Source organism: Kitasatospora sp. NPDC029312, assembly GCF_055569215.1.
This window is the reverse complement of sequence record NZ_JBVHXY010000047.1, coordinates 1-54,560: the sequence shown is the minus strand read 5'-3', so window position 1 is coordinate 54,560 and position 54,560 is coordinate 1. Positions and strand designations below refer to the sequence as shown.

The following is a 54,560-nucleotide window of genomic DNA, read 5'->3' as shown; positions in this document are numbered from 1 at the left end:
CTTCCGGTTAACGTGAAGAACGTGAGTCAAGGTGCGCATGGGAAGCACGTTGTTTAACTGACAATTTCCGCAGGATTACGCTGGTGGACGCCGGGCTGCTAGAGACACCCCCGCCTACGGCAGAGACCGCATGACGCAAGAGCCGCCGCTCTCCACATCGGCCAGGAACCACGACCGGCCGCCATCACGGCACCCTTGAGGGTCATCGGCGGGCGATTCGGCCTCGCCACCGGCCCCGGCTTGGCATGATCGGACCACGCACCACTGGGGAGGGGGAACGCAGCGATGGCCGCCGGCTACAAGATGCTCCAAGCCCGCACGGACCAGGACGTACCGGTGAGAGCATCTCAAATCGCCTCCCTGCCCGAAGACGCCAAGCCCCTGCGCTGCCGGTACTGCCCGTGCAAGGTGGAAGGGGTGACCGCCCACTTCCGAGGCAAGGACGGACCCAACCCCACCAAGGTCGGCGCCCACTTCCGCCTCGCCGGCGGACAACGACACGAGGCCGGCTGCGCGTACAACCCGGTCGAAGTGGTGACGGCCATCGCCCGCGGCTCCCACGGCCTGGCCCACGCGGAGGACGACGGCCGGCTGCGCCTGGTGATGCCCGGCGACCTCGGCGCCTCCAAAGTCAAGCCGCCCGAGCTGGCCGACGGCGAGGCCGCCGCGGGCACCCGCTCCCTCACCTTCGCCACCACCCGGCCCACGATCCCACCCGCGCTGAACTCCGCCGCGAAGATCGTGCACTTCCTCCAGCTGCACGACTTCGACCCGGAAGCGGTCAAGCTGTTCCGCGTCGTCTACGGAGACAGCACCAAGCCGATCCCCTGGCACCGCTTCTGCTACCACCCCGACACAGCCGCCGACCTCCACCAGGTGCTCACCCACCGCCCCGGCCCGAAGCACCCGGTGGCGTTTTACGGGACCGTCAAGCGCACCTCCGAGGCGGGCGGGCACCACGCCTACGCCACCCTGGCCACCGGACAGCGCCCCCACGACGCCAGCAACACCTTCAGCGTGCGCCTGCGCACCGCGCACCCTGAGCTGCTCGAACAGCTGCGGCCCGGCCGCCACGTCCTGGCCATCGGAGCCTGGAACCTGTGGCCCGAGGCCAACGAAGCCCGACTGTGGGTCGAGGCCCACTGGCAACTGGCCTTCTGGGACACCGACCCGGCCACCGGGGCACCCCACGGCATCTCCTGCCCCAAGCCACTGCCGCCCACCACCACCCACCCAGCACCAGCCAGACGGCGCCCCGGCCCCGCACGGCCACGAACCGCTCCGCCCTCACACCGAGCAGCACCAGCACCCGCAGCGACCAAGCCGGCCGTGCCTACGGACGCCGCCGCGGAAACCCCCGCGCCCCAGCCCGCAGCCCAGGGCAAGGGCGCCGAGGTCGAAGCGCCCATCGTGCCGAAGCCACCCATCCCGCCGCGCCCCAGCTACGCCCCGACCGTCCACCTCACCGCCACCCAGCACCCGGTCCACCGGCCCGAAACACCCAGAGCGTGATCAGCCGCCGCTGTGCGGGCCGGCTCAGGGCAGGTCACAGCGGCCGGGCCCAGTGCAACCACCGCAGGCACGGCCCGGCAACCGGCCAGCACCGGATACGGTGGTGGCGAGAAGCAGGAGGAGCCCGATGAGCGTCCAGCCCGTACACCACCCGCAGCCGCAGCCTCGCGTGCCGCGCACCCCGGACGGCATTGCCGCTGCGCTGCAGGGCGGCCGCCGAATGGAGTTCTACCGCGAACTCGGCCAGGCCCCTATCGACCAGGCCGAGCAGGTCCTCACCCGCTGGTGGTGCGAGGCCGAGTTGGACGCCGACCCCAACCAGGACCGCATCATCGCCGCCGCCCGCAACGGCACCCTGCCCACCGCCACCATGGCCGACGTCCTGCGGCTGCGCCGCGAGCGGGGCGGAGACCTGCGACCTGTGGCCGGTCCTGCCGTCCGAGGCCGTCCAGGACGCCCTGTCCGATCCAGGCCTGCCCGTCGACTTGTTCTCCGCGATCGTCGCACTCACCGTCGCGATCGCCGAGGATCCCTGGCTTGAGGGCAGTACCGCGCGAGACAGCGCCGGCGACTGGCGAAGGCTCCCCATCCCTCACGGACGCGGCCTTGTCGAGTACGTCATCGACACCCAGCACCACCTCGTGCGGCTCACCCGGGTCATCCCGCTGTAACCCGACGCTGGGCCGCCGCCCCTCGGGAACGCAACGAAAAGATCGCCGCAGGCTCGCCGCATGCGACCCGGCAGCCCTGCGGGGCGGAATCACCGGCTCCCGGTGACCGGCCTGCCGTACCCGGGCGGGATCGGCGGAGGCCCGCGGTCGGGCGCACGCTCGGACGGCCGGGTCCCTCCTTCGAGGTGTCCGGCCGTCTCTGCGCCGCGCGAACTACCGACGCAGCCTCGCCGGGTCGATGTCGAGGGGGAACGGGTCGGTGAGCGCGGTGGTCTCGCCGACCTGGACGAGGCGGTCGACGTACGTGCCGCGCTCGAGGCGCCCGAGGTAGAGGCGCGGGGCGGGGTCGAGTTCGAGGCGCCAGTAGTGCGGGATGCCGGCCGCGGCGTACAGGGACGGCTTCATCTTCTTGTCGGCGACGCGGGTGGACGGCGAGGCGATCTCGATGGCCACGACGATGTCGTGCGCGCTGAGGGTGCTGCCGGCCTCGGCGGCGGCCGCCGCGTCGGCGATCACCAGGTCCGGGATCAGCAGCCCGTCGGGCACGACGACGTTGACGGCTTCCAGCACCTCCAGCGGCACGCCGGCAGAGTCGATGGCGGTGCTCAGGAGCATGGCGAAGCGGAGGCTGGCCCGCTGGTGCGGGACGCCGGGGCTCGGGCTCATCAGCAGCGCTCCCCCGACGAGCTCGATCCGGTTGCGGGGGTCTTCGGGCAGGGCCAGGACGTCCTCGACGGTCCACGGCCCGCTGTGCTCGGTGACTGCAACGCTCACAGGTCCTTCCTTTCACCCGGCGCCTGCCTTCATTGTCCCCGGCGGGGACCTCGGGCGGTACCGGCTCACGGATTCGTACGGCGGACCGGCCCGGCGGGCCGGTCACGATCGGGGTGTCACGCAGCGCCGCTGAGGGTCATCGGCTGGCGGGGGGTGCGCAGCGGGACGGCGTGGCCGCGGGCGACGGCGAGGGCGGCGTGGTGGCGGGCGAGAAGCTCGCGGGCGCGGGTGCGGGCGGCCCGGGCCAGGGCCTGCTCGTCCTCGACGCAGGGACGGTGCGCGCTCTCGGGTTCGCGCAGGCGGTTGTAGTGGCGGCGCAGGATCTCCTTCTGGGCGGCGGCTTCTTCGTCGAGGGCGGCCTGGCGGGCCTTGGCCTGCTCGCGCATCTGCTGGCGGAGCTGCTGGTAGGCGGGGTTGTCGGCGAGCGGTGGCCGGGTCGGCTGTGCGGCAGGCCGGTCGTTGCGGCGGGTGGGACGGTCGTCGGGGTCCTGGTCGTGCTGCACCACGGGGGCGGGGCCCACGCGGACGTCGATGGCCTGGACGGTGCCGGGGCGCAGCTGGTCGAGGGCGGTGAGGATGTGGCGCAGGTTGAGGCGCAGCTGGGCGGCCCAGGCCGGAGAGTCGGCGACCACACGCAGCCTGCGGGTGGTCGGGTCGTACCCGGCGAGATGCCAGTGGGCGGCCGCCTCAGCGCCGACGATCGTGGGCCAGCGGTCGCGCAGGCCCCCGCCGGCGGTGCCAAGAGTCCAGCCGTGGGCGGCGACCAGGGCGAGGAACACATCCGCAATCGGCTCGGGTTCGCGCGCGCCGCGCCGCACGACCGTGGCCTGCCGGGCAGTGCGCTGGATGAGGGCGTTGCCGCTGGTGCGGGCGGCCTGGCGGGCGGCGCGCAGGGCGGTGCGGGCGAGGTCGGCCCCGGTGGTCGCGGTCATCAGCGGCTCCCGACGCGTTCGCGCTTACGGCGGCGGGCGGCCAACTGCTCGCGGAAGGCGACACCCTCGGAGCGGTCCTCGGTCATCCAGGCCGGGACCGTGACCGGGGGCAGCTCGGCGCCGTCGATCGCCCGGGGCACCTCGGGCAGGGCGGGCTGGTCCAGCAGCGGCGCGCACAGGCCGCACGGCAGCACGGTCCGCACGTGCCGGTCGCAGTACACCAGGCGCTGCTCCTCGACCTGGTCGGCGTGGCCGCGGGTGTCCGCGGACGCCTGGGCCGGGGCGGTGCGGGCCTCGGCCGGGACCTGGTCCCGCTCGGCCTGGCGGCGGATCGCGTGCCGGTGCTGGGCACCCTCGACGTGGTACGCGCAGGTCTGGCACTCGCCACCGAGCTCCACGTCCGTGCCGGACTCGCAGCTGGGCAGATGGCAACCGCGCCGGACCAGACCGCGGTTACGTCCCGGGACGGCCAGCCAGGCGTACGGGTCACGGATCTCGTCGCGCTCCAGGACGTACCGGCGCTCCAGGCGCTGGGCAACGCGCTCGACGTCGCCGCCGACCTCGCGGATCGCCCGACCGATCGCCCGGGCCGCCTCCCGCTGCTGCCAGCGGTTCATCCGGTTCACCAAATCCGGCACCAGGCGCAGCACCTGGTGGACCTCGGCGCTGACCGTCATCGACGGCACGGCGGAGGCCTCGGTCTTCGGGTTCGTGGTCGAGCTGGGGGTCTTCTGCGGTTCCGGCGAAGCCGCCACCACGCCCGCCACGATAGCGGCCTGCTCGGCGACGGCGGGTACCGGATGGGCCGGCGCGGAGTCGCCCTCGCACACGCGGGTGTCGCGCGGTACGGACGTTTCGGCTACGCCGGAACCGCAACCACCAACGGCGCGCAGGGGCTTGTTCAGAAGAGCTTGATCAAGAGAGCTTGATTGTGGAGCCGAAACGAGGGGGGAGGGTGGAGCCAGATCGAGGGGGGAGGGTGGAGCCGAAACGAGGGGGGTCTCTACCTCCTCCACCAGGGAGAACAGGTCGAGCTGACCGGTGCAGACAGCCGAGTCCGCGACCTCCTCGACGTCGCCCGGCTCCGCCTGCGGGCGAGCCTGCTGGGGCTGCGCGAACAGTGCTTCCTGCGTCGCCACGCCGACCAGCGGGACCGGGTGCACGGTGTACCGGAACGCCCCGCCAACCTCCCCGTCCCGGCTGACCCAGCCCTCCGCCACCAGCTGCGCCGCGACCACGCGGGCGGTCTCGGTCCGCAGGCCGCACAGCGCGGCCAACTGCTTAGCCGAGGTCGTCGTCTCCAGGTGCTCCCGGTAGGACAAGGCCGCGTAGACCTTGAACCTGGTCCTGGACAGCAGGTTCCGGGCGACCGCCGAGATCCACACCGCGCGCACGTCCGGGCCGGCCTGCTCGACCCGGCGGGCGATCGTGCCGCCCTCGCGGTGCTCGCACTCCACCAGGACGCCCTCGACCCCGCGCAGCAGCGAGGCCACCGTCTTCTCGTGCAGGCCGAGCCCGCCGGCGATCGTCGCGTTCGACGCCCAGCAGTACCCGGCCTTGCTCCGGCAGTAGTCGCCCACCACGGTCACAGCCCGGATCTGGTCCCCGGTGAACTGCGCGAGCCAGGCGACCGGGAAACGGGTGCCGAACGCGTCCTCCACCATGTCGGCTTCGGTACGCGCGGGAGCCGAGGGCTCCGTCGACCCGCCGATCCGCTGGCCGGGAACGACCGGCACGGCCGGAACCGCGCGGTTCGAGCCCGATCGTGTGACACCGGAACCTTCGCCCAGATGAGTGATGTGCGTCACATTGTCGACAGTGCGCGCGGCGGATCCGACAACCGGTCCCTCTACCGGTCCCTGGACAGAACCCAAGGCTGGAGCGGGGGAGGAGAGATCTCCCCCCTCCCCCCCGGCATCGTCCGAGCTCAAGCCGGGGACACCACGCCCTTCGGCGACGGCATCGGGTGACTGGAAAGGGGTACTGACCTGCTGCAAAATGGCGTTGCTCCCTACAGCTACATGGGGACGCAGCGGCGCCCCCTCGGGGGTGTTCGTGAGAAGCACCCCTCGTGGGTGTGGACAAAGCCCCCTCCGGGGGGTGCCGAACTGCCTCCTCTCGCGTGCGGGTCGTGGTGGTGCGGGTGCAGCCGAGGCCCCTGGAAAGGCCCCGACTGCGGAACTGCGGTTGGCCCTTGGAAAGGGGCCGGTCGTGCAAGACGGCCTCTGCCAGGAGGCCGGTGGTGCGTCCCCTCTCGGGGGGCCGTGCTTGGTTCGCGCAGAACCGGTAGTGCCGCTGGTGGTCGGTTGGCGCCGATCCCCCAGCAAGCCCGCTCAACGGTGTGGAAGCCCGAGAGCAGGCAGAGCAGGACGGCCGCGTTGATCCGGGGTGGAAAACCCGGGGGAGCGGCCAGCGGGGCTAGACCCTTGGAAAGGTCCGGCCCCGCAGACGAGGGCTAGGTCACGGAACACCCCCCTTGGGGGCCGCCGCGGCCGCCCACACACACGACGACGGCACCCCGCCGGAGCGAGACCCGGGAACTCCCGGTCGACTCCACGGCGGGGTGCCGCGCGTATGAGGGGGCGCCACTGCGGGTACCCTGCATCACGTCACCACCCCTTATGTGGCTGACCGGGACGGGCCCCTGGCCGGGCGCCGATCCACTTGAACGCCGTCCGGACCCTCGGGTCCGGGCGGCGAAGTCGTTTTGATCACTACGGGGCAAAGCCTACCCCTGTGGATAACACTCGGAGTAGCCGTCGATTCACCGTGTCGATCTGGCGCGTCAGACCTCTGACGTCCAGCCAGACGAGTCACGCGGCATTGCTCTCGCCGGTCACGGTGCACTGGTCGGCGTGTTCCTTCGCCTGCTGGGAGATCAGCTGGTAGTTGAGGCGGTCCTGAGTGGTGGCGTCCGACCATCGGTCGCAGCCCCGGCACCGCCAGGTGTAGGCCTCCATCCAGCAGTCGGTCAGAACGAGGACCTCTTGCCCGGCCTGGGTGGTGAACTGACTGTCGACCTGCATCCGCATGGTGTCCTCCGGGCTCTACGGCTTGGTTGTCAGGGGCGGATGGCGCAGAGCACGGCCGTGGCGTCGTCGTGGGTCTTACCTCGGAACGTGCCGGCTTCCGTCGTCGACTCAGCGGCGCGGGTCGCGTCGATGATGTGTGTCGGTCCGTTAGACGCCAGATCGGCCATGAATCGCTCCCAGGCCCAGCCATATCGTTCGGGTAGCCGGCTGGCACCGTCGGACAGCACGGCAACGGCGCTGACCTCCGAGACGGGGACGGACTCGATCACCGCCCGGTCTGCGGCTTCCGGCTTCGTGCTGGCGACCCAGAAGCCTCCATTGTCGTTGTTCCGGAACCCGCGGACTGCATCCCGGGTGTACGACGAGAGGTGGGAGGTCCGGTCGTCGACCACGACCTGGACGCTGCCGTCGCTTCGTTGGATAGCCACAGGAGAGTCGGCCAGGGAGAGCACCTCCAGGACGTCGCCCCGCGCCCGGACCATGGCGACAGTCGACGACGGGCTGTCGGGGTTGGACATGTCGCACGTCTGGCCGTGGTCGGCTACCAGATCGCGGATCGCGGCCCGCAGGATCTCGCGCAGTTCCCCGTCGTCCGTCAGGAGAGCGGAGGAGAGGCGCGCCGCCAGCTGACGCGCGTACCAGGCCACGGAATGGATGCAGCCGGTGGGCGCCCCGGTCGCGGTCGCTCCGTCGAGCACGACCGCGAAGTGCGGGCCCGTGACGACCGCGTCCTCGTTGATTCCGCCCGGCGTCGGGGCCGTGGCGTGGGTGATCTCCAAGCTTGCCATGATGCGTGCTCCTACTCGGGCGCGTCGAACTCATAGGCGAATGTGTGGCGGTCGCCGGCCATGACGGACTGGAAGACCTCGATGGGCTGGTCCCCGGCGAAAGCGATCCGATGCAGGTGCACCACCGGTACCCCAGGGCGCAGCTGCAGACCGGAGACCTCTGTAGGTGTGGGCATCTTGGTCTCCAGTTCCTCACGGAACCGGGTGAGATGGAATCCGCGCTCCTCGAGGCGGGCGTAGCCGCCGCCAGGTCCGGTGTCCTCCTCACGGATGCGCGTGCCAGCGACGGTCTCCAGCTCGTAGTAGCTGTCGGCGAGCTGAGTGGGGGTCTGCTCGATCCACGTGCGGCGACGTCGAACGAAGACCGGCGTGTCCGTAGGGATGCCGAACCACTCAGCAACCCATGCCGGTGCCGGCACGTCGGCCAGCTCGAGGACCTCCTGGCGCCACTTCAGGCCCATGAGCTCGACCTCGGCTTGGAACGGGGCCTTGCCGGCAGTCCGGAGGTGGCGGGCGTAGCGGTCCGACCCCACTCGGATCATCGGGGGGCGCTGGACGACGAAGACCCCGCGCCCGCGCTGCCCCTCGACCAGGCCTTCGCTCTTCAGTACGGCGATGGCCTTGCGTGCCGTCTGAGGTGCGGTCTTGTACTGGTCAACCAGCTCGCTTTCGGACGGAAGCTTCTCGCCTGAGGCGATCCGCCCGGCCTTGATAGCCGCCCGCAGGTCGTCGGCGATCTGACGTGATGGCGGTCTCGGGTCGGTGGGGTCGATACTCATAGACACATCCTAACCTCGGTAGAGAGGTATTGAACAACCCCCGCGCCGGGTGCTACTTTCATCACGTCGGAACCTCGGTAGAGAGGTTGCGGGGTGTGGATGCTGCCTATGGCACGTCTCTGACCTGCGGACTTTCTAATGAGGCTCCAACGCCCAAGCTGCAAAACAGCGGTGTCATCCGCCTTCGGGCGGTGGCGGTCACTTCGGTGACGAGGGGTCGAGCCCGAGCTCCCCCACGTCGGACGCCTACATAGCAACACCGAACGACCATGAGCAGCGTGCTGCGCTGCCTGTCCGCCAGGGCCCCCGGCAAAGGGCCGGTCCTGGCGGGCGGAGAGAGCAGCAACCTCGCTCCCCGCACCTCTTCTGCCCGCTAGGAGACCCTGATGCCCGCTCGTACCCGCACCAAGCGCCGCAGCTCTCTCCCTCCGCTCAAGCTCTCGACCCTGCTCCCCAGCAGCTACAACCTCCGCCCGGACGAGGTGAACACCGTGGTCTGCCCCGACTGCCAGACCTGGCAGAGGATCATGGGGGACAAGACGCGTACCATCCGCGACCACTACTCCACCGACCTGTCCGGCGCCGAGCTAGAAGCCGGCCAGCGGGACACCCGCTGCCCCTCCGCCCGCCGGATCGTCGAGATCGACGTCAAGGTCGCGCACTGGGCGAAGCAGGTCGAAGAGGGAAGCACCCAGGTCGCCGCCCGTCGGCCGACCAGGGTGTTGAAGAAGGTGAAGGCCCCGCAGCTTCCGGCTGTCCTCCACATCGCGCAGCCCCGTCCGGCTGTCCCGGCGCCGACCGCTGCTGAGCGTGCCGACCAGTGGGCCGAGGCACTTCTGCCGACGTTCATCTCGGACGCCCTGCGCCGCATCCCGCTGTACGGCGCGCGCGGCCCGATCGTCCCGCTGGCCCTGCCGGTCGGGGCCCGGCCGATCGCTAAGAGGCCCACCGCGGACGAGGTGCTCGCAGCGAGCCCGGTACGCAAGCGCGCCGCCGCCTGATCCACCATCAGCACGAACGACCACGGCCGCCGCCGACCCCGACCTGCGGGGTGGGCGGCGGCCGTGGCTGCTCGTGCAGCCAGCACAACGAGAGCGGCCCCGGGGATTGCGCCCCCGGGGCCGTAGTCGGTCGCACCACCCACCAGAGCAGACGAGAGGACACGACCGTGACCACCATGATGGCACTCTCCGTCGACACCACCCAGGTGAGCAGCGGCACCATCGAGGACCTGTACGCCCGCTACTCCTGCCGGCTCCTGGCGGCAGCCAGCGAGCGCCTCGCCGAGATCGGCCCTGCTGCCGTCGAGCTGGACGAGGACGTCACCCAGGACGTGTGGGTGCACGTCGCCGAGCGTGGCCTGCCGGAGGGTCTGTTCGGTTTCGACGCGCTGCTGTTCCTCCTTGACCACATGGTCGCGCGGGTGAGCCGCCAGCGTCTCGAAGTCGCGGCCGGCATTGCCCTTCCTGCCCGCCGTACCGCCGACCCGGTCGACCTGGACGCGCTCACCAGCACTATCCGCGTCACGCCGGCCCCAGCGCGTCCGCTTCGCCCGGTCACCGCGAGCCGCGCGGTCGATGGCCGCCTTCGCGACCTCCCGCTGGCCGGGTGAGCGCGATGGACCCGATCCAGGAAGCCGCCGAACTCCAACGCCAGATCGCGGCCCAGCAGGCCGCGCTCGAGGCGCAGCGCGCTGCCGAGCGGCAGCTGGCCGAGCAGCTGCGCCAGCAGCAGAGAGGCATGCAGTGATCATCACCTGCCTCTGCCGGGCGTTCGGCAATGGCGCCAGCGCCCGTGCCTTTGTGGTCGCCTGACCAGTGTGTTTTCTCCTGCGCCGCTGCCCGTCGCCTCCGCCCCCGACAGCCCGGGGCGGGGACGGCGGGGGGACGGCAGGAGCTGCTCCCACCAACAGCGACGGCCCCGGGAAGGCGATCCCGGGGCCGTCATTGTCGCGCCTATCAGAGAGGCAACGACTGTGCTGCACACCATGATTGCACGCCCCGCGTTGAACCTGGCCCCGGGGGACAGCGACCCGGACATGGACGAGGCCCTGCGCCGCGTCCGGAGCGGGGGTCGGTGATGGCCGGCCGCAGCTTTGCCGGCGGCGGGACCCCGGTGGCCAAGCCCGGTACGCCCGGTAAGCCGAAGGGCGGGAAGCGATGACCACGCCCACGGCGTTCGGCACCGGCACCGGCACCGGCACCGGCCTGACTGCGCAGGACCCGGCCCTACTCGCGCCGCGCCCCGGTCTGTACCTGCGGCAGTGCCCGGGCGGCATCGTCGCGTACCTGACCGGCTGCCAGGACACCGTGCACACCGTGCGGGCCCTGGCCCTGACCGTCCTGCTCGCCCACGGCGTCGACCTGGAGACCGCCGAGTCCGCGCAGCTGGTCCTCTCCGAGCTGCTCGGCAACGCCGTGCGCGCTGGCGGGGACCACGTCCCGCTGGTCGTGGAGGTCCACCGCTCCCGGGGAGCGGACGCGGTCGTCGCGGTCCATGACCCGTTCGCCGACGCCGGTCCGCGCCGCACCAGCACCCCCGCGGACAGCGACGAGGCCGAGTCCGGCCGCGGCCTGACCCTGCTCGACGTCCTCGCCCCCGGCTGGACTGTTCAGGCCTCGCCGATCGGCAAGGCGATCCGCTGCCGCGTCCGCGCAGCCGGCTGACCGACCGCCCTTCCCCTCTACGCCCGCTGCGCCCCGGACCTCGGCCCTGGGCGCAGCGGGCGCTCCGTGAACTTCCCTGGCCCGGAGGCCACCATGAAGCAGCGTTCCCGTATCTCCTCCCCCGCCCGGCGCGCGTACTACTGCGCGGAGAGCACCCGCCGCTGGATCGCCCGGCAGATCGGCCCGCGCCGCGTCGGCGGCATCTACCGGGGCGCCTACGCCAGCGACATCCCCTACGAGGTCCTGGCGATCGACCCGGGCCCGCGCGAGGGCTGGCCGACCTGGCAGATCACTGTGCGCACCGTCGGCGAGGACCGGATCCGCCGGCACTGCACGGCCTGGGACCACGAGCGCGACGTGGTCATCAAGCAGCCCGAGGACGAGAACTTCGCCCAGGCGTGGGCGGCCTGGCAGCTGACCCACAACCCGGACCCGTGGACGCGGCGCGAGGCGGACAGCCCGGCGTGGCAGCACGTCCTGGACGAGATCGCCCACCCGGTGAGCACCGCCGCGTTCCAGCAGCTCGCCCACACCGCCCGGATCAACTGACCGAGAGGAGCCCGCACCATGAGCAAGATCATGCTCACGACCGCCGCCGAGACCGACTGGCGGATGCGCGCGGTGTGCCGCGAAGAGGACCCGGAGCTGTTCTTCCCGATCGGGAACAGCGGACCGGCCCTGCTGCAGATCGAGGAAGCCCGATCCGTCTGCCGTCGATGCCCGGTGATGGAGGACTGCCTCCAGTGGGCGCTCGAGACCGGTGAGAACGCCGGCGTGTGGGGCGGGATGAGCGAGGACGAGCGGCGGACGTTGAAGCGCCGCGCCGCCCGCAACCGCGCCCGGACCGCCTGACCGCCCGCAGCGGTTGCTGCCGTTCGCCCCCGCCCCGGACCGTCGGCGCGGGGGCGTTCGACGGTGCCCGACGCACCGGCGCCACCACTTCGACGGAGGAAACCATGTTCGTGATCAGCCTCGGGGACTTCGACAAGATCGCCCAGCAGCTCGAAGGCCGTCACCACCAGAACTACCTGGGCACCGCGAAGACCGAGTTCAACAACCTCGTCTTCATCTTCAAGCCGTTCACGGGTACCGAGAAGGAACCGGTGATGCCGGCGGAGGCATGGCAGGACGAGTCCCTCACCCGTGCCGCCCGCGAGGCCCTGGCCGCCGAGTACGAGGACGCCCGCAGGCTGTGGCTCGACGCCAGGTACGTCCGCGAGTTGAAGGCCGCGGGCATCGGCGCCGCCGAGCTGTGGACCGCCTACACCCATGCCCGCCAGGAGATGGACCGGCTCTTCGCCTCCCTGGACTCCACCGCCGATACCCACTGGCGCTCGACCGTCTCCCGGCTGGTCACCGCCCAGGAGAAGACGCTGGCGGAGGCTACGGCCTGGGACCGCAAGGCCCGGACCATCGTCGACGTCCACAACGCCCACAACTACAGCAACCTGTCCGAGCGCGAGGCCTGCGAGAAGGCCGGTCTCGACACGGCCTGGGAGTTCGGCGCCCGCAGCGACTACGACGGCTGGGGCCGCACCCCGCTGAACCGGGACGTCTTCAACGCTGTCGAGCGCCAGCGCGAGCACCTGCGCCAGGTCGCGGACCTGACCGGCGACCACCAGGCCTGACCAACACGTCGGTCGGTTGTCGTTCGTCCCCGCCCCGGACCGCCGGGTGCGGGGGCGTTCGACGGTGCCCGACGCACCGCCCGCCGGCCCCGGCGGGACCGGAGAGGAGAAGCCCCGATGTTCGAGCGCCTGCGCAACGTCATCACCGACACCGCCACCGATTTCCACGGTCAGCGGGAGTTCACCCGCGACATCAACGCCCAGGTCGCGGCCGGCGACCGCGAGGCCGCCGCCGCCTTCCGCACCGGCACCTTCGCCGCCACCTTCACCTGGCGCGGCCTGTGCGCCCGCGGCGAGGAGGTCTCCCACTACGTCCGGCTGGTGATGGACGCCGACGGCACCGCCGACCGCGTCGCCTGGCTGCGCCGCCCCTGATCCGCCGCGCTTGACCGCGCACCCCTATATAGAGGAGGAGCCCGCTGTGGCTGCCCGCACCCGCACTCCAGCCCGCCGCCCGGCGCAGACCAAGACCGCCACGACGAAGACCACCACGGCCACGGCCGTGCCGGTGCCCCGCGAGGAGACGGCCGACCGGGCCGGCGCCGACGCGCTGCTCGAGACCGCCCGCGCGGAGGCCGACCAGCTGCGCACCGCCGCACAGGCCGATGCCGACCAGCTGCTCGCCGAGGCCCGCCAGAAGCTGGCCGATGCCGAGCAGCACGCCGAGGACGTCCTGGCGCAGGCCGGCACCGTCCTGGCGCAGGCCGAGGCGCAGGCGAAGGCGACGGCCGCCGAGCTGGAGGAGCGGCTGGCCGTCGCCCGCGACGAGCTCGCCGACGCCGTGAAGCAGCGCACCGCCGCCGAGCAGCACGTCGCCCGCCTGGCGGCGCTGACCGAGCAGCAGATCGCGGCGGCCGAGGACACGGTGGCCCGGGCCCGGACGATCGCCGACGGCGACCTCGCCGCGGCCGAGCAGACCGTCGCCCGCCGCCGCCAGGCCGCCGAGAAGCTCCAGCGCGAGGCCGAGGCCGAAGGCGAGCGGATCGTCGGCGCGGCCCGGGAGCGGGCGCAGCACATCATCGCCGAGGCCGAGCAGGCGAAGGAGCAGGTGCGGGCGGAGGCCGAGCGGGCCGCCGCGCACGCCGAGCACCTGGTCGCCGAGGCCAAGAAGCAGGCGGTGGACCTGGTCGCCCTGGCCGAGCAGGACGCCGAGGCCCGCCGGGAGTCGGCGGCCCGGGCGCGTGAGGAGGCCGAGACCGACGCGGAGCAGCTGCGCGGTCAGGCCCGGGCGGCCGTGGAGGCCGCGGAGGAGGAGGCGGCGCAGATGCTGGACCAGGCGAGGGAGCAGGCGGGCGAGCTGCTCGCGGGTGCCGAGGCGCAGGCCGAGCAGCGCGAGCGGGAGGCCGCCGAGGTGCTGGCCGCCGCGCAGGGCCAGGCTGAGGAGGCGGTGGCCGAGGTGAAGGCGCGGGCGGAGGCGACGGCGTCGGGTCTCATCCGCAAGGCGGAGGAGGAGGCCACCGGGCACCTGTCCGGCGCCAGGGAGCAGGCCCAGCGGTTGGTCGGCGACGCCGAGGACCGGGTGCGCGAGGTGCTCGGCGCCGGCGCCCGCCAGCAGGCCGACGCGCAGGCGCGCCTCGCGGCGATCCGTCAGGAGGCCGAGCGGGCCGAGGTCCTGGTCGCCAAGACCCAGGTCCGCAAGAAGTTCGTCGACACCTGGGGGCCCAGGGTCGCGCTCTCCGCGACGATCGTCCTCACCGCCTCGGGTGAGTTCGCGCTCGCGCGGATGTCCGGCTGGCCCTGGCAGGTCGCCTGGGCGCTGCCGCTCAGCATCGACGTCTACGTGGTGCAGGCCTTCCGCCGCCACCGGGACGTGCCCGGCGCGATCCTGCTGATGGTCGCCGCGAACGCGGTCTACCACCTGGCGGCGGCCGGCCTGGTCGGCGTGCACACCGAGGGACCGCACAAGGGCGAGCCGCTGTGGTGGCTCATTGTGACGGTCGCGGCGATCGCGCCGTGGGTGATGTGGCGCCTGCACCACATCACCGCCGAGGACGAGAGCGGCCACGGCGACGGTGGGACCGGGCCCGCTGAGACTGAGACCGAGCCGGGCGACGGTGAGACCGACGACTCGGTCTACGGCAGTCTCAGCGACGACTTCGCGGCACTCTCACCCGAGACGGGCGCCGACCCGGACCGTGCGCGAGACCCGCGTGAGATCGAGCCCGGCCAGGTTGAGACCGGCGGCCGTGAGACCGGCCGCCCGATGCGACTGGTTGAGACCGGCGGCGGCGAGCGTGAGACCCGCAGGTCAGAGGGTGAGACCGACGGTGAGACCGGGCCGGGCAGGGCGCTCGCCAAGCGCGGTGGTGAGACCAAGAGGCGCCCTTCCCCTCAGGACGCCGAGATCGAGGGCGAGATCACCGCGCTGCTCAGTCTCATGCACCGCCGGGGCGGCGCCGACCAGGTCTCACTGGACGACGCCGAGGACGTCATCGGCAAGAGCCGGGCGACGGCCGCGCGGCGCCTTGAGACCGCGCGGAGCCGCTACCGCAAGACCGGCTGAGACCGAGCCGCCCGCTGACGCCCCGACAAGGCGCCCGGCAGCGGCCCGGCCTCACCGCAGCAGTCACGGAGAGCTACCAAAACAGCTGTCGGTCTCTCCGGTGGCCACCAGGGCGAGGAAAGCGCCCTGGTGACCGCCGAAGGCGCCGAGCGCCGAGCACCACCGTACCGAGCGCAGCCCCAGCGAAGGAGCTTCCCCGATGAACATCCCGGAGTACCTGGTCGGCCTCGTGCTGGTCTGCCTGGTCGTCATCTTGGCCCTGGCCACCCCGCTGTTCCTGGTCCACGCCCGCACCGAGCACGACCACGGCCCGGACTGCTGGTGGTGCCACCCCCGGCTGCGCCGCCGCTGACCTGCCCGGCCTCTCCGCTGGCCGCCAGCACGCCCTGCGTTCTGGTGGTCGGCGAAGGCGCCGTGGCGCCGAGCACCACGCAGTGACCCGGCCGTCCGGCCGGAGCCCGGGTCCGCGAGACCACCACATCACACGAGGTCAGGAGGCTGCCGCCGCCTGTCCGCACGCTCTCGAAAGGGGAGCCAGCATGGACCTGAACACCCTGTTCACGGACGAGGGGATGCGGAAGTTCACCTCATTCCAGCGGGACCAGCACCTGGAGGACGCCCGCCAGTACGGCCAGCTCGCCGACATTGTCGAGCAGCGCCTGCGGGCCACGCCGATCGACGGCGACCGGTGGCTGTCGGAGCGCAACCGGGCCCGCAAGGTGGCCGCCAAGCTGCGCCGGATGGAGAAGGCGTCGAAGCGGGCCGCCGGTGCGGCCGAGGCCCTGTACGCGACCTACGTCCACCAGGTGCTGGAGCTGCCGCAGCGCCGGGAGACGGCGGCGGCCCGCAAGGCCGCGCGCCGGGCCAGGCGCGGCGGCCGGCTGCACGGTGCGGTGGCCACCTCGCTGGGCAAGAGCGCGGCGCAGCTGTCCGGCGTGGGCGCCCCTGCGGTGCCGGCCGACGGGGCCGGGAACGACGGGGTGTACCTGCCTGCGCAGCCGGCCGGGGCGCCTGTCGAGGCTCCTGCCCCGGCGCCGATCAGCGGCATCTCGGACTTCTTCCCGGCGCCGAAGCGGGGGGTGTCCTGATGGCCCGGATGAGTGCCACCGAGGCCGCTGCGAAGCGCCGCCGCAACCGCCAGCAGCACTGGCGCGACGGCGGCGAGAAGGCCCGCGCGCGGGGTCCCGCCGCGTACGCCGCCTACTGGTGGGACGTCGCCCGGTCGATCGCGGTGGAGGCCGAACGCGAGGGCCGGCCGCAGGTCTGGAACGAGCTGTCCAGCGTGCTGCACGACTTCATGCAGCGTCACAACACGTAATCAACAACCGCAACCACAACCGGCAGGGGGCCGCTGCGGCGGCCCCCTAAGGTGCGCGCGCGTCGCGCGCGCGCGAGGTTGCCGTATCGGTGACTGTCTGTCAACTGAGAGAGGAGGAGGAATGAGCGACGACGAGGGCTCCGGAGAGGGCTCCGGCACGGTCATCCCGTTCCCCGGAGGCGCCGGCGGAGGGGTCGGATTCGCGCCCCCGCCGCTGCCGGAGGCACCGCCTCCGCTGCCTGCCGAACCGGCCGCACCGCCCGTCCTGGAGATGCCGCCGACCACCGGTCGGCGCTCTCCGCTGGAGACCCTGGCGAACCTGTCCGGCCCGGCCGAGATGGTGCCCGTCGAGGCCCCGCCGCTGCCGGACCTGCCGGCGGCGAGCGCCCCGACGCCCGGCGAGGTGCCCGCGGCGTTCCGCTCGGAGTCGGCCCCGCAGTCCGAGCCGGGGCCGGGCCTGGGCTCGCTGTCGCTGGCGGCGATGCTCGCGGTGTCGGTCGCGGCGATGCGCGGCATCCACTCCGCGGTGAGCGCGTTCCGCGCGAGCCGGGAGCAGCGCAAGGCCGTCGCCGAGGTCGCGGAGAAGGCCGGCAAGGAGGCGGGCAAGGAGGGAGGGAAGAAGGGCGGCGGCCGGGACATGCTCACGCCCTCCCACGAGTGGGGCCGCCGCTCCCTCGACCGCTACCAGGGCGGCCGGGGCGGCGGATCCGGCTGGGGGCCCGGCGGCGGCCGCGGCGGCGGTTGGCCGGGTGGACCTGGCGGCCGCCGGGGCGCGGGCTCCGCGCCGGCGCCCGGCCCGGCCACCTCCCCCAGCGGCGGCGGCCCCGGTGGCCGCAAGGGGTCCGGCAGCGGCAAGGACGGCGGCACCGGAGCGGGCGCGTCGTCCAAGGGCAAGGACACCGGCAAGACCGGGCCCTCCGGTGCGGACAAGGGCCGGTCCGGATCCGGCAAGGGCCCGGCCGGGGTGATCGGCGGACCGGTGCACCGCACCTCGCAGGGCGGCGGCCCCGCCGCCCAGGGCAAGGGCGGCGGCAACAACACAGGCGGGAGGAACGGCAAGTCCGAGAAGAACACCGCCGCCGGGCAGAACGGGGGCGGCAGCCGGAACGGCAAGAACGGCGCGAGCGCCCAGACCCCGGGCAAGGGAGGCGGGAAGAACGGCCCCCGCACGTCCGGGGCCGGTTCGACCGGCGGCACCGCGCCGGGCGGGAAGGGCGGCCGGGTGAAGGCGCCGACCGGCGCGTCCGGTACCGGCTCGTCCTCCGGCACCCTGCGCAAGGGCAAGGGCAACGGCAGCGGTAAGAAGGGCGGCCGGGCCGGCGGCACGGCGCCGGACGCACCGTCCGCGCCCAACGCCGCGTCGACGGGACGTAAGCAGAAGCTCGGACCCGGGATGCGGCACGGCACTCTGCAGGCCTGGGAGGACGCGGACTGCCGCTGCCGCCGGTGCATGAAGGCATACAACCGCCGGGGCGCCCGCCCGGGCACGTTCAAGCAGGCGGTGGGCGAGGAGTTCGAGCGGCGCTGGGCCAAGCGGATGCGCACTCACAAGCCGGTGATCTCCCCAATCTCCAAGAAGGCCAGGAAGAAGGCCGCCCAGCAGAAGGCGGCCGCGAGCACCGGACCGAACACCGCCGGCTCGTCCACCGGGCCGGGCGCGAAGAAGGCCCGTAGCGGGTGGGGAGCCGCCTTCCACCGGGCCAGGGCCCGCGCGAAGAAGGCGACCACCTCGCCGTCCGGTCCCGGCACCGCGCAGACCGGCCCCTTCACCGCCGGGCCCGGCGGCACGACGGGGCGCAGCACGCCGTTCGGGGCGGCCGGGATGGCGAGCGCGGGCGAGGAGGTCCACATCGTCGAGCGGACCGACCGGGTCGGTGACGCCGCGGCCTCCCGCAACCGGCCGCCCGGGCACGGCGCCGAGCAGGGTCTGCCCGCCACCGGGCCGGGCGCGCTCGGCCCGGCCCCGGTGAAGCACACCCAGCGGCCCGGCACCCGCCGCCCGCGCCCGATGCCGCCCGCCCCGGCTCCGGCCGAGGCTGCGACGGTGGCGGCCGGTGCGCCCGACCAGCAGGCCGCCGCAGTCGTGGCGGTCTCCGTTCCCGCCCAGAGCGGGCCGAACAGAAGGAGCAGCAGCGTGTCCCTGTCCGCCGCGGCCGGCGCCGTGCCCGGCATGTCCGCCGAGCACGCCACCGAGATCACCATCGACGACGTCCTGGACGAGCTGTCCCGGCTCACCCAGGAGGGCTTCGCCGCGCACGACACCTGCGTCGCGCTGGCCGAGCGGGCCCGCCGGATCCGCTACGACCTGGAGGAGCTGGCGGCCGAGCTGCGCACCACGCACAACGTCATCGGCAGCCTCACCTCGACCGCGATGAGCCGCCTGGCGGAGTCGATGGACCTGCTGGCCCGCAAGGCCGACGAGATGAAGGTGTCGTCGCTGGAGGCGGCCGAGCAGTCCGAGAGCGCCGACCAGGCGATGGCCGACCACTACAAGCCCATCCAGCTGGCCACCGCCGACGCGGGCCTGCGCACCCCGTCCGCCCGCGTCCACAACGAGAACTGAGGAGGAGCAGCCGATGAGCGACATCGTGGCCTACGGCGGCGAGATCGACCACGGCGGTGACGGCGGGACGCCCGGGTTCCTGGGGCTCGCCGCCCGCACCGCCAAGCTGACCGCCAGCGCCCTCGCGCTCAAGCAGGGCATGTGGCAGCTGCGCCGGCACATGGAGGACAACGCCGACAAGGCCCGCAACCTCTCGGAGATGTGCGGGCAGGCCGGGGTCATCGACCTGTACACCGCGCAGATCCTGGAGGTCTCCGCCGCGCTCACGAAGGTGGCCACCGCGTCCGGGGAGATGGCGAACGCCGCCGACGACACGGAGATGGCCGCACGGTCCTTCGAGGCCGAGCACGACCGCGAGTACCGGGGCATCTACGAGGCCGCCCAGGCCGCCGACGTGCCGATGGCCAAGCCCGGCTTCTACGAGGTCCGCTGACCGCCCAACGGCACCGACCCCGACGGGGCCGCACCCATCACCGGGTGCGGCCCCGTCCCACACCCCAGGAAGGAAGGCGACGGTGACCGTCACCGAGCAGACCGAGGCGCCGGCCACCGGCGCCACCACCAAGACCGTGCCGGCGGGGACGATCCGCCGCCGCATGAACGGCGAACGCCTCGCCTACGCGGTCGCCGCCGCCGGGATGGCGATCGGACCGCAGTGCGACCAGGGCCCGCTGTCCTACCTCGGCGCGATCGGCACCTTCGCCGGCACCGGCCTGTGGCTGTACTGCAAGGCCACCCCCAAGGACGGCAGCGCCCCGGGGATGGGCCTGCTGCGCTCCGCGCTGCGCGCCCTGCCGACCCTGACCGGATCCGCCCTCTACGCCGCCGCGCTCGTCGCCCCGGGCACGGCCTGGTGGGAGATCGCCGGCCCGGTGCTGTGGGGTGCGGCGGCCGCGGCCGCCGCACCGTTCACCCGCTCCGCCGGCCTGACCGAGGAGGCGCTGCCGGACCTGGTCGCCGCCCTGCCCCAGCAGGCCGCCCCCGCCGAGGACGCGCCGAAGGACTACGAGTCGTTCCTGGCGCGGCTGTGGGACCAGGCCGAGCTCGCGCCCGGCACCCGGCTCACCGCGGTCGAGCACTTCCAGCCGGGCCTGCCGGACTTCCGGGCGGTCATCGTTGCCCAGCCCGGCAAGGCCGTCCCGCAACTGTCGCTGCGCAACCTTGCGGCCGCGTTCGACGTGCCGGAGGAGAGCGTCACCTTCACCTCGCTGCTCGGCTCCGGCCCCGGCCGGATGGTGCTGACCGTCACCCCCACCGTCGGCGAGACCAGCCGGGCGTTCAACAGCCTGGAGGCGCTGTGGGAGAGCGCGGTCACCGCCCCCGGCGGCGCCGCGCCCGGCGTGAAGTTCGTGCGGGCCCGCATCGAGGACGACCGGATCGTCATCCTCGCCGCCGCCCCGCGCGGCAAGAAGATCCGCCTGCCCCACTCCGAGGTCTGCTCCGCCCTGGGCGTCGACGATCCGACCCGGATGGTCATCGAGACCGACGGGCTGCGCCAGGCCGTCGTCAGCGTCTACCGGACCAACCCGCTGATGAACGTCCGCAAGGCCACCGTCGCCGACCTGACGATGGACGAGCGCGGCCGCGTCGCGGTCGGCGTCTGCCACGACGGCCGGTCCGCGGTGATGCGGCTGTGGGACCCCGGGCAGGGCGCGCTGCGCGGCATCGTCGCCGGTGTCACCGGCGCCGGGAAGTCGGTGTTGCTGAACCTGATCCTCGCCGCCGAGAAACGCTCCGGCGTGGTGTCGTGGGTCGCCGACATCCAGGGCGGCATGAGCCTCCCGGAGGCGGACGGCCGGGTCGACTGGTTCGCCAAGGGCGAGGACGAGGCCCTGGCGATGTTGGTCACCGCCCACAAGGTGATGAAGTACCGCGAGAAGATCTCGAACGAGATGGGCCGCGGGGACTTCGCGATCGGCGCGCCGTGGCCGCTGATCAACATCACCCTGGACGAGATCAACCGGCTCCTCAGCCACCCGGACGAGAAGAAGAAGAAGCTCGCCGCCTACCTGATCGCCGACATCCAGAAGACCGGCCGCAAGGTCGGCATCGGCATCCGCCTGGCCGTCCAGTCCCTCCACCTCAAGGACTTGGGCGACGAGGAAGCGATCCGCCAGCAGGGCAAGGTCGGCGTGCTGTTCCTGATGCGCACCGCCTCCAGCAGCACCCGGGACATGGGCCTGGACGGCGTCGCCCCGCCCGGATTCCAGCTCGAGAACATCCCCGCCCGGATCTACGAGACCGGGCAGATCGAGGCCCTGTTCCACGGCACCGACGACGACGAAGGCCAGTCCACCGCGGGCATGGCGTACATGTTCCTCGACGGCCGGGCCTCCTTCATGCGGACCTTCTTCGCGGAGAAGGTGAACGGCATCTACCCGGACCTGATCGAGCTGTACGGCGAGGAGCCGCCGGCGACCATCACCGACGGCGAGGCCGAGGCGGCCGGGAAGGCGTACGCGGTGCGCAACAACCCGCCCACCGACCCGGCCCCGGACGGCGTGCTGGCGGCCGGCGCCGACGCCGGCTATGGCCCGGTGCCGGACACGGACCCGGTCGCCATGCCTGAGCTGGCCGCGATGCCGTCCTTCGACCCGCCCGCTGCCGACAGCGCAGTCGACCCGGACAACCCGTTCGACAGCGCACCGACGCTGCGCGAGCGGATCCTCGACCTCCTGGCAGAGGGGCCCATGAGCCTGCCCCAGATGCGCAAGGTCCTCTGCCCGGAGTATCAGACCGGCTCCGTCAACACCGAGGTCGGCGAGCTCAAGCGGGACGGCTGGCTCGAGTCGGTCGGCCGCGGCGTGTACCAGCTCGTCACCGAGCCGGCCGACGCCTGACGCACCACCCAATGACGGCGGGCCCGGCCGATCGGTCGGGCCCGCTTCCGTATCCCCGAAGGAGAATCCCCCTCGTGATCGTGTCCGTCTCCGGCGTCGTCCTGGCCGGCGTCGTGCTCTTCCTCATGGTCCGCTCCCGCCGCGCCACCGTCGGCGCCGCGATCGTCGCGGTCGTGTTCGGCTTCCTGCTCGCCTCCACCGGCCTGGCCAAGCCGATCCAGTCCGCCCTCGACGGCACCGCCCACGTCACCGGCTCCGTGAAGCCCTGAGCACCGGTCAGTCCGGGATCCACAGCGTGCCGTCGTCCTGTACCCACGCCTCGTAGATCCGCCCGTCGATGATCACGCCCTCGACGACCACGTAGACGTCGTCCTCGGAGTCGATCCACAGCACGCCGTCGTCATCCGTCCACGCCGGCCAGATCGTGCCGTCGTCCCCGACCACGGCCTCGAACTCCACCGTCTCCGGCTCGTCCCGGAAGAACCACCCCACCGCACCCTCCCTCGATCCGCACCAGCCTGACGCACCACCAGGCCCCACCGGGCCGATTCCCACACACCCACGCCCGCACCCACTCCCCCACGGGAGTGCGGGCGCACCCTTCCCAGAAAGGATCCGCTCCCATGCACAAGCTCCTCCTGGTCGGCCCCACCGGCTCCGGCAAGACCCACCACCTTCAGCACCTGGCCGCCGCCTACGCCACCGAGCCGACCGCCGTCACGTGGGCCATCGACCCGCACGAGCAGCTGACCGGCACCGACCGCCGCACCGGCTACGACGGCGCCGCCCAGATGCTCGCTGACGCCCTCGCCCTGGTCGACGCGCGCGCCGGTCGGAGCGACGAGCACACCCCGACCGAAGCCGAGCCGCGTGTGCTGCTCCTGATCGACGAGGCCGACGAACTGATGACCCGGGAGAAGCAGGCCGTCGAGCAGCTGCTCCGCCTGGTCACCACCGGCCGCCGCCTCGCCGTCGGCACCGCCCTCGCGGTGCGCGACACCACGCTGCAGACCTGGCAGCGGGCGGACCTGCGCGACCACTACCTGAACCCCGAGACCGCCGAGCACCTGCCCCGCCGCCACAGCGACGAGGACTGACCGGCACCGCCCCAACGCCCGTCTCCCGGCCTCTCCGAGGGCCGCCGGACCCGCCCGTCACCGGGCTGGTCCGGCGGCCCCAGAAGGCGCCCGGCGCCGCGCACAGAACGCTTCCCGCCCCTGCCCCGCAGCCCCGAAGGAGTCCGCCGTGGACACCCGGCACACCCCGAACACCAACACCCAGGCCGCGGCAGAGCCGCAGATCACCCTCCTGGCCACCGGCTACAGCCCCGCCGTCCTCGACGGCCAGATCCTTGCCGTCCCGCTGCACCCCGCCACCGCGGACGACACCGCGTTCGTGCCGGCGCTGATCGACGGCCAGGTCGCCGCCGTGCCGGTGTACAACCCGTTCGCGGCGGCCGCCGCCGCGCAGCCGCAGCCGACCCCCGTCGCACCGGCGCCGGTCCCGGTGGTCGACCCGGGCCTGCCGCTCGCGGTGCGCCAGGGAGTCCTGCTCGGCTGCGCCGGGGCGCTCGCGGTCGGCGGACTGACGTGGATGGTCGGCGCCGGGATCGGTGAGGTCGGTCCCTACGCCGACGAGATCGGCAAGATCCTGATGTGGGCGGCCGCCACCATCGCCGCCGTGTTCGTCGGCGCGTGCGCGCTCCTCGGCAAGGTCCGCTCGGTCACCAAGGCGGCGGCCGGCGCCGGGTCGAGCGCGACGGCCACCGGCGACGGCGCCAGCGCGACCGGCACCGTCCTGGCCCTGGTCCACCGGCCCCAGCACCACACCACCACCATCGGCAAGCAGAGCGCCGGATGGCGCGGCTCCATCACCAACAACAACGGCTGACCGGAAGGGAACCTCGTCATGCGCTTCGTCTACCTGCTCGGCATGCTCTCGCCCGTCGTCGTCCCGCTGGTCGTGCTCCTCGCGCACTGACCGGCCGACCAGCCTCGCTCCCGGCCACCCCGCCCGCCCCGCCGAACACCGGCCCGGGTGGGCGGTCTCGTGTCCGGGGACGGGGCCGGCCGACCGGCCGGACTCCGCCCTGATGGGAGAGCACACGATGGGCAACGCCTACTACACCGTCACCCGCCCCGACGGCATCGAGATCGAGGCCGGCTACGACGTCGCCGCCACCTGCGAACAGGACGGCTGCACCGAACAGATCGACCGCGGCCTGGCCTACCTGTGCGGCAGCACGCCCGGCGCCCCCGACGACGGCTGCGGCGGCTACTTCTGCTCCCGCCACCTCTACATGGACTGGGAGACGGACGAGCCGCAGCCGCAGAACTGCCTGGCCTGCTTCGAGTAGCGCCCCCGACCAGTCGCCCGGTCCCGTCCCCCCACCCCGCCCGCCCCGCCGAACACCGGCCGGGTGGGCGGTCTTGTGTCCGGGGACGGGGCCGGCCGACCGGCCCGCACCACCCCGACCGCCCGGAACGGAGAGCAGCAGCGTGCGCGCGATCGACCTCGACCCCGACGGCCGCCACCACGGCGGCCTGCCCACCTACCCCTGGAAGTTCGGCCCCGAGGGCCTGGCCACTCGCCGCCAGCTGCGCGAGTTGGGCTTGCGCCCGGCGGCCCAGGAGCCCGTTGCCCAGGTCGTCTGCCGCCGCGGCCGCCGCCACGGCTATCTGTACCGGATCGACGCCGCGAAGCCCGTGCGCCCGATGACCCCGAGCCGGGCCGCCGCCCTCGACCGGGCGATGGCCGCCCGCCAGACCTGCCCGCTCTGCCAGATCCGCTACGACGCCTGCCTGCCGCTCAAGACGCTCGGCAGCTGCGTGCCCTGCTCCGAGCTGACCGACGACGAGCGCGAGCAGCTCGCCGCCCTCACCCCCGCCGCCTGACCCCCCGAACGGGAGACCACCTGTGAAGCTGCGCCTGTCCGTCCAGCACCTGGCCGCCGCCGTCACCCACACCGTCCGCGCCGTCTCCACCCGCCCGGTGGTTCCGGTGATGGCCGGCATCCTCCTGCACACCGACGCCTCCGGCCTGCACCTGGCCGCCTCCGACTACGAGGTCTACGCGACCGACACCTGCCACGCCGAGATCGCCGACGACGGCCGCATCCTCGTCCCCGGCCGGCTGCTCGCCGAAATCTGCGCCCGCCTGCCCAAGGGCGCCGAAGTCGACCTGGACGCCGACGACACCCGCCTGACCCTCACCTGCCGCAGCGCGCGGTTCAACCTGCCGCTGCTCCCGGTCGACGAGTACCCGGCACTGCCCGCCCTGCCCCCGGCCGTCGCCACCGTGCACGGCGAGACGTGGGCGGAGGCCGTCGCCCAGGTCGCCTTCGCGGCGAGCACCGAGGAGGCCCTGCCAGTGCTGACCGGCGTCCGCGTCGTCCTGGACGGCGACGAGCTGACCATGGTCGCCACCAACCGCTACCGGATCGGCCACCGCCGCGTCACCGTCCAGCCCGTCGCCGCCCCGTCGGCCAAGGGCGGGAAGAAGAAGGCCGGCGCCGACACGGCGAGCGCCCTGGAGGTGCTGATCCCGGCGAAGGTGTTCGGCGACCTCGCCCGCGCCTACGACACCGACCGGCCGCTCACCCTCCACAGCGACGGCGAACTGTGGGGCTGGTCCTCCACCGGCTCCTCGTTCATGACCCGCCTCATCTCCGGCGAGTTCCCCAAGACCGTCTCGATGGTCCCCGACACCGACGGCACCATCAGCGCCCCGGCCGCCGAGCTGACCGCCGCCGTGCAGCGCGTCGCCCTGGTCGCCCGCGAGAACGCCCCCGTCCGACTCATCCTCGACCGCACCATGCTGCGCATCGAGGCCGGCGCCGGCGACGACGCCCACGGCTCCGACGCCATCGAGGTCACCGTCACCGGCGACCTCCGCGACGGCTACACGATCTGCTTCAACCCCACCTTCCTCGCCGACGGCATCAAGGCGTGCGGCGCCTCCGAGGTGGTCCTGCACGTCGGCGACCGGCACAAGCCCGCCATGCTCACCGCCCGCACCGGCGCCGACGACCAGGACGCCGCCGACGAGCCGTACCGCTACGTCGTAATGCCGGTCCGCCTGCCCTCCTGACCCGCCACCAGGCCGCCACCGCACCCGGGCGGCCCCGCCCCGACCCTCACGCCCGTTCCGCGCCACCGCCAGCCGAGGAGCTGCCACCGTGTCCCAGCACACCCCCGACCAGCCCGAGCACGACGACCACGACGAGGACCTGGTCTTCCCCACGCTCGGCAACCTGCCCCCGCTCACGCCGCCCGACCAGGACGAACGGCCGGACATGATCTGGCACCGCCCCGAACCGCACCGCCGGCCGCGCCAGGTCCTGCCCGGCCGCTACGCCGACCTCACCGACGCCCAGGCGCTCCTGGCCGCGCTCGGCGCCCTGGCCGTCCTCGTCATCCTGGCCCTCGTCGTCGGCCCCTACGTCCTCGCCGCAGGACGCTGGCTGCTCGACCCGGCCAACGTCGCCCACCCCGCCGCCGAGGTCTGGCACACCGTCAACGACCCGATCCGCCGGGTACTCGCCGAACGCGGCGCCGGCCTGCCCGCCGGACCCGCCACCCTCTACGGCGCCTGGGCCGCCACCGGCCTGCTGATCCTGTGGCGGGCCCTGCGCACCGCAGGCTCCGCCGGGGCACAGCTCGGCGCGCTCGCGTTCGGGGCAGTCACCTGCGCGATGGTCTGGGACGGCACCGCCGGTCCCGGCCGCCCGGTCGCGGCCGGCCTGACCGTGGTGCTGTGGGCCGCCCTGGTGGCGGTCGCGCTGACCGGGTCGTGGGTCACCACCCACACCACCGTCATCAACGAGGGGGCGAAGGTGACGGTCGAGGCCCCGGCCGTGACGGTGCCCGCGCCCGATCCGGTGCCGGTCACCGTCGAGGTCACCGTGCCCGAGCCGCGCATCGAGACGGTCCTGGTCGTCGACCGGGACGGACGCCGCACCAGCCGCCCCGACGACCAGCACTGACCAACCCCTGCCCGGGGCGGCGGCCCGCCAGGCCGCCGCCCCCAGCCCGCACCACCGGAGCCTCCACCACCGACTTCCTCACCACCGCCCACCGACCCACGCCCTGACCACCCGCCACGCACCGAGGAGGAAACCCCGATGACCGAGACCCTGCGCGCCCGCGCGATCCGCGCCGCCCTCGACACCGCCGGCCCCGTCGCCACCGTCACCGCCGCGGCCGCCACCGGCCTCACCGCCTACCGCGCCCTCCACCCCCGCCTGCTCCAAGGCGGCGGCGCAGCGGGGCGAGGGCGCGGTAGGCGGTCAGGGACCCCGGACCCGCGAGACTCCCAGATCGCCCGCTTGAAGGACGCCAACACCGTCCTGGCCCAGCGCCTCCAAGCCCAGGAGAAGCAGCTCAAGGAACTCACGGCATTCCGACAGCTGGCCCTCTCCCGGCTCGCCGCTCAGCACCTGGAGATCGAACGTCTACGTGCCCAGTGCGTAACACGGGCGCAGGTTCCTGCCCAAGCGGTCACGCGGCTGCTGCCTAACGCATCCCTGGGGACGGTGACGTCCATCACGTCAGCAGCGACCCCAAGGCGACAGGAAAGCGACAACGCTGGGGGACCCGATACGAGCAGGCCTCGCTGCTAGCGCCTAGCTAGTACTGGAAGAGTACTTCCGGATTGTTCGGCGAGGGGCCGTCCAGCAGCGGACGGTGGATCCTCTTCAGCGTCTGGTCGAAGAACGCTGTCACGTACTCGCGGGTGATCTCCACCCCGCGTTCCGGAGAGAGGGGCGGCGTCGGGAACCCGGCCTGCTCGTGAAGCAGGTCCAGGTCGGAGAAGCTGAAGTGGTCGGCGCCGGCGACCGTCAGCCACTTCTTGTAGCCGCCGAGGGCGGCCCAGGGGCGCTCCCAATCGGTGTTGGCGGCCGTACCCAGCATGAGGAACGGCCGGTTGATCTGGCCGGGCATCGGGACCGGCTTGAAGGTGCCGTCCATGTTCACTCCGGCCCGTACTCGCGGGTCGGCGATCATCGTGTCGGCGGCCGCCGCTCCGCCGAGGGAGTGTCCGGCCATGCCGATCTCGTGCTTGTCGATGAGGTGTGCCAGGCGCCACGCGGTATTGCCATGCGTCAACTGGTCGATCAAGAAGGACACGTCCAGCGCGCGGCTGGCGGGGATGGAGTCGATCCGCGCCGGGTCACCGCAGATTGCGCACGGCGGCGTCTGGCCGTTCGCCAGCGTCTCGCCGCTGTCCGCGTAGGTGTCGCCGACGAGCGCGACGACGTAGCCGTGACTGGCCAGGTCGGTCGCGAGCGAGGTGAGCGTGATGCGCGGGTCCTCGTACGCGGGTGAGAGGACCACCAGCGGATACTTGCCGCGCTGCGGCCGCGCGCCGTCGAAGGCGTGAGTGGTGACGCTGGAAAGGTTCTGCGGGGTGACGCCGGAGCTCGTCGGTATCTTCGTCTGCTGGATGACCCCGGCTGCCTCGGCGAGGGTCATGTAAGGGGCCGGCGTCCCGGTCCCGGGGACGGCCGGGTAGACCATCGTGACGGCCAGTTGGCGGGGGCCGGATGACGGCACCCACGGGTCAAGACGGCTCGCGTCGGTGAGGTGGATGACGTCCTCGCCGGCGGCGTAGGGGCCGGTCGGCGCGGGGAGCGTGCCCTGGAAGGACCGCGGGGGCGCGGCGGCAGCCGTGGCGGCGGTCACGTGCACGGCGGACGGCGGGTTCGTGGCGGCGAGTCCGGTGCCGGTCGCGGCCACTGATGCGGCGAGAGCCAGGATTGCGACAGCGCTGATACGGCGCTTGCGGTTCGAGGTGGTGTTCACGGGCACGATCCTGCCCGGCCCCGCCCTGACGTTCGATCACACTGGTTTCCGTCTTGAGGGTGGTGCTGGCTACACCCTGAGATCCCGAGCGGCGCGAGGTTCCCATCACGGGCATCGTCGAGCGCCACCTTCGTCTTGGCATACGACGAACACGACGCCAAGCCCTACGGCTGGACCTACGACGGCAGCCCACTCCAAGCCGCATGAACCCCCGAAGGATCAACGCGGCGTTGCACTAGTCCTGCGAGGCATGTTGCTCGCGCGACACGGGCGTGCCGGAACAAGGACCCAGCGGGGCGAGATCCTGGTGACCAACCTCAAGCTCGGCGCTGCCTGCTACATCTGCGACAAGGCCGTGCACTTCGACGGGGACTGGACCGCCACCCTCCCCATCGTCACCCGGGCTATCGGCCTGGACCGCGAGCGCAGTCGCGTTCTGGCCTGACATCCGACACAGAGAAGGGCCCGCCCCCGGCTTCAAGCCGGGGGCGGGCCCTTTCGTGTTTCTGAGGCCGCGACGTACAGCTGTCACCGCTCGGCAGTCAGCTGACGATCTCTGCATCCACAGGAGTCGCGGCCACCGCCGCGGCCATCGTCTTCTTGGCGGCAGTCAGACGCCTGGCGAGGCGCTGCAACTCGACGTCGAGGTCTTCAAGGTGTCGATGGGCTGCCGCCGGGTCGGCCTCCGCTGCAGCCTTCAGTGCGCGGGGGGTGAGCAGCGAGGACACGCGCTCTCGCAGTACGGCTGCGGAGCGGCTCAGGTCGCGTAGCTGCGCGACGCCAGGCTGCTCTCCTTCTCCGGGGTCAGGAATTTCTGACCTCTGCTCGATGGGGGCGGGGTCAGAAATTTCTGACCCCGCCTTCTGTCCGGGGATGGACGGTGCCGTCAGCTCGGTGGCGAGCTCGACCAGCCTGGCCGCGGTGGGGCGCTTCTTGCCCTGCTCGGTTGCCTCGGCTACGCCGAGCTCGACGACCGTGCGGGCGGTCTTCAGGTCGTGTGAGGAGATGACCGCCGCCACCGCCTTGCGGGCCGAGGCGCGAGTCAGGTACTGGCTGAGCTCGGGCCCCAGCTCCGCGACGGCCCGCACCCGGACCGCGTCCTGCATCAGCTCGAAGATGTACTTCTCCTCCACGTCCAGCACTTCGGATGCCCACGCCGCGAAGTTGGTGTGGCCGGCGACCAAATGCAGCTCACGCTGCTGCGCGGTCTCCAATAGGACGCCCTTGTTGAGTGCCACGAAGTCCTCGGCCCGCCGGCCGAGCCCGTCAATCTCGACTAGTCGCGCGGTCACATAGGCGAGCTGCTCCTCGGGGGTACCCGTGATGTCCTCGGGCGTGAGCACCCGGCCGCCTGCGAAGGCGCTTGGCGTCCCCGGGTTGTCCACCATCGCCGGTAGCGCGGAAGCGGCAGCCCGCTGCGCCGCGCCCTGCTGCAGTTCGGCGGGAACGGCCGGATCAACGGCGGAGTCTGGCGCCTTCTTCAGCCGGCTGGTCCCGGCCTGGATCAGCTTGTTGGCCATCAGAGGGACACTCCTGTCGCAGTGAGGATTCGGTCGTAGGCATCCGTCAGCGCCTGGGCCTCCTTGCCGGTGGCCGCCGTGATCGGCACGCAGGCAAACCGGGTCTGCTGGCGCAGCGAGTGTCGGGGAATCGCGAGATCGTCGCGGTACAGGTCCCCGTACGTCTCCGACAGGTACCCCCCTATGGCATCCTTCAGGGTGCTGCGCCCCCCGGGGACGATAGAGGGGACGATGCCGACCACACGCAGGTCCGGGTTCATGCCGAGGTCCTTGACCAGCTTGATGGTCGCGAGGGCCTCCTTGGCGCCGATGCGCCCGTCCTCGTCGAGGGTCGCAGGGACGACCACGTCGGTCGCAGCAACGAGGGCCGAGGTTACGAGCTTGCCGCCGGCGCGTGGCGGCAGGTCGAGGATGCCAACCGAGCCGGGCTTTATGGCCCCCTTCAGAGCGAGCCGCAGCCGGAATTCCAGCCCGACGGCGACATTGTCGGTCTCCCGGTTGGCCAACGCGCGCTCCGCCGCGATCACCTGGACTCCCGGCCACGCGTCGGATGCAGGGGCGAAGGCCTCGGCCGCCAGCCCGGTCTCACCTTTGGGATCCAGGGCCAGCAGGTCGTTCATGGTGAAGGCCGGGGCCTCGTCTTCGGAGATGCCCAGTTCAGCGGTGAAGGTACCGCGAGGGTCGAGGTCTCCTGCAACGACGTCCAGGCGCCGCTTCCGGGCAGCGGCTGTCAGGCCGGCAGCCAGAGCGCTCTTCCCAACGCCGCCCTTCTCGCTGTAGACCGCGATCACTCTGTTCATGCCCGGCCCCTCTGACCCTTGAATGCCCAATACACGGAAGGCAGGCTATCTGGGGCGCAGTGCCGCAAAGAACACCACGGGCGTGTCATCGCATTCCGCCCACCGCCGGAGCGGCTACCGGGACGTGGCCTCAGGGGTGCGGAGGGCGCCGACGCCGATGCCGCCTCGGCGGGAAGCGGACGGCCCTGACGCACGATGGCAGCAGCGAAGGGTGTGACGATGTACTCCACCGACGGCCGGGTCGAGAAGTCACCACCGAGGACCGCGGAGCTGCGTGCACGTGATACAGCAGGCCCTGGAACGGGACTGGCCCGACTACATCAGCGGCCTGATCGCTGACGGCAAACTCCGCACCGCCTGACCGAGTGGTGGGTCCGATTAGTCTCGGGCCCGCCCCGGGCGGCGCGCGCCGCCTTGCTGCGCCCTACCGCTCTTGACGGCCCGCCACCTGAAGAGGAGCGTCGTGCAAGTCCGTGTAACCGACTTGGTGCGGGAGGCCGTCGTGACGCTACGTTTTCTGGGGATCTGGCCGAACACCCCGTCCGACCAGTCTCCAACGATCTGGTTGGAGGAGGAGACCGGGGACTTGATCATTCAGTCGTGGAAGGCGGATGAGGCCACGGTCCGGCAGGCACAGGAGGTCGGATCGGTGCCCGGCCACACGACCGACGTCCCGGAGCACGAGACGGTGATCCGGCTGCCCGCCAACATGCTGCAGTTCATCCCGCGGCCCGACGGAGAGGCGAAGCGTGGCAACACCGGTTCGTAAGGCGCTCGCCCGGGCGCAGCGCTCGGCGGTGCATCTGGAGATGCGCGACTCCTACATGCTGGACGATCCGGAGTACATCGCCTTCCAGTACGGCAAGCGTCTGGACCCGGCCGATCGTGGCTCGTGGTGGCACGGGTGGCACGATGCGGTGGCCGAGGCCGTGGGCCGCGGGGTGGTGGTGCGGCGGGCGCGGATCGTCTCCGAGCCGGTGCACGAGTACATCCGCTACGAGCACGACCTGACCTTCGGCAACCTGGCCGCCGGCGAACAGGTCCGGTGGCTGCCGAGGCGCAGCACCAAGGACCTGTGCCTGCCGGGGCTGGATTTCTGGGTCTTCGATGACCAGGTGGTGCACTACCACCACTTCACCGGTGATGGGCAGCTCGCCGAGCAAGGGGAAGAGATCCTCCAGGATCCCGCCCTGGCGAAGCACTGCGCCACCGCGTTCGAGACGGTGTGGGAGCGCGCTGTCCCGCACGACCGGTACACGGTCTGACCCGACCGCCCCGCACCGGCAGCCACACTTCATGCCCGCCTCTCCGTCGTCCAGCGCCCAGGCCGCCCGCAAGGCTGTGGCGGAGCGGCTGCGCGAGCTGATGCTGGACGCCGGCCTGAACGGCAAACAGCTGGCTGCCCGGTGCGGGTGGGCCGGTGCCAAGACCTCCCGCATCATCAACGCCAAGACGCCGCCGTCCGACGCGGACATCCGGGCCTGGTGTGCGGCGTGCGGCGCTGACGACCAGGCCGCCGACCTCATCGCCCGCAGCCGCCAGGCCGATGCCATGTTCCTGGAGTGGCGCCGGATGGAACGCTCCGGCCTGGCTCAGGCCCAGCAGACCGTGCGACCGCTGTACGAGCGCACCCGTGTCTTCCGTGCCTACGCCCCGTGGGTGCTACCCGGCATCCTGCAGACCCGCGCCTACACCACCAGGGTCCTCACCGCGATCCGCGACCGTCGGGGCTTGGTCGACGACGTCGAAGCTGCCGTCGCCGAGCGGATGGACCGGCAGCACATCCTCTACGGAGGCCGGCACCGCTTCGCCCTGCTCATCGAGGAGAGCGTGCTGCGCAACGGCCTCGGAGGACACCCGGTGATGCTGGAGCAACTGCGCCACCTGCTCACCGTCGCCCGGCTGCCCAACGTCAGCATGGGCGTGATACCCATGCGGCCGGACCGCGACAACGGCTGGCCGGTGGAGGGGTTCTGGATCTACGACCGGACGCAGGTCAACGTGGAGCTGGTCTCCGGATACCTGACGATCTCCCAGCCCAGCGAGATCGCCATGTACGAGAAGGTGTTCGCCGAGCTGTCCGACCTGGCGGTGCGCGGCGCACAGGCTCGGGCCCTGATCACGGCGGCGATCGACGCGCTCGGATGAATCCGTGTAATCCCGTGCAACTTCGTTGAGTGAGCTCTCCGTTACTCCCTACCGTCGTTGATGCCGCCCGGGGTGAGGTCTCAACCGATCCTCCTCGGCACCGTGGACGCCCCGGGCGGCAATCAATCGCCGACGCGCTGGAGTACCGCCATGCCCGCGAGCAGACCCCATCTTCGACACCCCGGCGGCGACCTGGTGGTGACGGTCGACGGCAGGACGGTGGCCCACACTGCCAACCCAGCGCCGCCCACCGTCAGGCTCGGCTGTTCCGCGAGCTGCGCGGCCGGGGGCTGAGGTGACCAGCTCCGACTTCGTCCCCCTGGAGAAGCGTCGGCCGGGCCTGACCATCCGCTCGTACCGCGTCGCGCCGGACGGCACCCGCCACGACGACACCGGCCCGCTCACCCTCGACCCCAACGACGTGAGCGCCCACGCCACCCATCCCGCAGCCGGCTGGCCGGCCTGCTCCTGCCCGATCCACGGAGTCCGAGCGTGACCGCACTCACTCAGGTCGGCGGCATTCTCGGCCGGCGCGGGGTCAGCTCGGCGATCGCGTGGTCCACGCCCGGCGCTGCCCGAGGCCGCGCCGCGCTCCTGACCGCAGCCCACCGGGACCACGAGATCGTCCGCAATCCCCACCTCACCGAGGACTGGGCTGCCTTCGCAGTCCGCTCCCCGAACCTGCTCGCCGCCGTCCAGGCCATCCTCGGGCCGGACGTCGCGGTGGAGAACACCTTCCTCGTCGTGAAGTGGCCACACCGCACCTTCGAGATCCCGTGGCACCAGGACGGCACCGGCGCCCACCTCGAACTGCACCCCGAACGGTCCGTGTCCGCGTGGCTAGCCGTCACCGACGCCACCACGTCCAACGGGTGCCTCGAGGTAGCCCCGGGCTCCCAGTCCGCCGGCTACCTGCCAGTCGAGAAGGAGGCCGTCACCGCCACCGAGCGCGGCCGGGCCGACCAGGCCCACGGCTTCACCCCCGAGACCACCAGCCCCGTGCCGCTGCGCGCCGGCTGCGCCGTCCTGATGGACAGCCGTCTAGTGCACCGCTCCGGCACCAACAGCAGCGACGGCGCCCGCATCGGGCTGAACGTCCGCTACACCGCGCCGGACGGCATTCTGCGGCGCGACCCCATGAGTCCCAGCATCGTGCCGATCAGCGGTACGGGCTGGTAGTCCGCCAGGACAAGGGAGAGGAGAGCACCACTGTGACCATCCTCGACACGCTCGACCAGGCGAGCGCGGTGACCCGCGTGCGCGTCCTGACCGGGGAGGACGCCGACGCGGCCCGCCGCGCCGACAAGACCCCGATCGGCAAGTCCGACTGCACCTACTACTGCCCCGACACCGCGACCGCCGAGCGGTGCATCCAGGCCCTGCGCGAGTCCGACGAGCGCCTGCGCCAGCGGCCGGAGAAGCTGATGCTCTGGGACTGGCAGTGCACCTACTGGGAGCCCGAGCCGGGCAACCCGAGCGGCGGCGGCACTGTTCTGCTGGGCGTTGCCTGGTACGACCCGGCGTTCTTCGCCGACCGGCGCGACGCCTGGTTCGGCGCGATGCACCAGCGGATCTACCAGCAGCTGGGCATCCCGCTGGAGGACATCACGGTCACTCACTGGTCCCTGATCGCCTGATCTGAGACTGACAGCACGAAGGGCCGGACTCCCGCACTCCTCGGAGTCCGGCCCCGCCGCGTGCTCTCAACCGCCCACGCTCTCCAGCATCGGCTCCACGCCCGGCAGCGGCGTGCGGGTCTTCGCCCACCACGCCACCACGGCGCACCCGGCGAGGCCCACCGCGACGGTGGCGAGCCCGCCGGCGGTGAACCCGGCCCTCGGGTGGGCCGCCGCCAGGGCGGGGATCCCGGCCATCGCGACGGTGCCCATGGTCCGGATGACCGTCTGGTCGAGGGTCAGCAGCCGCCTGCGGGCGGCCGGCGGGAACTGCGCGAGGTGGGTGGACAGTGCCACCGCCAGGAACGGCGAGACGGCCCCGTACGCGGCCGACACCGCCACCAGTTCGGACACCGCGCTGACCGACCCGGTCACCGCCATCAACGCGCCGGACACGGTCCAGGCGATGCAGTAGAACAGCGGGAGGGACCTCGGGAGGCGGACATTCCCGGCGATGGTGTTGCCGACGATCGCCCCGGCCCCGGTGGCGGCCAGCATCACACCGTAGGTGCCGACCCCGCCACCGAGCCGCACCGCCACCAGCGCGGGCATCACGATCGACACCGCACCCGCGAAGATCGCGACCCCGTGGACGGCCAGCACCACCCCGGTCTCCGGGTGCGTGCGCACCAGGACCCGGGCTCGTGGCCTGGCACCCGGCGCCGCGGTGGCACCAGCCGGTACGGGCCCTCGACGTGCGGAACTCGCGCCGAGCATGGCCAGAGCGACGGCGGAGAGCGCGAACGTGCCCGCGTCCAGCCAGAACAGTCCGCCCATCGGCATCACGGCGAGCAGCACACCGGCGGAGCCGGGGCTGGCGACCCGGGCGATCCGGTTGGTCGAGTCCATCAGCCCGTTGACGGCCTGCACCTCCTCGGGCTTCACCAGCTCCGGGACCAGGGCGCCGAGGTTCGGATCGAACAGCGCCCCGCCTACCCCGAGCAGAGCGGCCGACACCAGCAGTCCCGGCGTGCCGAACGCGGCCCACGTCCACGGCAGCGCCGCGACCAGCAGCATGCGGACCAGGTCCACCCCGGCGAGTGAGCGCAGCGTGGTGAACCGCTCCATCAGCGGTCGGCCGACGGCGCCGAGCACGATGTACGGCACGGACTCGGCGATCGCTACCAGGCCCATCGCCGCGCCGCCGGATCTCTGCCAGGCGAGCCACATCACCGCCAGCGCGTACAGCCGGTCACCGAACACCGACGCCGTCTGCGCACCCCACAGGAGAAGAACCGGGCCCCGCCGAAGCAACTGCACGTATCGCAAGATCCACACCCGTCCGGAAAGCACGAAGTCCCGGCTGCGGGATCGCCACCGGAACTCCCGTAACCCTAGGGCAAGTTGAAGATCACCCGCCGTAGGCTCCCCGATCGCCCCGCACGTCCAGCCACCTCGGCACGCTGACCGATCTCACTGAGGCAGGAACCCGGGCGTACGCCGGTCGTCCGCGACGCGTACCTGCCGCGGACAGGGAGCGGGACGCTGGCGGTGCTACTCCTGCGGGCGAAGGCGGACATAGCGGACGGTGCTGTGCCGGCCGCTGCCGACGGTGACCTCGACGAGCGGGGGTTCACCGGTGACGGTCCACGTGGAGGTGCTGTCCGGCGGGCCCGGCTCCAGCCGTCCGGCGAGCACGTCGGCGATCGGCCGAGCCTGGACTGGGGTGAGGCGGGGTGTGGTGACGGCGGTGTTGCCGTCGGGCAGGCGCACCAGCAGGGCCTGCGGCCGCTGCGGCGTTCCGATGACGGCGAGCAGCTGCGCGTCGGTGGTTTCGCTGTGGCGGATCTTCTGCCACGCGCCGGCGCCGTGGGTGGGACGGTATCGGGTGTCCAGTCCCTTGGCGACGATCCCCTCGATCCCCATGGGCTGGAGGCTGTGGTACCAGTCGGCGGCCTCGGTCCGGCTGGTGGTCGCCATGCAGAGTTGCAGGGGCGGCCGGACCCCGGTGAGTGCCATCTCCAGCGCTTCCCACCGCTCCCGCAGGGGCCGGTCCCGGATGTCGCGTCCCGGCAGCGCGAGGGCGTCCCAGGCGACGTACAGCACCTGCGTGCCGGTGGCGGCCCGTGCGGCGGGGGAGCGCAGCAGTGCGGTGAAGTCCAGTCGGCCCTGCCCGCCGCCCGTGCGCTCGTACGCGACGATTTCCCCGTCGAGGACCAGGCCGACGGGGAGCACAGCCAGCGCCGGCGGAAGCTGAGGAAACCGGTCGCCGAGCTCGTTGCCGCGCCGCGACACCAGCCGGACCTCGTGACCCTCCAGCACGTGAGCCGTCGCCCGGATGCCGTCCAGCTTGATCGTGTACTGGGTCCCGCCCGGCAGCGCGTCCTCCGCCGGCAGCACCGGGACCGGCACGGGCTGCATCACCTCCACCGGCGGTCGCAGCAACACGCGGCTCCCGGTGCGCGGCATGCCTGCGGCACCGCCCACTACTCGCCGTCGCCCACGAGCCGGCCGGGACCGAGGCCGAAGAAGTACGCGATCGCCTCGGGAGCGCTGGCGACCATGGCCTGCTGCTCCTCCTCCGTTGGGCGCTCCCGGTTGAAGTGATCGAACGAGCACGCGCCCCAGGGGTTCCAGGCCGTGGTTCGGCCGCAGGCCTCGCAGGTCATCGTCACGGTCTCGGCCATGCTGCACCTCCGGCCTGCGGGGTTCCTCTCCTCCACGGTAGGCCCGCATCGGCGGCGGGCGGAGCTGACGTTTGATCATTCGAACCGATTGTCGAACAATTGTTCCCATGACGTCCGCTGTCCCGTTCTCCCGTCCCGTGCGTGCGACCGGCATGCCCGGCGATGCCGAGTACGCGCCCCGCGAGCTGATGTCCCTGCCGGGACCCACCCGGGACATCCGGCGCTGGAGGCTGGTGGAGATCCGGCGGGGCGGCCGGTGGCGGCCCGCGATCCTCACGGTGTGGCGCCGCCCGCCCGGCTCCGCCGTGTGGGTGGTCCACGTGCGCTGGGCGCCGGATCAGGGCGACGCCGAGGCCTGGGGCTGGTTCCTGTTCTCGGAGACGACAATCCGGCCACTGCCCGAGCCCGACGACCCAGCCCCGACCCGGGCCCCGTTCCACGGTGTCTGGCGGGATGCGATCACGGTGCCGCGCGAACTCGCGGGCGCTCCCGATCCCGATGGGGCGGACCGGTGCTGGCGCCTGGCCTGGCTGCGAACCGAGGGCGGCTGGCGCTCCGCGTTGGTCACCGCCCGCCGGCGCCCGGGCCCGGACGTGCCGTGGATCGCCGACGTGCGCTGGGGTGAGGACCGGCAGAGCGCCTGGGTCCTCTACGACCCGGCCGCGGTGCGCGTCATACCCCAGCAAGGCGACGACGGCACCGAAGAAGACCGCGCCGCCGAGGCCCCGGAGCCACCGGCCGGGGGCGACGGCACGTGAGCATCGCCGCTGTCTCGGACACCTCGCAGGCCGCAGCGCTGCCCGCCTCCGATGCGAACGCGCAGCGCCGGCTGAGGCTGGCCGATCTGCTGGAGGAGACCAGCCCGGCCGCCCGGCGCGCCCGGATCGAGGCCGTGACCCGGCCGGTGCTGCCCGCGCTCGAGCCGCTGCTGCCGGACGGCCGGCTGCCGAAGGGCGTCGTCGTCGAGGTCATGGACGCGAGCCTGCTCCTCGCGGTGGCCGCGGGACCGGCCGCCGCGTCGAACACCTCGTGGACCGCTGTCATCGGCTGGCCCGAGGCAGGGCTCGCCGCAGCCCGCGCCTACGGCCTGCCCTGGGAGCGCACCGTGCTGGCCGACGAACCCGGCGACCACTGGACCGAGGTCGCCTCCATCCTCGCCGACGCCTGCGAGACGATCATTCTGCGTCCCACCAGCCGCCCCGTCCCGCGCCAGCTCGCCCGCCTCGAACAACGCCTGCGCACCACAGGCGCCACCCTCCTGACCCTCGACGCCTGGCCGGGCACCGCCGAACTGCGCCTGACGGCCGGGAATGCGGTGTGGTCCGGGCTCGGTGACGGCTGGGGACAGCTCGCCGGCCGTCAGGTCGACGTCCGCTGCACCGGCCGGGGCCGCGCCGCCCGGCCCCGCGAGACGCGTCTTCTCCTGCCGGACGAGCACGGCGGCGTGAGCGCAGCGGTACCCGCGCCGGTGGAACGGCTGCCCGGAGCGGGTGACGCCTTCACGGCGGTCGCCGCTCTGGCGTAACCGCGGGCGGCCGCCCTGCTGCGACCAACCCGGTGCGTGAGCCTTCCAACGGCGACAACGCCACCCTCCGAGCGGGGCGGGGCCGGCGCCGTTCGTGCGGTGCTTGTGAGGCGTCAGGACCGCTCCCGGCGAGGCCGCTTGGTGTGCGACGATCCGCAGACCGACAGGTTGGAGGACGGCTGTGGAGCAGCGGGGACGGGCGTACGAGCGGGCGCTGGAGATCGCCGCGACGGATGCCCGGGCGGAGGTGGTCGATGTCGTGGTGCTCGCGCTGGAGACTCTCCGCGGGGGCGGCCCGGACGAGGTGCCGCTGGGGCGGCTGCTGTGGCACCTGGCGGACGGGCTGCGCGGGCGGGTGCGCGGCGAGGAGGGCGTTGACGTGCTCGAAGGTGCGGTCCGGGCGACCTCCCTCGCGCTGGCGGCCGAGCGCGGCGCTCTGGGGCGGGACGACGTCGTCCGGATCACCGGCGGGGAGTACGCGGGCCGGGCGGCGCTTGTCGACGTGCCGGTCTGGGAGCCGGACGACGACGCCCGGGACGTCCAGCCCGGACCTCCTCGCGCCTACTGGGTCCGGCTGGACGGGGCGGTGACTGTGACGGTGCTGGCCGGGGACTTGCGCATCGCGACGCCGACGGGGGACCCGGAGGTGTTCATGACGGTCGCGTTCCCCTCCACGTGGTTTGGCTGCGTGGTGTGGGGTGACCGGCTGGTGCGCTGGCACGCCGAGCGCCGCCGCCGGGAGTGGGAGCCGCTGGACCTCGGCCCGGACCCGGCGGACACCGTGGGCAAGGCCGCGCTCCTGGTGTCGGCGGCGCTGCTGGACGCCGCCACGACGGCGGGCCTGGACGAGCCGGCCGACGGCACCGCGCTCCTCGACCTGCCGCTGTCCGCCGTCTCCACGCTGCTCGACGGCACCTACGACGAGACGATCGCCGCCATGTTGGAGCGGACCCGTCCGTCCTTCTCCGCCACCGAGCGGGTGCTGGAGGACCTGCGGGAGCTGTGGAGCCTGCGCGCCGAAGTCGAGGAGCTGCGCCAGCGCGGCCGGGTCCGGCGATTGGCTCTCACCGTGGTGGTGGGCCACCAGGCCGCGGGCATGCGTCCTGGGGCCGAACCGGCCGAGCACCTGACGGGACGCAGGGTCGTCCGGCTGCGGGACCGGATGACGGATCTGGCGCCGTGGGAACAGAAGCGGCGGGCCGTGGCGTGGGCCGAGGACCTGGCGGCGCAGCTCGGAGGAGAAGCCCTGTAGGCGCGGGGCTCGCTCCCAGCACCCGCCGGCGGAGTCCAGCCCATGGCGTGGTGATCACTCGGTAGGCGGATTGACACTCTCCGCATTTTTCTTCTCATTCGGCCTAAACGAAACCCGCCTCGCGCCGGGAAGCTGTCACTTGACGTCACGTCTCCCCCACGGAATGACAGCACCGAGCATGAGAGGCCCCGGAAGTGAACACCCTCATCCGCCCAGTCCGCCCTCAGCCCACCGCGATGGCCGGCCAGGACTGGGTGCGGCCCATCGCCGACCACCCCGGCTCCGCCGAGCGCCACCGCGCCGCATCCGACCCGGCGGCCGCCGCGTGAACCACGATGCCCACGACGACGACCCCGAAGGCGGCGACGACCAGCCCCCGCTGGTGTCCATAGAGTTCGACGCGTTCTTCGAGCAGTACCACCAGCGCTACTTGGACTATGCCCGCGCCCAGCTCACCCTCAGCGAGCCGGAGCAGATCCAGGACCTGGTCGAGGACGTCTTCGCCCACCTCGGCGCCGACTGGGACCAGGTCCTCACCCGGTCCAACCCCGTCGGCTACGCCTGGGGACTGCTGCGCTTCGCGGTGGAGAACGAACGCCGCCAGCGAGGCGAGGTCCTCATGCTGGTCGAGCAGAGCGTCTTCATGGACGCCGCCAACCGCGCCACCCGCCCCGTCTTCGAGGCACTGGAAGACGGACTGGGCATCTACCACGCCATCAGCCGCCTGCCCGAGCGCCAGTACGACGCCCTGCTGTTCAACCGCTTCCTGGAGTACAGCACCGCCGACACCGCCGCCGTGATGGGCATCAGCCCGAGCACCGTCCGCGTGCTCGTCCACCAGGCCCACAGCAAGCTCCGCCAGCTCACGCTGCTCGCCGTCTCAGAATCCGACGAGGAGTAGACCGGTGCACACCGAACTCGACCACCTGACACACACCGCCGCCCCCTACGCCCGTTTCACCGGCTACGACCCCCAGGCCGGCCGCCGCCGCATTGCCGCGAAGATCACCGCCCTCAAGCAGCAGCAGGCCACGCCCGAGCGGAACGACCCGCCTCGCCCCGCCGAACAGCCCGAGCACGAGCAGGCCCTCACCTTCCAGCAGCACGCCGAACGCGACCTGCGCACCCTCGCCACCTGCATCATCAACGAGGACGACGCCCCGGACCACCTCTACGGACTCCTGAACCACCCGGACATCGAGCCCAAGGGGGGCCTCGTCTTCGCCGCCCTGCTCTACCTCAGCGGACACCCCCGCAACGCCCAGTTCTGGTTCCAGTTCGCGGCCGGCTCCGGCGAGAGCAACGCGGCCTACGCCCTCTACCTCCACCACGCCGCCCTCGGCGAACTGCGCGACGCCGAGTTCTGGTTCCACGAGACCGCCCAGCTCATGGACCAGTCGGACCGCTCCCTGCCCGCTGCGCCGCCCCCGCCCAGCGTCCCGCAGATCGACCTCTACCTCTTCAACATCCCCTGGCACAGCCAGCACCTGCACCTGCCCGAGGACACCACCGACCTCGCCCGGCCCGACCCGCGCCTGCGCAGCACGGTCGACGACCTCGACACCGTCCGCGCGGACGACCGCTTCGGCACCTTCGTCATGCCCACCGAGACCATCGCCGAACAGCTGCACGACCTCGTCTGCCAGTAGCACCAACACCGACACCGCCCCAACCACCAGGAGAACAGCCGTGTCCCCCGTCCTGCACAACGCCGCGCTCATCACCGCCGCGAGCACCGCCTGGTACGCGATGGCGATCACCGCCGCCGCCGTCACCGCCGTTGCCGCCCGCAGCGCCGACCGACGCCGCGACGCCCGGGAAGTCCTCAAAGTCCTTGTACGCCGGAACCGCTGACCAAGCGTGCTCGGGCCCCGGCCGTCGATGCCGACGGGATCGAGTGGAGGGGCTGACCAAGCTCGTCGGCCCGCTCACGGTGTCGGGCTCGCATGGTAGGACTGCTACCCGGCAGAGTTCGATCAGACGGGCGGTCAGCGATGGGGCGGCAGGAAGAAGCGATACGCGTTGCGGACGAGCTTTTGGCTGACATCGAGCTCAAGCGGTTGAAGGCGTCCGAGGTCGTTCTGAAGGCGAGCAGGCTTGCCCGATTGGTCGGTCACACCGAGTTGGGGGAGTTCCTCGGGTTCGAACGCAGCGGGTACCCGACGGATGGCTCGGCGGCGACGTGGGTCGAAAGAGCGGGGCGCCTGGCCGACCGGGAGAAGGGAACCTTCTACACAGTGGCGATCGCGAAAGTGGAGGCTTATGTCGAGTCCAGCCAGCAAGCCATCGACGCCATGCGCGGTGGGGGTAACTATTCGGGCGACAAGGCTCTGCTTGCCTCGGGCAACCATGACAAGCGGATCCTCCAATCCTCGGCCAACGTCGCCACGTGGAAGGGGATCTGCGGGCAAGTCGTCGCGACCGTCTACGACATGGTTGCCGAGATCTACCACGAACTCCTATTCAGCGAGCTCCAGGCAAGTCTGTTCGCGGACACCCAGGAGAAGGTCGACGGGGCCTTGGCTGCGGCGAGCGGGAGTGCGCTCGACAAGATCGAGCGTATCTCTGACCGGCTCCGGGACGGCGACACTGAGTCCGTCAGCCAGGCGCTGACGACCTGCCGTCGGTTGATCGACTCCTCTGCGGACTATGTGTTCCCGGCGCGCGACGAGCCGTACAAGATCGGGGACGAGGCTGAGCTGAAGGTTGGACAGCAGCAGGTGCTGAACCGTCTCCAGGCTCACACTCATGCCTGCGGGGCGTCCAAGAGTCGCAGGGACCGGCTGCGTCGGACCCTGTCCGATCTCTACGCCCGGTGCTCCGCAGGTACTCACGCCGAGGTCACCATCGATGAGGCCCGCTTCATTTTCCTGCAAACCTACGTTGCCCTCGGCGAGATTCTGACCTTGGGCGCGCCCGAGGATGGCGACGCCTGATCCCGAGACCGGGTGCGGCCGCAGCGGGTGCCTGACGTTCGCGGCCTCGGCGGTGGCCCTCACGGTGCACCCGCAGGCCTGTACAGCGGGCTGGTCCGGATGAGGTTTCCACCGCAGCCGCACCCTCGCCAGCAGCACCCAACTCGGCCGTGTCCGGGGCACAGGATGGTCGTTGAACGCTGCGGCCTCTCGGGCTGTCGCCGAAAGCAGCGACGATCAATCGGCTTCGTCGCCGAGAACGGCGACGGATGGCATGAGTAGTCGCCGTGGACGGGCGGTGAGGGAAGGAACGACGTGTCGAGTGAGCGCGAGGGCGTGACCGGAGCGGAAACCGGTAAGGAGGCGACACCTGCCCGCAGGGCCTCCGTGGCGCTGATCGCCGCGCACCGGCTACTGGGCCGGGAGGCCCAGGCGCTGGCCAACGACGAGCAGACCACACCCTCGTCGAACGACCGGGCAGCCACGCTGCGCCGGAAGCAGGCCCTGCTGAGGGACACCTGCCGGTACCTATCGGGGGCGGTCAGCGTCCTCGCCTCGATCGTCGGCCTGCAGGAACTGGGTGTCGATGGTCAGCTGCCGCAGGACGCGTCCGGCGAGCCGTACACCGCGCTGCCCGCCCTGGAGGACCTGGACAGCGACCTGTTCTCCTTGGCCTTCGAGGAGCTGCGCAAGGCCATCGGGGCGCTGCGCAAGGTCTACGTCCCCACCCGCAAGCACCCCGATCTCGCTTTCCCTGAGGACCGGGCGGCGATGGGTGAGGTGGTCGCGCACCTGCGGACCGCCTCCACGCTGCTGGAGGCCGCGTCCAACGGCGGTGAGGACGCCGAGGAGGAAGAGGCGGACACGGCGGACCCGCTGGACGAACTGGAGGGGATCTGCGCGCCGCTGCACTCCCAGCACGGGGAGATGAGCGACGAAGCTGTCATCGCCCGGGTCCTCGGCGACCCGCGGTTGTCTGCCAAGACCACGAAGGCGCTGCGCTTGCGGAGGCAGGCGACGCTGTCGGCCGAGTAGCCGCCCGCTCGTTGAACCTGTCGCGGGCCTCGACCAGGCGCGCGGCCCGGCCAGCGGCGTGTCGCGACGCGGCCGATCGGGTGACGCCTGTCGGACATGCCAGCAACCCTGCGGGGAGGAGCAAATTCCGCCGCTGGAGGCATACGTGGACTACCGGAAGATGTCGCCGGAGGCGAAGGCCGCGTTCCTGGCCGAGCGGCCGCGCTGCGAGCTGTGCACGAGGCCGTCGGTGCAGGTCGATCACGACCACGTCTCGTACGAGGTGCGCGGCGCACTGTGTCGGCGGTGCAACTCCCGGCTCGGGTCGCTGGAGGCGGCGCTGCGCCTGCCGCGAGGGCTGTTCCAGAGTCTGGCGGGGGATCTGCACCGGGCGCTGTGGCGCAGCGGGACGGTGGGGCTGGACCAGTACGCCGAGGACTTCTCCTACCTCGGCCTGACGTTCGAGGAGTACACGAGCCGGCTGCGCGCGGTGCACGAGCAGCTGGTGCTGCCGTACGTGTACTGGGCGCTGGTGACCGGGAAGCCAGCGATCGGGACGAGGGCGTGGAAGAAGATCGGGCCGCTGTGCGACGACGCGGAAGCCGAGCGGCACAGGGCACGCCTGGTGGCCTCGCCCGAGCCGTACTGGGTGTGGGTGACGCGCGAGCCCGACGACAGGGTGAACAGCCCTGTGCCCCGCGCCCTGGTCGTGGCCGCCGACTCCACCGAGGGCGCCCGGGAGCTGCACCAGCAGCTGCGCGGCCCAGTCGACATGAGCCGCTACGAGGCCAGGGACCGCGACTTCGCCGAGCTGGCGGTGCCGGTGCTGATGAGCCGACCTCTGACGGCGGAGCAGTTTCGCGCCGCGCACTGGCGCGACGACGAGCAGCTGCCGGCAACGGACCAGGAGCTACGGGAACTGCTGCTGCGCTACGGCTATATGGCCAGCTGGCTGGACCTGGCGGTGCGGATCGTCCTGGAGGACCTGGGCGAGGACCTGCCGGACGCGGGGTGGGCGGTGCCGAGCCGGGCCCGGCACCACTGGATGGTGCTGTTCGCACACTGGCGCGATCGGCGGAACCGTCCATCGCCGGCCTGATGATGAAGGCATCGAGGGGCGCGCGGCACTGCCGTGCGCCCCTTCGCCTTTGGCTTACAAAGTAGACGGGTGTAGTATTTGGTCATGCTCTACTGTTTGGGAGGATTCTCGTGAGGATCGGTATCGGCGGCGAGGACGTCGAGGTGCCCGACGACCTGGGCCGGGCGCTGCTCGCGGCGCTGCGCAACGAACGGTTGGTGGAGCCGCCGGCGGCCTCCGACTTCGACGACCTGATCGCCCTGGTCGCCCGCATCAGCCGCGTCACCCAGCACCTGACCGTGTTCAAGGAACTGGCCATGTCCCGCGCGGACGCCGCCGGCGCCTACTCCAACCGGCGCGCCCTCGGAATGGCGGCCGCGATGGCAGCCTCCCAGCTCGGCCGGGTCCTCCAGGGCCACGGGCTACCGCGGGACCGCCGCAGCGGCGGCGTGGACCTGGTCATCGCCTTCCGCACCACCGACGACGGCAAGCTCCACCTGGCCGCCGAGCAGGACGTCGCGGCCCTGCCCTCGTTCACCCTGCCTGCCGACCACGCACCGGAGAAGGAGCGCGGCGAGTTCACCGGCCGGGAGCTCACCTTCTACTACCGCTCCCAGGTCCCGCTCGCTTCGGCCGGCCTCGGGCGCAGTGCCGGCTACACCTTGCGCGACGCCGACCGGAACCTGATCGGCTGCGTCACCGAGGACGTCTTCGACGCCCTGTTCGGCGACCCACGCCTCGACCCGACCCGACCCAACGGACGCTGAGGAGCGACCGATGTCCGACGAGCTGTTCGACTCCGTCGACGCGCTGCTCGCCGCGGTGAACACCGGCCTGCCGGTCCCGGCGGAGCGCAAGCGGCTGCGCCTGGCGGCCGGGCTGACGCCCGCGCAGATCGCCGCGGCCCTGCGGGTGAACTCGGCCCTGGTACTGGGCTGGGAGGACGGCACCGCCGTCCCGGGCCCGGACATCGCCCCGGCCTACGCGCGGCTGCTCGCGGGCCTGGCAGAGCGCTTCCCCGCGCCCGAGCAGCCCGCCGCCGCCCCGGCCCCGGCGGTGCCGCAGGCGTTCACCGGCCCGGCACCCGCCCAGGAGACCGCCGACGGCCTGGTGGTCCCGCTGCTCGACCAGAACCCGGACGGCTCGCTGGTGATGGGCGAAGCTGCGCCGTGCGTGCAGTGCGGCCAGCCCTCCGTCTACCGCGCCCAGGGCCGCCCGATGCACCTGGGTGGCCTCTGCCGCCCCGCCGCCCCGGCGCCCGAGGCCGCCGCGCGACCCCAGCAGCCGTCCACCGCACCGCAGGCCCCGACCCCGCCCGTCATCGCCGAGCCGACCTCGCCCGCAGCTGCTGCTGTCGTCTCGGAGCCGGCCCGGACCGCGCCCACCACCACGCCGGCCCCTGCACGCCCGCGCCCCGCGACGGCCCGCACCGCTGCCCGTCCAGCTGCTCCGCGTCCCGCTGGCCCGGCCGCCACGGCTACCACTGCGCGCTGGTGGCCGGCGGTCGCGCTGGACGTCGCCGACGACGGCAGGTGGATGCTCGACGTCCAGCAGATCCCGGCCCCGGCCGGGACCAAGCTCGGCGACTGGTTCGCGTGGCTGGGCACCGGGCTGCCGCTGCGCGTCGAGCGGGCCCACCCGTCCGGGCGCGGCGGCGACGGAATGGTCTGCCTGACCGCCGCGGCACTCAAGCAGCTGGGACTACCCGCCACGATGCCCGCCACCGAGAAGGCCCTGGCCGCGCTCCGGGCCAAGTTGGCGAAGGCCGCCGCGACGGTGGGCATGGAGCTCTCCGACCAGATCGGCCCGAGCTTCCACGTCTTCCGCCGCGCCGGTTCGGCTGGCGGACCGAAGACCTCGGTGCGGGTCACCATCGCGCCGTGGCTGGGACAGGGCGACGGCCGCCAGCAGGCCACCAGTGCCCTGGCCGCTCCGCTGGCGACCGCCCCCGACGGCACCCGGGACGGGCTCACCCTGGCCCGCCGCTACCGCGCCTTCACCACCGACCTCGGCGTCGCGCCCGGCGCGACCACCGCCTCCACCGCGATGCTGCTCCTGGACGCGGTGCGCCCGCGCGTGGAGTGGGTCAAGGACCAGACGACCGGGGAGTGGTCCTCCCACCTGCGCGAAGGCGCCCTGCCCAGCGGCGACCTGTGCGTGCCCCCGGCCGCCGGGGCCCGCCACCCGCTCACCCGCGAACTCCTCAGCAAGGGCGAGGCGGTGTGCGAGGAGGAGGACTACAAGTGGTGGGCCCGCGAGCTCACCGACGTTGAGGCCCGCCGCCCGTGGGCGGTCGCGGTCGACGTCTGCGCCTCCTACCTGTCGGTCACCGACTCCCTGCGCCTGCCCATCGGCCCGTACGAGTACGTGAAGAACCCGGCCTGGGACGGCAAGACCGCCGGCCTGTGGTGGTGCGACTTCACCGGCATCGCGGTGGACGAGCTGCTGCCGCACCCGGCCACCTTCCACGGCCAGCCGCCGACCGGGCCCGGCTGGTACGCCACCGTCACGGTCGCCTACATGGCCACCACCTACGGCTTCGACCCGTCCACCATCACCGCCGCCTACCTGGCCGCCCACACCGCCCCGCTCCTCAAGGAGTGGACCGGCCGCATCCGCGCCGGGTACAAGCGCACCTACGCCGAGCTCGGGCTGATCGACGGCCAGAGCCCGGAGGACTTCCTGGCCGCCTACGCCGTCCACAAGGACGTCGGAACCGACCCGGTCCGCGCGGACGCCCTGGTCCTCGCGGCCACCTACAAGAACATCTACAAGGGCGGCATCGGCAAGTGGGCCGACAGCGCCCGCCACCTGGACGACCAGACGTGGATGGAGAAGGTCGCCGCGTCCTGGTCGTACGACCCCGCGCTGCGTTTCCAGGTCATCGCCGCCGCCCGCATCGCCGCCCACCGCCGCCTGCGCAAGACCCTCCAGCTCACTGGCCGGGCCCCCTTCGCCGTCAACGTCGACTCGTACCTGTACGCCGCCGACGCCCCCTCCCCGCTGGAGCTGCTCCCGGTGAAGGAAGACGGCACTCCGGTCCCCGGCGCGCTGCGCCTGGGTATCGCGCCGGGCAGTCACAAGCACGAGTCCTCGATCCCGCTCACGGCGGTGGTCGAGGCGATGGAGCGCCGGGAGCACCCCTCCAAGCTGGTCCACCACTACACCACCGACGGCACCCCGATCGGCCAGGATGGCGGGGCCGCCGGCACCGGCAATGACGATGATGAAGGCGGGAACTGATGGCGGGCAAGGGGTTGTTCGGCCGGGTGCGTGAGGCGCTGTTCCCGTCGCGGAAGGCGCCGGTGCAGTCCACGACGCAGGCCGGCCAGGTGCGGGAGCGCAAGTACGGCGGGAACACCAAGGCGATGGCCGAGGCGTACGGGGTGAAGCCGCGCACCGTGCTGCGCTGGATCGACGGGACCCGCCACCCCAAGGGGAAGGACGCCGAGCGGCTGCAGCGTGAGGCGGTCGATGTGCAGACCACCGAGCGCGGCCGGGAGCGCAAGGCCAAGCAGCTCGCGCAGCGCGGCACGGTCTCCGGGATCGGGGCCCGGGTCGGGCGCGCCGTCAGTTTCGAGATCCGCGGGTCGGACGCGGTCCGGGCCCGCGACATCCACCTGAACCTGTCGGGCGAGCAGGCCGCGGCCCTGGCCGTCGCCGAGGACGAGGGCGAGGTGCGGGCCGTGATCGGCCAGGCGCTCGCGGACTACTTCAACGGCGGCGCCGGGTACGGCGGGTTCGGACCGGATGACTTCGAATTCGACACCAACGACTTCGACCTGAGCTGATCACGGCGCCCGCCCAACTGGCCATCTAAAACGGCCGGTTCGGGCCGAGCGCCGCCAGAGTGGCGGCCGCGATCCGACCAGGGACCGGTGCCGCGAACACCCCGACCGCGACCAGCTTCACAGCGGTCACGGCGGGGAATTCCGGGGAATCCAACCCGGGAACGGGCCCGCGCGCGGGCAAGCTGAACTTCCGATCCGAATTCACAGCGCCGCCAGAACCAGCACCACGCACTAATTCCCGAAGCCCCCGACCACAGGAAATCCGACCAGAATTCCAAGGACAGGACGGAATCGCGATGACGCACGACGGCCACCGGGACGACCACGGCCAGGGCGACGCCGCCCAGGAGCTGGAGGACCTCGAAGCGGCGTGGGAGCTGACGCCGGCGCGCTGGCGCTGCGCCCACTGCGGGGACCGGATCACCGGGGAGGGCCACACCTGGTTCGGCCCGCCGCCCGAGCCCGGCCAGGACCGCGACACCGCGCCGCGGTTCCACATCGACCGCGACGACTGCCGGGCGGCGGGCGGCTGGCCGCCGATGAACTCGCCCGAGACCAGCCAGCAGCAGCCGCCCTCGGCCCCGGCCACCACCGCCGACGAGCCGGGCCAGCCGGCCGGGCGCGACTGGCGCGAGGAACTGGAGACCACCCGCCTGGCCCGCCTCGCCGTGGCCCGGCTGCGCCGCGACCTGGCGGCCGACGCCGACCCGCAGCTGCCGCCCGGCCCGGAGCTGGCCGCGCTGGTCGAGGAGTTCGACCGGATGCGGACCACGCTCGCCGCGTCCTGGCGGCACGCGGCCGACCTGCTGGAGGCGACCCCGCACCACCCGACCGCGCTGACCGGACCGTACTGGTACGGCCAGGGATGGGACGAAGCCGTCCACCACCTGCGGGACCTGGCCGACGGCATGGACTGAGCAGGCCCCGGCCGCCACCACCTGGTGGCGGCCGCCGTTGAACCGCACAGCCGAGAAGGGGAGATGCACCATGACCACGCCGGAATCCGCGAAGCCGGTCCCGCCGCACTCGTACACCTGGTGGGGCGAGGTCCCCGCGCACCTGGTCACCAAGACCCGGCTCGCCGAGCTGGACCTGTCCCGTCGTGCGGGCAGCATCATCATGCCGGACTCACTGGCCGGGTTCGCCCCGTTCAGCCGGACGGTGTCAGCGCGGTCCGCTACCGTTGACGGGCGGTCAGTGACCGTGGGCCCGGCTCGCCAGGCCCGGCATCCGTCCGGCCCGTGACCGGACGCGGCCGAAGGTGCCACGCGCCGAGCCGCTTGCTCTGCCTCAGCTGTTCTCCGGTCGCCTTCCTGCGCGGCGGGTCACGGGATCGCCGCAGCCCTGGGAGGGGCCTGCCATGCCGATCAACCACACCCGCAAGACCCAGCTCGCCGAACTGAAGAGCACCTACGGCGTCAAGCACGCCGACGCCATCGCGCTGCTGGACCACCCCGACGGCTACCAGCGCGCCGCGCTGTGCAACGTGCTCGCCAACACCCCGGGCGTGAACACCTACAAGGACGCCGTCGCCCATCTCGAGGAGCAGGACCGCCTCTGGAGGGCCCAGATGCAGGACGAGTGGGACGACCTGGACTTCTGCGACTGCGGGTACCCCCTCGACGAGGGCCGCTTCCACTGCTGCGACTGCGGAGCCGGCCACGAATACCACTGTGTCTGCTGACCTGGCACTGACCACCAGGGCGGCCGTCGACCTGGCTGTGCGCGGGCTGGCGGTGTTCGCGCTGCCGCCCGGCGGCCGCCGTCCCGAGGCCGGCGGCTGGAGCGCGCGGTGCTGGACCGACCCGGACCAGGTCCGCCGACAGTGGCGCGAGGGCGACAACATCGGCGTCGGCTGCCGGGCCAGCCGGATCGTCGGCCTGGACCTGGACGTCGAGGGAGCCGGCCGGGACGTCCTCGCCGCCCTGGCCGACCGCCTGGGCGAGCCGTGGCCGGGCACGCTGACCGTCACCAGCCCGTCCGGCGGCGCGCATTTGTACTTCCGCGTGCCGCCCGGCTGCGCCTTCGCGTCCGTTTCCGGCGGCCGCACAGCACTGGGGCCGGGTATCGACGTCCGCGGCCCGGGCCGGGGCAGCGGCGGCTACCTGATCGGCCCAGGGTCCGTCGTCAGCGGTATCCGGTACGTCGTCGAGCGGGACCACCCGGTGGCCCCGCTGCCGTCCTGGATCGCGGAGAGGCTCTCCGCGGCCAGCCGCCGGACACCCCGGCTGGCACCGTGAGGCGGGTTTGTCCCCGCCGGCGGTGACCTTTGTCCCCGCGAGCAGGGCCCCCTGGTGTCGGGCGCAGCACGTCTGCTCGGCCGGACGGTGCTCGGTGGCGGGGACACAACGGCCCCTCAGTTTGTTCTGCCACGGCAGAACAAACTGATCAAGCCTGTGATGACGCCGGCCGGCCCTTCATTGGCTCTGACCTGCATCTTTCCCCTCAAGGGGAACGATGTACGCACAAGCGGCCGGGTGCCGTTGCGCTTCGGCGGAACGACCCCCGGGTCCTTCACCGACCACGGACGCCTTTGGCCCGTCTTCCTGATCGGGAGGACGGGCCAAGGGCTGGGTTCTGCGGGTCAGGGGAGATCGGCAACGCGTTCGTCGTTCAGCCGTTGGCCCGCCTCCAACAGCCACCGTTTCAGTCGCTCTGCCTGATCGGCGCCGTTCAAGATGTCCATCGCCTCGCTCTGCTGACGGGCCTTGTCCTCCCCGCCGGGGCCGTCGGCAGCTGCGGTGAGCTGCGCGAGCCCGGCCGCGTGCCCCTTGTCCGCGAAGTCCGACAACGCAGCCAGGACCAGCGGCAGGTCCTCCCACACGGCCAGCCCGATCTCGCGGATCACCGCACGCTCCTCCAACGTGCTCTTCACCGCCTCGGCCGCGCCCAGAACAACTCTCTCTCCAGCCCTCTGCAGCCGGGTACCGCGCTTGTCCAACTCCGCCCCCATCTCTCTGCTCCAACCAGGACAGGCTCAGCCGGCGTTCGGCACGGACTTGAGCCGGGGGCGCCGACTGATGTCGGTGACCTTGCTGCGCTGTTCGGCCTTGCGGGCCTTCTCCTCCTGGTGCTGAGCCAGCCGGCGCTCGTACTCGTCCTCGAAGTCACCCTCGTCCAGCCGCATCCCGGCCGGCAGCGCCCGCATGGCCTGCTGCTGCTCCTTGGGCGTGTTGAACGCCGCGATGGCGGGGTGGAGCTGGAAGCGGCCGCGGCGCACCACGGTGACGAGCCGGGCGGCCACCAGGTAGGGCATGGCGCGGCTGATTTGGTCGCGCCCCATCGCCAGCCCGGCGCCGAGCTCGTCGTGGGTGGCCACCACCAGGCCGCCGGGCTCCTGCTCGGTCATCAGGTGCAGCAGCAGGGTGTAGGCGGTGGGAGGCAACCGCGGCACGTAGGCCAGCCCGTTGAAGCTGCCCCACAGCGGACGACGCGAGACCCACTCCTCAGCGGTGGTGACGCTCATGACTTCTTCCCTTCGAGGAGGTCGGGCTTGCGCGGTTCCAGCTTGGCACCCGGCTGCGCCATCGCCTTGAACGCCTCAGGCGCCTTCGGATCGTCCAGGATCTCGCGCAGCAGGTCCAGCTGCTCCACCCGCTCACCCTTGCCCGCCGCAGCCGCCTTCTTGCCCTTCTGCGGCTTCCTGAGACCCCCGCGCAGGCTCGCGGCGGGGTTGAGCTGGTACAGGCCCCTGCGCAGGCTCCGCAGCGCCCCGTCGGCCTCCAGGACCTTGAAGACCCGGGTGATGTGCGACCGGCTGTACTCGAGGTGCTTGGCGATGTCTTCGTGCGTCGTCTCGACGAGGCCGCCGGGTTCCTGGCAGCCCATCAGGGTGAGAAGCACGACCAGGACGAACCGGTCGCTGTCGTACCGCCGGGCGGCCCAGCGCATGAACTCCAGCGAGTCCATGCTGAACTCCTGGCCCACGAACCCGGTACTGGTCGGCAGGGGGAAGACCTGGGCGCCGTGGCCGGGCGGCAGCTCGACGGTGCTGGATTTCGGAATCCGGCTGTACGAGGTGGGCGGCGGCTTGGGGCGGCGGCGCCGGGTTCGCGCCGGCTGCGGCTCCGGCAGCCGGGCAGCGGAGCTGCCGTCCGTGGGCCCTGCGCTCATGCCGTGGCTCTCCTTGATCGGGTTGGACGTCAGCATCTTGGCACGACCGTGGCAGTACAGCCACGCATTGGTGGCAGGACACGCACGGAACTCCCCGCAATGTCAGCCCAGGACTGACAAAACGACGGTGCCGGGGAACACGATCACCGACGGTGCCTGTGGATAACGTCCACTGACACACGCGACCAGTTCCGTGGCACTACTGCCACCAAACCACCGCGGTCCGTCAGCACTGTCTGACTTCAGCACCCAGATATGTCAGCCCTGGGCTGACATTCAGGCCCCCAAGCAAGGCTCTGACCTGCAATGATGCGGCGTTCTAGCTCTTAGAACGTGCGCGCGCGTGATATCGATGATCAACCATTCGCGCAAGCACCAACACGCCGTCACCGTGGTGCAAGGTCAGTCGCCCACCAGGGGACGACCAGCCGCTGTGGCACCGCGCCCGGACACACCCGCCGCCTGGGTGCCGGAGCCCGCCAGCACCTGCTGGAGCAGCGCCGCCGACCTGCAGGCCCGTGCCACAGCATCGGCCTGCGGCCGATCCGGCAGTAGCCGCGCCCGCTTCGCTGCGCCCGGCCGGACGACGGGTTGAATGCCCTTCCGCCGGATGTGCTGGGCTTCCAGCCGCGCGGGAGCCCCGGCGGGGTCTCCTCCGGAGCCCCGACCCCGCCGGATTCGGTACGCTGGCTGGCCGCAGCGGCCGAAGGCCGGCCCCACTGTTCCGGTGCCCGGCACCGACATGTGACGGCTGGCCCACTGAAATTTCGCCGCCATTGTCCCAGCCTTTTCGTTCGACATTCCCTTTTTCTCTCCCGCCCGGAGAAGGCTGACAGGGTGACACCAGACCGCATTGCACGCCTGCCTTTCAGGCACTATTCACCAGTACGGTGCGAGGCTTTATGACTGTGCAATTCTTAGGTTTCCGGAACCCCTCCTCAGTCCCAGACTCTAGCGGATAGACCCTTTGATGCATGCGAGCGAGTGCGAAGCCTGTCCCTGTACTACCCCAACGAGTGACCCCGCCACCTGACCACTCATCACCATCCCACCCGTCAAAGCGCGAAGCGCCCCACCAGTCGGTTCGGGCGAAGCCCGAACCCACCCCCCGCCCAGTCAGGGCCGAAGGCCCCACTCTGATGCTCACTCAATTACGGAGCGGGGCGCGGAGGTTGGCCCGCCACCACCCAAGCACGCGCGGGGCCCGCCACCCCACCCGATCGGGCGCAGCCCGATCCAGGACGGCACAGCCGGCCCCGCCCGCGCGCAGCGCGGGCCAGTCCTCGGCGAAG

At 72.2% G+C, this 54,560-nt stretch carries 65 protein-coding genes; 49 read left to right on the top strand and 16 right to left on the bottom strand.

Translation table 11 applies throughout. The annotated features are described in order from the left end of the window. The first annotated feature begins 285 nt into the window (after window positions 1-285). Together ACZ4WV_RS29700 and ACZ4WV_RS29695 are read left to right on the top strand one after the other, a co-directional pair. Window positions 286-1,512, top strand: a complete 1,227-nt coding sequence (locus ACZ4WV_RS29700; protein ID WP_465751717.1) for a hypothetical protein — start codon at window positions 286-288, stop codon at window positions 1,510-1,512. A 127-nt stretch (window positions 1,513-1,639) separates the two neighbouring features. Next, window positions 1,640-2,053 (top strand): hypothetical protein, encoded by a 414-nt coding sequence (locus ACZ4WV_RS29695; RefSeq protein WP_465751716.1) that lies wholly within the window; start codon window positions 1,640-1,642, stop codon window positions 2,051-2,053. Between the two features lie 343 nt (window positions 2,054-2,396). Here ACZ4WV_RS29695 and ACZ4WV_RS29690 read toward each other — a convergent pair whose 3' ends face one another. The 6 genes from ACZ4WV_RS29690 to ACZ4WV_RS29665 all read right to left on the bottom strand — a co-directional run bounded on the left by ACZ4WV_RS29690 (window position 2,397) and on the right by ACZ4WV_RS29665 (window position 8,488). Beyond that, entirely contained in the window at window positions 2,397-2,957 is a 561-nt protein-coding gene (locus ACZ4WV_RS29690; protein ID WP_465751715.1) for a Uma2 family endonuclease, read from the bottom strand. Window positions 2,958-3,073: 116 nt separating this feature from the next. Then, window positions 3,074-3,889 carry a DciA family protein gene (locus ACZ4WV_RS29685; protein ID WP_465751714.1) on the bottom strand — a complete coding sequence of 272 codons (816 nt, stop codon included), beginning with the start codon at window positions 3,887-3,889 and terminating at the stop codon, window positions 3,074-3,076. Then, complete coding sequence (locus ACZ4WV_RS29680) at window positions 3,889-5,553, bottom strand: hypothetical protein (protein ID WP_465751713.1); 1,665 nt, start codon at window positions 5,551-5,553, stop codon at window positions 3,889-3,891. The genes ACZ4WV_RS29685 and ACZ4WV_RS29680 overlap by 1 nt, the downstream gene beginning before the upstream one ends. A 1,149-nt stretch (window positions 5,554-6,702) precedes the next feature. After that, complete coding sequence (locus ACZ4WV_RS29675) at window positions 6,703-6,915, bottom strand: hypothetical protein (RefSeq protein WP_465751712.1); 213 nt, start codon at window positions 6,913-6,915, stop codon at window positions 6,703-6,705. 35 nt (window positions 6,916-6,950) lie between these two features. After that, window positions 6,951-7,700 carry a protein phosphatase 2C domain-containing protein gene (locus ACZ4WV_RS29670; RefSeq protein WP_465751711.1) on the bottom strand — a complete coding sequence of 250 codons (750 nt, stop codon included), beginning with the start codon at window positions 7,698-7,700 and terminating at the stop codon, window positions 6,951-6,953. A gap of 20 nt (window positions 7,701-7,720) precedes the next feature. Continuing rightward, the gene (locus tag ACZ4WV_RS29665) at window positions 7,721-8,488 is read right to left on the bottom strand and encodes a GntR family transcriptional regulator (protein ID WP_465751710.1); all 768 of its coding nucleotides are present in this window, start codon (window positions 8,486-8,488) and stop codon (window positions 7,721-7,723) included. A gap of 386 nt (window positions 8,489-8,874) precedes the next feature. On the opposite strand from ACZ4WV_RS29665, the gene ACZ4WV_RS29660 reads away from it, so the two are divergent. From ACZ4WV_RS29660 to ACZ4WV_RS29585, 16 genes are all read left to right on the top strand, one after another. Then, the gene (locus ACZ4WV_RS29660) at window positions 8,875-9,489 is read left to right on the top strand and encodes a hypothetical protein (RefSeq protein WP_465751709.1); all 615 of its coding nucleotides are present in this window, start codon (window positions 8,875-8,877) and stop codon (window positions 9,487-9,489) included. A 167-nt stretch (window positions 9,490-9,656) separates the two neighbouring features. Then, entirely contained in the window at window positions 9,657-10,100 is a 444-nt protein-coding gene (locus ACZ4WV_RS29655; RefSeq protein ID WP_465751708.1) for a hypothetical protein, read from the top strand. 5 nt (window positions 10,101-10,105) lie between these two features. Continuing rightward, a complete protein-coding gene (locus tag ACZ4WV_RS29650) occupies window positions 10,106-10,237 on the top strand; it encodes a hypothetical protein (protein WP_465751707.1) in 132 nt (43 codons plus the stop codon). A 410-nt stretch (window positions 10,238-10,647) separates the two neighbouring features. Further along, window positions 10,648-11,154, top strand: coding sequence for an ATP-binding protein (locus ACZ4WV_RS29645; RefSeq protein WP_465751706.1), 507 nt, complete (start codon window positions 10,648-10,650; stop codon window positions 11,152-11,154). Window positions 11,155-11,247: 93 nt separating this feature from the next. Further along, a complete protein-coding gene (locus ACZ4WV_RS29640) occupies window positions 11,248-11,703 on the top strand; it encodes a hypothetical protein (RefSeq protein WP_465751705.1) in 456 nt (151 codons plus the stop codon). A gap of 30 nt (window positions 11,704-11,733) precedes the next feature. Further along, window positions 11,734-12,006, top strand: a complete 273-nt coding sequence (locus ACZ4WV_RS29635; protein WP_465751726.1) for a WhiB family transcriptional regulator — start codon at window positions 11,734-11,736, stop codon at window positions 12,004-12,006. 104 nt (window positions 12,007-12,110) lie between these two features. Beyond that, a complete protein-coding gene (locus ACZ4WV_RS29630; RefSeq protein ID WP_465751704.1) occupies window positions 12,111-12,782 on the top strand; it encodes a hypothetical protein in 672 nt (223 codons plus the stop codon). 117 nt (window positions 12,783-12,899) lie between these two features. After that, the gene (locus tag ACZ4WV_RS29625; RefSeq protein WP_465751703.1) at window positions 12,900-13,157 is read left to right on the top strand and encodes a hypothetical protein; all 258 of its coding nucleotides are present in this window, start codon (window positions 12,900-12,902) and stop codon (window positions 13,155-13,157) included. A 46-nt stretch (window positions 13,158-13,203) separates the two neighbouring features. Then, the gene (locus ACZ4WV_RS29620) at window positions 13,204-15,285 is read left to right on the top strand and encodes a coiled-coil domain-containing protein (protein ID WP_465751702.1); all 2,082 of its coding nucleotides are present in this window, start codon (window positions 13,204-13,206) and stop codon (window positions 15,283-15,285) included. Window positions 15,286-15,484: 199 nt separating this feature from the next. Continuing rightward, complete coding sequence (locus tag ACZ4WV_RS29615; RefSeq protein WP_465751701.1) at window positions 15,485-15,637, top strand: hypothetical protein; 153 nt, start codon at window positions 15,485-15,487, stop codon at window positions 15,635-15,637. A gap of 187 nt (window positions 15,638-15,824) precedes the next feature. Beyond that, entirely contained in the window at window positions 15,825-16,373 is a 549-nt protein-coding gene (locus ACZ4WV_RS29610; protein WP_465751700.1) for a hypothetical protein, read from the top strand. Between the two features lie 8 nt (window positions 16,374-16,381). Then, window positions 16,382-16,603: a hypothetical protein gene (locus ACZ4WV_RS29605; protein ID WP_465751699.1), complete on the top strand. Its 222-nt coding sequence runs from the start codon at window positions 16,382-16,384 to the stop codon at window positions 16,601-16,603. Window positions 16,604-16,724: 121 nt separating this feature from the next. Further along, window positions 16,725-19,166, top strand: a complete 2,442-nt coding sequence (locus tag ACZ4WV_RS29600; RefSeq protein ID WP_465751698.1) for a hypothetical protein — start codon at window positions 16,725-16,727, stop codon at window positions 19,164-19,166. A 13-nt stretch (window positions 19,167-19,179) separates the two neighbouring features. Further along, window positions 19,180-19,599 carry a conjugal transfer protein TraB gene (locus ACZ4WV_RS29595; protein WP_465751697.1) on the top strand — a complete coding sequence of 140 codons (420 nt, stop codon included), beginning with the start codon at window positions 19,180-19,182 and terminating at the stop codon, window positions 19,597-19,599. Window positions 19,600-19,681: 82 nt separating this feature from the next. Continuing rightward, window positions 19,682-22,006 (top strand): hypothetical protein, encoded by a 2,325-nt coding sequence (locus tag ACZ4WV_RS29590; RefSeq protein ID WP_465751696.1) that lies wholly within the window; start codon window positions 19,682-19,684, stop codon window positions 22,004-22,006. Window positions 22,007-22,080: 74 nt separating this feature from the next. Beyond that, window positions 22,081-22,275: a hypothetical protein gene (locus ACZ4WV_RS29585; protein WP_465751695.1), complete on the top strand. Its 195-nt coding sequence runs from the start codon at window positions 22,081-22,083 to the stop codon at window positions 22,273-22,275. 7 nt (window positions 22,276-22,282) lie between these two features. Here ACZ4WV_RS29585 and ACZ4WV_RS29580 read toward each other — a convergent pair whose 3' ends face one another. Continuing rightward, on the bottom strand, window positions 22,283-22,498 hold the full coding sequence (locus ACZ4WV_RS29580; RefSeq protein WP_465751694.1) for a hypothetical protein: 216 nt from the start codon (window positions 22,496-22,498) through the stop codon (window positions 22,283-22,285). A 131-nt stretch (window positions 22,499-22,629) separates the two neighbouring features. Here ACZ4WV_RS29580 and ACZ4WV_RS29575 point away from each other — a divergent pair, with 131 nt between their 5' ends. The 7 genes from ACZ4WV_RS29575 to ACZ4WV_RS29545 all read left to right on the top strand — a co-directional run bounded on the left by ACZ4WV_RS29575 (window position 22,630) and on the right by ACZ4WV_RS29545 (window position 27,626). Continuing rightward, window positions 22,630-23,103: an ATP-binding protein gene (locus tag ACZ4WV_RS29575; RefSeq protein ID WP_465751693.1), complete on the top strand. Its 474-nt coding sequence runs from the start codon at window positions 22,630-22,632 to the stop codon at window positions 23,101-23,103. A gap of 148 nt (window positions 23,104-23,251) precedes the next feature. After that, a complete protein-coding gene (locus ACZ4WV_RS29570) occupies window positions 23,252-23,896 on the top strand; it encodes a hypothetical protein (protein WP_465751692.1) in 645 nt (214 codons plus the stop codon). 202 nt (window positions 23,897-24,098) lie between these two features. Further along, complete coding sequence (locus tag ACZ4WV_RS29565) at window positions 24,099-24,362, top strand: hypothetical protein (protein ID WP_465751691.1); 264 nt, start codon at window positions 24,099-24,101, stop codon at window positions 24,360-24,362. Window positions 24,363-24,504: 142 nt separating this feature from the next. Further along, window positions 24,505-24,900 carry an RRQRL motif-containing zinc-binding protein gene (locus tag ACZ4WV_RS29560; RefSeq protein WP_465751690.1) on the top strand — a complete coding sequence of 132 codons (396 nt, stop codon included), beginning with the start codon at window positions 24,505-24,507 and terminating at the stop codon, window positions 24,898-24,900. Between the two features lie 22 nt (window positions 24,901-24,922). Continuing rightward, window positions 24,923-26,095: a DNA polymerase III subunit beta gene (gene dnaN / locus ACZ4WV_RS29555; protein WP_465751689.1), complete on the top strand. Its 1,173-nt coding sequence runs from the start codon at window positions 24,923-24,925 to the stop codon at window positions 26,093-26,095. An 88-nt stretch (window positions 26,096-26,183) separates the two neighbouring features. After that, window positions 26,184-26,990 carry a hypothetical protein gene (locus ACZ4WV_RS29550; protein WP_465751688.1) on the top strand — a complete coding sequence of 269 codons (807 nt, stop codon included), beginning with the start codon at window positions 26,184-26,186 and terminating at the stop codon, window positions 26,988-26,990. A gap of 138 nt (window positions 26,991-27,128) precedes the next feature. Continuing rightward, window positions 27,129-27,626: a hypothetical protein gene (locus ACZ4WV_RS29545; protein WP_465751687.1), complete on the top strand. Its 498-nt coding sequence runs from the start codon at window positions 27,129-27,131 to the stop codon at window positions 27,624-27,626. 7 nt (window positions 27,627-27,633) lie between these two features. Here the strand turns inward: ACZ4WV_RS29545 and ACZ4WV_RS29540 are convergent, their stop codons facing one another. Continuing rightward, window positions 27,634-28,809 carry an alpha/beta hydrolase family protein gene (locus tag ACZ4WV_RS29540; RefSeq protein ID WP_465751686.1) on the bottom strand — a complete coding sequence of 392 codons (1,176 nt, stop codon included), beginning with the start codon at window positions 28,807-28,809 and terminating at the stop codon, window positions 27,634-27,636. Between the two features lie 250 nt (window positions 28,810-29,059). Here ACZ4WV_RS29540 and ACZ4WV_RS29535 point away from each other — a divergent pair, with 250 nt between their 5' ends. Then, window positions 29,060-29,254 (top strand): hypothetical protein, encoded by a 195-nt coding sequence (locus tag ACZ4WV_RS29535; RefSeq protein WP_465751685.1) that lies wholly within the window; start codon window positions 29,060-29,062, stop codon window positions 29,252-29,254. Window positions 29,255-29,351: 97 nt separating this feature from the next. On the opposite strand, the gene ACZ4WV_RS29530 is transcribed toward ACZ4WV_RS29535, so the two are convergent. Continuing rightward, window positions 29,352-30,329 carry a hypothetical protein gene (locus ACZ4WV_RS29530; protein ID WP_465751684.1) on the bottom strand — a complete coding sequence of 326 codons (978 nt, stop codon included), beginning with the start codon at window positions 30,327-30,329 and terminating at the stop codon, window positions 29,352-29,354. Beyond that, complete coding sequence (locus ACZ4WV_RS29525) at window positions 30,329-31,129, bottom strand: ParA family protein (protein WP_465751683.1); 801 nt, start codon at window positions 31,127-31,129, stop codon at window positions 30,329-30,331. The genes ACZ4WV_RS29530 and ACZ4WV_RS29525 overlap by 1 nt, the downstream gene beginning before the upstream one ends. Window positions 31,130-31,631: 502 nt before the next feature. Here ACZ4WV_RS29525 and ACZ4WV_RS29520 point away from each other — a divergent pair. The 6 genes from ACZ4WV_RS29520 to ACZ4WV_RS29495 all read left to right on the top strand — a co-directional run bounded on the left by ACZ4WV_RS29520 (window position 31,632) and on the right by ACZ4WV_RS29495 (window position 34,914). Further along, window positions 31,632-31,898, top strand: coding sequence for a hypothetical protein (locus tag ACZ4WV_RS29520; RefSeq protein WP_465751725.1), 267 nt, complete (start codon window positions 31,632-31,634; stop codon window positions 31,896-31,898). After that, on the top strand, window positions 31,879-32,394 hold the full coding sequence (locus ACZ4WV_RS29515; protein ID WP_465751682.1) for a DUF6879 family protein: 516 nt from the start codon (window positions 31,879-31,881) through the stop codon (window positions 32,392-32,394). The genes ACZ4WV_RS29520 and ACZ4WV_RS29515 overlap by 20 nt, the downstream gene beginning before the upstream one ends. A 31-nt stretch (window positions 32,395-32,425) precedes the next feature. Further along, complete coding sequence (locus ACZ4WV_RS29510; protein ID WP_465751681.1) at window positions 32,426-33,277, top strand: helix-turn-helix domain-containing protein; 852 nt, start codon at window positions 32,426-32,428, stop codon at window positions 33,275-33,277. Between the two features lie 295 nt (window positions 33,278-33,572). After that, complete coding sequence (locus tag ACZ4WV_RS29505; RefSeq protein WP_465751680.1) at window positions 33,573-33,773, top strand: hypothetical protein; 201 nt, start codon at window positions 33,573-33,575, stop codon at window positions 33,771-33,773. Beyond that, the gene (locus ACZ4WV_RS29500; RefSeq protein ID WP_465751679.1) at window positions 33,770-34,456 is read left to right on the top strand and encodes a phytanoyl-CoA dioxygenase family protein; all 687 of its coding nucleotides are present in this window, start codon (window positions 33,770-33,772) and stop codon (window positions 34,454-34,456) included. Before ACZ4WV_RS29505 ends, ACZ4WV_RS29500 begins: the two co-directional genes overlap by 4 nt. A 32-nt stretch (window positions 34,457-34,488) precedes the next feature. Next, entirely contained in the window at window positions 34,489-34,914 is a 426-nt protein-coding gene (locus ACZ4WV_RS29495; RefSeq protein WP_465751678.1) for a hypothetical protein, read from the top strand. 66 nt (window positions 34,915-34,980) lie between these two features. Here ACZ4WV_RS29495 and ACZ4WV_RS29490 read toward each other — a convergent pair whose 3' ends face one another. The 3 genes from ACZ4WV_RS29490 to ACZ4WV_RS29480 form a co-directional block, all read right to left on the bottom strand. After that, window positions 34,981-36,213, bottom strand: a complete 1,233-nt coding sequence (locus tag ACZ4WV_RS29490; protein ID WP_465751677.1) for an MFS transporter — start codon at window positions 36,211-36,213, stop codon at window positions 34,981-34,983. Between the two features lie 234 nt (window positions 36,214-36,447). Further along, window positions 36,448-37,341 carry an ATP-dependent DNA ligase gene (locus ACZ4WV_RS29485; protein ID WP_465751676.1) on the bottom strand — a complete coding sequence of 298 codons (894 nt, stop codon included), beginning with the start codon at window positions 37,339-37,341 and terminating at the stop codon, window positions 36,448-36,450. 38 nt (window positions 37,342-37,379) lie between these two features. Beyond that, window positions 37,380-37,580 (bottom strand): hypothetical protein, encoded by a 201-nt coding sequence (locus ACZ4WV_RS29480; protein WP_465751675.1) that lies wholly within the window; start codon window positions 37,578-37,580, stop codon window positions 37,380-37,382. A 107-nt stretch (window positions 37,581-37,687) separates the two neighbouring features. On the opposite strand from ACZ4WV_RS29480, the gene ACZ4WV_RS29475 reads away from it, so the two are divergent. The 17 genes from ACZ4WV_RS29475 (at window position 37,688) to ACZ4WV_RS29395 (ending at window position 51,395) form a co-directional block, all read left to right on the top strand. Beyond that, window positions 37,688-38,338: a hypothetical protein gene (locus ACZ4WV_RS29475; RefSeq protein WP_465751674.1), complete on the top strand. Its 651-nt coding sequence runs from the start codon at window positions 37,688-37,690 to the stop codon at window positions 38,336-38,338. Continuing rightward, on the top strand, window positions 38,335-39,105 hold the full coding sequence (locus ACZ4WV_RS29470) for a hypothetical protein (RefSeq protein WP_465751673.1): 771 nt from the start codon (window positions 38,335-38,337) through the stop codon (window positions 39,103-39,105). Before ACZ4WV_RS29475 ends, ACZ4WV_RS29470 begins: the two co-directional genes overlap by 4 nt. Window positions 39,106-39,286: 181 nt before the next feature. Then, the gene (locus tag ACZ4WV_RS29465) at window positions 39,287-40,357 is read left to right on the top strand and encodes a hypothetical protein (RefSeq protein ID WP_465751672.1); all 1,071 of its coding nucleotides are present in this window, start codon (window positions 39,287-39,289) and stop codon (window positions 40,355-40,357) included. 194 nt (window positions 40,358-40,551) lie between these two features. After that, window positions 40,552-40,686: a hypothetical protein gene (locus ACZ4WV_RS29460; protein WP_465751671.1), complete on the top strand. Its 135-nt coding sequence runs from the start codon at window positions 40,552-40,554 to the stop codon at window positions 40,684-40,686. Continuing rightward, window positions 40,683-41,258: an RNA polymerase sigma factor gene (locus ACZ4WV_RS29455; RefSeq protein WP_465751670.1), complete on the top strand. Its 576-nt coding sequence runs from the start codon at window positions 40,683-40,685 to the stop codon at window positions 41,256-41,258. Before ACZ4WV_RS29460 ends, ACZ4WV_RS29455 begins: the two co-directional genes overlap by 4 nt. A gap of 4 nt (window positions 41,259-41,262) precedes the next feature. Further along, entirely contained in the window at window positions 41,263-42,006 is a 744-nt protein-coding gene (locus tag ACZ4WV_RS29450) for a hypothetical protein (protein ID WP_465751669.1), read from the top strand. A 40-nt stretch (window positions 42,007-42,046) separates the two neighbouring features. Continuing rightward, window positions 42,047-42,211: a hypothetical protein gene (locus tag ACZ4WV_RS29445; RefSeq protein ID WP_465751668.1), complete on the top strand. Its 165-nt coding sequence runs from the start codon at window positions 42,047-42,049 to the stop codon at window positions 42,209-42,211. A 140-nt stretch (window positions 42,212-42,351) separates the two neighbouring features. After that, a complete protein-coding gene (locus tag ACZ4WV_RS29440) occupies window positions 42,352-43,293 on the top strand; it encodes an AbiTii domain-containing protein (RefSeq protein WP_465751667.1) in 942 nt (313 codons plus the stop codon). Between the two features lie 294 nt (window positions 43,294-43,587). After that, window positions 43,588-44,307 carry a hypothetical protein gene (locus ACZ4WV_RS29435; protein ID WP_465751666.1) on the top strand — a complete coding sequence of 240 codons (720 nt, stop codon included), beginning with the start codon at window positions 43,588-43,590 and terminating at the stop codon, window positions 44,305-44,307. Window positions 44,308-44,452: 145 nt separating this feature from the next. Beyond that, on the top strand, window positions 44,453-45,385 hold the full coding sequence (locus ACZ4WV_RS29430; RefSeq protein ID WP_465751665.1) for an endonuclease domain-containing protein: 933 nt from the start codon (window positions 44,453-44,455) through the stop codon (window positions 45,383-45,385). 110 nt (window positions 45,386-45,495) lie between these two features. Then, a complete protein-coding gene (locus ACZ4WV_RS29425) occupies window positions 45,496-46,131 on the top strand; it encodes a hypothetical protein (RefSeq protein WP_465751664.1) in 636 nt (211 codons plus the stop codon). A 10-nt stretch (window positions 46,132-46,141) separates the two neighbouring features. Next, a complete protein-coding gene (locus tag ACZ4WV_RS29420) occupies window positions 46,142-48,607 on the top strand; it encodes a helix-turn-helix domain-containing protein (protein ID WP_465751663.1) in 2,466 nt (821 codons plus the stop codon). Next, window positions 48,607-49,155 carry a hypothetical protein gene (locus ACZ4WV_RS29415; RefSeq protein ID WP_465751662.1) on the top strand — a complete coding sequence of 183 codons (549 nt, stop codon included), beginning with the start codon at window positions 48,607-48,609 and terminating at the stop codon, window positions 49,153-49,155. Before ACZ4WV_RS29420 ends, ACZ4WV_RS29415 begins: the two co-directional genes overlap by 1 nt. A 296-nt stretch (window positions 49,156-49,451) precedes the next feature. After that, window positions 49,452-50,072, top strand: a complete 621-nt coding sequence (locus tag ACZ4WV_RS29410; protein ID WP_465751661.1) for a hypothetical protein — start codon at window positions 49,452-49,454, stop codon at window positions 50,070-50,072. A 70-nt stretch (window positions 50,073-50,142) separates the two neighbouring features. After that, the gene (locus ACZ4WV_RS29405; RefSeq protein ID WP_465751660.1) at window positions 50,143-50,400 is read left to right on the top strand and encodes a hypothetical protein; all 258 of its coding nucleotides are present in this window, start codon (window positions 50,143-50,145) and stop codon (window positions 50,398-50,400) included. A 115-nt stretch (window positions 50,401-50,515) separates the two neighbouring features. Further along, window positions 50,516-50,839, top strand: coding sequence for a hypothetical protein (locus ACZ4WV_RS29400; RefSeq protein WP_465751659.1), 324 nt, complete (start codon window positions 50,516-50,518; stop codon window positions 50,837-50,839). Further along, window positions 50,829-51,395 carry a bifunctional DNA primase/polymerase gene (locus ACZ4WV_RS29395; protein WP_465751658.1) on the top strand — a complete coding sequence of 189 codons (567 nt, stop codon included), beginning with the start codon at window positions 50,829-50,831 and terminating at the stop codon, window positions 51,393-51,395. Before ACZ4WV_RS29400 ends, ACZ4WV_RS29395 begins: the two co-directional genes overlap by 11 nt. 344 nt (window positions 51,396-51,739) lie before the next feature. On the opposite strand, the gene ACZ4WV_RS29390 is transcribed toward ACZ4WV_RS29395, so the two are convergent. The 3 genes from ACZ4WV_RS29390 to ACZ4WV_RS29380 form a co-directional block, all read right to left on the bottom strand. Then, window positions 51,740-52,003 (bottom strand): hypothetical protein, encoded by a 264-nt coding sequence (locus ACZ4WV_RS29390; protein WP_465751657.1) that lies wholly within the window; start codon window positions 52,001-52,003, stop codon window positions 51,740-51,742. A gap of 129 nt (window positions 52,004-52,132) precedes the next feature. Then, on the bottom strand, window positions 52,133-52,621 hold the full coding sequence (locus ACZ4WV_RS29385) for a hypothetical protein (protein ID WP_465751656.1): 489 nt from the start codon (window positions 52,619-52,621) through the stop codon (window positions 52,133-52,135). Beyond that, complete coding sequence (locus tag ACZ4WV_RS29380; RefSeq protein WP_465751655.1) at window positions 52,618-53,268, bottom strand: helix-turn-helix domain-containing protein; 651 nt, start codon at window positions 53,266-53,268, stop codon at window positions 52,618-52,620. The genes ACZ4WV_RS29385 and ACZ4WV_RS29380 overlap by 4 nt, the downstream gene beginning before the upstream one ends. Window positions 53,269-54,560 lie beyond the last annotated feature (1,292 nt).

Bases quoted from the DNA above. Each gene is read 5' to 3' on its own strand.
- ACZ4WV_RS29700 (WP_465751717.1), top strand. From the start codon at position 286: ATGGCCGCCGGCTACAAGATGCTCCAAGCCCGCACGGACCAGGACGTA.
- ACZ4WV_RS29695 (WP_465751716.1), top strand. From the start codon at position 1,640: ATGAGCGTCCAGCCCGTACACCACCCGCAGCCGCAGCCTCGCGTGCCG.
- ACZ4WV_RS29685 (WP_465751714.1), bottom strand. From the start codon at position 3,889: ATGACCGCGACCACCGGGGCCGACCTCGCCCGCACCGCCCTGCGCGCC.
- ACZ4WV_RS29680 (WP_465751713.1), bottom strand. From the start codon at position 5,553: ATGGTGGAGGACGCGTTCGGCACCCGTTTCCCGGTCGCCTGGCTCGCG.
- ACZ4WV_RS29675 (WP_465751712.1), bottom strand. From the start codon at position 6,915: ATGCAGGTCGACAGTCAGTTCACCACCCAGGCCGGGCAAGAGGTCCTC.
- ACZ4WV_RS29665 (WP_465751710.1), bottom strand. From the start codon at position 8,488: ATGAGTATCGACCCCACCGACCCGAGACCGCCATCACGTCAGATCGCC.
- ACZ4WV_RS29660 (WP_465751709.1), top strand. From the start codon at position 8,875: ATGCCCGCTCGTACCCGCACCAAGCGCCGCAGCTCTCTCCCTCCGCTC.
- ACZ4WV_RS29650 (WP_465751707.1), top strand. From the start codon at position 10,106: ATGGACCCGATCCAGGAAGCCGCCGAACTCCAACGCCAGATCGCGGCC.
- ACZ4WV_RS29645 (WP_465751706.1), top strand. From the start codon at position 10,648: ATGACCACGCCCACGGCGTTCGGCACCGGCACCGGCACCGGCACCGGC.
- ACZ4WV_RS29640 (WP_465751705.1), top strand. From the start codon at position 11,248: ATGAAGCAGCGTTCCCGTATCTCCTCCCCCGCCCGGCGCGCGTACTAC.
- ACZ4WV_RS29635 (WP_465751726.1), top strand. From the start codon at position 11,734: ATGCTCACGACCGCCGCCGAGACCGACTGGCGGATGCGCGCGGTGTGC.
- ACZ4WV_RS29630 (WP_465751704.1), top strand. From the start codon at position 12,111: ATGTTCGTGATCAGCCTCGGGGACTTCGACAAGATCGCCCAGCAGCTC.
- ACZ4WV_RS29625 (WP_465751703.1), top strand. From the start codon at position 12,900: ATGTTCGAGCGCCTGCGCAACGTCATCACCGACACCGCCACCGATTTC.
- ACZ4WV_RS29615 (WP_465751701.1), top strand. From the start codon at position 15,485: ATGAACATCCCGGAGTACCTGGTCGGCCTCGTGCTGGTCTGCCTGGTC.
- ACZ4WV_RS29610 (WP_465751700.1), top strand. From the start codon at position 15,825: ATGGACCTGAACACCCTGTTCACGGACGAGGGGATGCGGAAGTTCACC.
- ACZ4WV_RS29605 (WP_465751699.1), top strand. From the start codon at position 16,382: ATGAGTGCCACCGAGGCCGCTGCGAAGCGCCGCCGCAACCGCCAGCAG.
- ACZ4WV_RS29600 (WP_465751698.1), top strand. From the start codon at position 16,725: ATGAGCGACGACGAGGGCTCCGGAGAGGGCTCCGGCACGGTCATCCCG.
- ACZ4WV_RS29595 (WP_465751697.1), top strand. From the start codon at position 19,180: ATGAGCGACATCGTGGCCTACGGCGGCGAGATCGACCACGGCGGTGAC.
- ACZ4WV_RS29575 (WP_465751693.1), top strand. From the start codon at position 22,630: ATGCACAAGCTCCTCCTGGTCGGCCCCACCGGCTCCGGCAAGACCCAC.
- ACZ4WV_RS29565 (WP_465751691.1), top strand. From the start codon at position 24,099: ATGGGAGAGCACACGATGGGCAACGCCTACTACACCGTCACCCGCCCC.
- ACZ4WV_RS29545 (WP_465751687.1), top strand. From the start codon at position 27,129: ATGACCGAGACCCTGCGCGCCCGCGCGATCCGCGCCGCCCTCGACACC.
- ACZ4WV_RS29535 (WP_465751685.1), top strand. From the start codon at position 29,060: ATGTTGCTCGCGCGACACGGGCGTGCCGGAACAAGGACCCAGCGGGGC.
- ACZ4WV_RS29530 (WP_465751684.1), bottom strand. From the start codon at position 30,329: ATGGCCAACAAGCTGATCCAGGCCGGGACCAGCCGGCTGAAGAAGGCG.
- ACZ4WV_RS29525 (WP_465751683.1), bottom strand. From the start codon at position 31,129: ATGAACAGAGTGATCGCGGTCTACAGCGAGAAGGGCGGCGTTGGGAAG.
- ACZ4WV_RS29510 (WP_465751681.1), top strand. From the start codon at position 32,426: ATGCCCGCCTCTCCGTCGTCCAGCGCCCAGGCCGCCCGCAAGGCTGTG.
- ACZ4WV_RS29480 (WP_465751675.1), bottom strand. From the start codon at position 37,580: ATGGCCGAGACCGTGACGATGACCTGCGAGGCCTGCGGCCGAACCACG.
- ACZ4WV_RS29475 (WP_465751674.1), top strand. From the start codon at position 37,688: ATGACGTCCGCTGTCCCGTTCTCCCGTCCCGTGCGTGCGACCGGCATG.
- ACZ4WV_RS29440 (WP_465751667.1), top strand. From the start codon at position 42,352: ATGGGGCGGCAGGAAGAAGCGATACGCGTTGCGGACGAGCTTTTGGCT.
- ACZ4WV_RS29420 (WP_465751663.1), top strand. From the start codon at position 46,142: ATGTCCGACGAGCTGTTCGACTCCGTCGACGCGCTGCTCGCCGCGGTG.
- ACZ4WV_RS29415 (WP_465751662.1), top strand. From the start codon at position 48,607: ATGGCGGGCAAGGGGTTGTTCGGCCGGGTGCGTGAGGCGCTGTTCCCG.
- ACZ4WV_RS29410 (WP_465751661.1), top strand. From the start codon at position 49,452: ATGACGCACGACGGCCACCGGGACGACCACGGCCAGGGCGACGCCGCC.
- ACZ4WV_RS29405 (WP_465751660.1), top strand. From the start codon at position 50,143: ATGACCACGCCGGAATCCGCGAAGCCGGTCCCGCCGCACTCGTACACC.
- ACZ4WV_RS29400 (WP_465751659.1), top strand. From the start codon at position 50,516: ATGCCGATCAACCACACCCGCAAGACCCAGCTCGCCGAACTGAAGAGC.
- ACZ4WV_RS29385 (WP_465751656.1), bottom strand. From the start codon at position 52,621: ATGAGCGTCACCACCGCTGAGGAGTGGGTCTCGCGTCGTCCGCTGTGG.
- ACZ4WV_RS29380 (WP_465751655.1), bottom strand. From the start codon at position 53,268: ATGAGCGCAGGGCCCACGGACGGCAGCTCCGCTGCCCGGCTGCCGGAG.